This is a genomic window from Alteromonas sp. CNT1-28, assembly GCF_022348345.1.
Classification (GTDB): Bacteria; Pseudomonadota; Gammaproteobacteria; order Enterobacterales; family Alteromonadaceae; genus Alteromonas; species Alteromonas macleodii.
Window position 1 is genome coordinate 115,343 of record NZ_JAKREZ010000006.1, and the last position, 57,671, is coordinate 173,013.

Annotated in this window: 46 protein-coding genes and 1 riboswitch (2 of these 47 running past the window's edge); of the genes, 28 read left to right on the forward strand and 18 right to left on the reverse strand. The window is 45.3% G+C overall.

The window, feature by feature from the left end; all coding sequences use genetic code 11:
- The 6 genes from MHN02_RS05280 to MHN02_RS05305 form a co-directional block, all read left to right on the forward strand.
- Nucleotides 1-1,588, forward strand: partial view of a GGDEF domain-containing protein gene (locus MHN02_RS05280; protein ID WP_239244926.1) — the 3' portion only. 11 nt of this gene lie to the left of the window's left edge; the window shows 1,588 of its 1,599 coding nt (coding positions 12-1,599); its start codon lies beyond the left edge, outside the window; its stop codon occupies nucleotides 1,586-1,588.
- A gap of 284 nt (nucleotides 1,589-1,872) precedes the next feature.
- On the forward strand, nucleotides 1,873-3,189 hold the full coding sequence (locus MHN02_RS05285) for a methyl-accepting chemotaxis protein (protein ID WP_239244928.1): 1,317 nt from the start codon (nucleotides 1,873-1,875) through the stop codon (nucleotides 3,187-3,189).
- Between the two features lie 571 nt (nucleotides 3,190-3,760).
- Nucleotides 3,761-5,170, forward strand: a complete 1,410-nt coding sequence (locus tag MHN02_RS05290; RefSeq protein WP_239244930.1) for a CmpA/NrtA family ABC transporter substrate-binding protein — start codon at nucleotides 3,761-3,763, stop codon at nucleotides 5,168-5,170.
- A gap of 88 nt (nucleotides 5,171-5,258) precedes the next feature.
- Nucleotides 5,259-6,254 carry an ABC transporter permease gene (locus tag MHN02_RS05295; protein WP_039224486.1) on the forward strand — a complete coding sequence of 332 codons (996 nt, stop codon included), beginning with the start codon at nucleotides 5,259-5,261 and terminating at the stop codon, nucleotides 6,252-6,254.
- A gap of 16 nt (nucleotides 6,255-6,270) precedes the next feature.
- Nucleotides 6,271-7,173 (forward strand): ABC transporter ATP-binding protein, encoded by a 903-nt coding sequence (locus tag MHN02_RS05300; protein WP_014975666.1) that lies wholly within the window; start codon nucleotides 6,271-6,273, stop codon nucleotides 7,171-7,173.
- 129 nt (nucleotides 7,174-7,302) lie between these two features.
- Entirely contained in the window at nucleotides 7,303-8,523 is a 1,221-nt protein-coding gene (locus MHN02_RS05305; protein WP_014948246.1) for an alginate export family protein, read from the forward strand.
- A 58-nt stretch (nucleotides 8,524-8,581) separates the two neighbouring features.
- On the opposite strand, the gene MHN02_RS05310 is transcribed toward MHN02_RS05305, so the two are convergent.
- The 5 genes from MHN02_RS05310 to ccoG form a co-directional block, all read right to left on the reverse strand.
- Nucleotides 8,582-9,172 (reverse strand): HD domain-containing protein, encoded by a 591-nt coding sequence (locus MHN02_RS05310; RefSeq protein WP_014948247.1) that lies wholly within the window; start codon nucleotides 9,170-9,172, stop codon nucleotides 8,582-8,584.
- Between the two features lie 85 nt (nucleotides 9,173-9,257).
- Entirely contained in the window at nucleotides 9,258-9,890 is a 633-nt protein-coding gene (locus MHN02_RS05315) for a thiol:disulfide interchange protein DsbA/DsbL (RefSeq protein ID WP_014948248.1), read from the reverse strand.
- Between the two features lie 308 nt (nucleotides 9,891-10,198).
- A complete protein-coding gene (locus MHN02_RS05320) occupies nucleotides 10,199-12,121 on the reverse strand; it encodes a TonB-dependent receptor (RefSeq protein ID WP_239244932.1) in 1,923 nt (640 codons plus the stop codon).
- 89 nt (nucleotides 12,122-12,210) lie between these two features.
- Nucleotides 12,211-12,445: riboswitch (cobalamin riboswitch) on the reverse strand.
- Nucleotides 12,446-12,783: 338 nt separating this feature from the next.
- A complete protein-coding gene (locus tag MHN02_RS05325) occupies nucleotides 12,784-13,767 on the reverse strand; it encodes a serine/threonine protein kinase (protein WP_239244934.1) in 984 nt (327 codons plus the stop codon).
- A complete protein-coding gene (gene ccoG, locus MHN02_RS05330) occupies nucleotides 13,764-15,194 on the reverse strand; it encodes a cytochrome c oxidase accessory protein CcoG (RefSeq protein WP_014975671.1) in 1,431 nt (476 codons plus the stop codon). Before ccoG ends, MHN02_RS05325 begins: the two co-directional genes overlap by 4 nt.
- A gap of 480 nt (nucleotides 15,195-15,674) precedes the next feature.
- On the opposite strand from ccoG, the gene MHN02_RS05335 reads away from it, so the two are divergent.
- Together MHN02_RS05335 and MHN02_RS05340 are read left to right on the forward strand one after the other, a co-directional pair.
- Nucleotides 15,675-16,046 carry a hypothetical protein gene (locus MHN02_RS05335; RefSeq protein WP_239244937.1) on the forward strand — a complete coding sequence of 124 codons (372 nt, stop codon included), beginning with the start codon at nucleotides 15,675-15,677 and terminating at the stop codon, nucleotides 16,044-16,046.
- A gap of 123 nt (nucleotides 16,047-16,169) precedes the next feature.
- Nucleotides 16,170-16,715 (forward strand): DUF3016 domain-containing protein, encoded by a 546-nt coding sequence (locus MHN02_RS05340; protein ID WP_014978309.1) that lies wholly within the window; start codon nucleotides 16,170-16,172, stop codon nucleotides 16,713-16,715.
- A gap of 94 nt (nucleotides 16,716-16,809) precedes the next feature.
- On the opposite strand, the gene MHN02_RS05345 is transcribed toward MHN02_RS05340, so the two are convergent.
- Nucleotides 16,810-18,570 carry an acyl-CoA dehydrogenase family protein gene (locus MHN02_RS05345; RefSeq protein ID WP_039224500.1) on the reverse strand — a complete coding sequence of 587 codons (1,761 nt, stop codon included), beginning with the start codon at nucleotides 18,568-18,570 and terminating at the stop codon, nucleotides 16,810-16,812.
- Between the two features lie 338 nt (nucleotides 18,571-18,908).
- Here MHN02_RS05345 and MHN02_RS05350 point away from each other — a divergent pair, with 338 nt between their 5' ends.
- Complete coding sequence (locus MHN02_RS05350) at nucleotides 18,909-19,700, forward strand: SDR family oxidoreductase (protein ID WP_171337520.1); 792 nt, start codon at nucleotides 18,909-18,911, stop codon at nucleotides 19,698-19,700.
- 72 nt (nucleotides 19,701-19,772) lie between these two features.
- Nucleotides 19,773-20,648 carry an amidohydrolase family protein gene (locus MHN02_RS05355; RefSeq protein WP_239244940.1) on the forward strand — a complete coding sequence of 292 codons (876 nt, stop codon included), beginning with the start codon at nucleotides 19,773-19,775 and terminating at the stop codon, nucleotides 20,646-20,648.
- Nucleotides 20,649-20,718: 70 nt separating this feature from the next.
- Here the strand turns inward: MHN02_RS05355 and MHN02_RS05360 are convergent, their stop codons facing one another.
- The 3 genes from MHN02_RS05360 to MHN02_RS05370 form a co-directional block, all read right to left on the reverse strand.
- A complete protein-coding gene (locus MHN02_RS05360) occupies nucleotides 20,719-21,903 on the reverse strand; it encodes a mandelate racemase/muconate lactonizing enzyme family protein (RefSeq protein WP_014975676.1) in 1,185 nt (394 codons plus the stop codon).
- 55 nt (nucleotides 21,904-21,958) lie between these two features.
- Nucleotides 21,959-22,726, reverse strand: a complete 768-nt coding sequence (locus MHN02_RS05365; protein ID WP_014948258.1) for a class II aldolase/adducin family protein — start codon at nucleotides 22,724-22,726, stop codon at nucleotides 21,959-21,961.
- A gap of 65 nt (nucleotides 22,727-22,791) precedes the next feature.
- Nucleotides 22,792-23,337, reverse strand: coding sequence for an NUDIX domain-containing protein (locus tag MHN02_RS05370; protein WP_014975678.1), 546 nt, complete (start codon nucleotides 23,335-23,337; stop codon nucleotides 22,792-22,794).
- A 498-nt stretch (nucleotides 23,338-23,835) separates the two neighbouring features.
- Between MHN02_RS05370 and MHN02_RS05375 the strand changes: the two genes are divergently transcribed.
- From MHN02_RS05375 to MHN02_RS05395, 5 genes are all read left to right on the forward strand, one after another.
- The gene (locus tag MHN02_RS05375; RefSeq protein ID WP_014975679.1) at nucleotides 23,836-24,885 is read left to right on the forward strand and encodes an efflux RND transporter periplasmic adaptor subunit; all 1,050 of its coding nucleotides are present in this window, start codon (nucleotides 23,836-23,838) and stop codon (nucleotides 24,883-24,885) included.
- A gap of 14 nt (nucleotides 24,886-24,899) precedes the next feature.
- Nucleotides 24,900-28,007, forward strand: a complete 3,108-nt coding sequence (locus MHN02_RS05380; RefSeq protein WP_014978315.1) for an efflux RND transporter permease subunit — start codon at nucleotides 24,900-24,902, stop codon at nucleotides 28,005-28,007.
- A gap of 531 nt (nucleotides 28,008-28,538) precedes the next feature.
- Nucleotides 28,539-28,943: a phosphate ABC transporter substrate-binding protein gene (locus tag MHN02_RS05385; RefSeq protein ID WP_039224509.1), complete on the forward strand. Its 405-nt coding sequence runs from the start codon at nucleotides 28,539-28,541 to the stop codon at nucleotides 28,941-28,943.
- A 34-nt stretch (nucleotides 28,944-28,977) separates the two neighbouring features.
- Nucleotides 28,978-30,177, forward strand: coding sequence for a hypothetical protein (locus MHN02_RS05390; RefSeq protein WP_014948263.1), 1,200 nt, complete (start codon nucleotides 28,978-28,980; stop codon nucleotides 30,175-30,177).
- A gap of 143 nt (nucleotides 30,178-30,320) precedes the next feature.
- The gene (locus MHN02_RS05395; protein ID WP_239244943.1) at nucleotides 30,321-31,940 is read left to right on the forward strand and encodes a methyl-accepting chemotaxis protein; all 1,620 of its coding nucleotides are present in this window, start codon (nucleotides 30,321-30,323) and stop codon (nucleotides 31,938-31,940) included.
- 170 nt (nucleotides 31,941-32,110) lie between these two features.
- On the opposite strand, the gene rpoD is transcribed toward MHN02_RS05395, so the two are convergent.
- The 4 genes from rpoD to rpsU all read right to left on the reverse strand — a co-directional run bounded on the left by rpoD (nucleotide 32,111) and on the right by rpsU (nucleotide 37,461).
- Nucleotides 32,111-33,943 carry an RNA polymerase sigma factor RpoD gene (gene rpoD / locus MHN02_RS05400; RefSeq protein ID WP_014948265.1) on the reverse strand — a complete coding sequence of 611 codons (1,833 nt, stop codon included), beginning with the start codon at nucleotides 33,941-33,943 and terminating at the stop codon, nucleotides 32,111-32,113.
- Between the two features lie 479 nt (nucleotides 33,944-34,422).
- Nucleotides 34,423-36,201, reverse strand: a complete 1,779-nt coding sequence (gene dnaG / locus MHN02_RS05405; protein ID WP_049587032.1) for a DNA primase — start codon at nucleotides 36,199-36,201, stop codon at nucleotides 34,423-34,425.
- Between the two features lie 204 nt (nucleotides 36,202-36,405).
- Entirely contained in the window at nucleotides 36,406-36,852 is a 447-nt protein-coding gene (locus MHN02_RS05410; RefSeq protein WP_239244946.1) for a GatB/YqeY domain-containing protein, read from the reverse strand.
- Between the two features lie 393 nt (nucleotides 36,853-37,245).
- Nucleotides 37,246-37,461, reverse strand: a complete 216-nt coding sequence (rpsU, locus tag MHN02_RS05415) for a 30S ribosomal protein S21 (protein ID WP_012517258.1) — start codon at nucleotides 37,459-37,461, stop codon at nucleotides 37,246-37,248.
- Between the two features lie 521 nt (nucleotides 37,462-37,982).
- Between rpsU and tsaD the strand changes: the two genes are divergently transcribed.
- Together tsaD and MHN02_RS05425 are read left to right on the forward strand one after the other, a co-directional pair.
- Nucleotides 37,983-39,008 (forward strand): tRNA (adenosine(37)-N6)-threonylcarbamoyltransferase complex transferase subunit TsaD, encoded by a 1,026-nt coding sequence (tsaD, locus tag MHN02_RS05420; RefSeq protein WP_239244948.1) that lies wholly within the window; start codon nucleotides 37,983-37,985, stop codon nucleotides 39,006-39,008.
- A 192-nt stretch (nucleotides 39,009-39,200) separates the two neighbouring features.
- On the forward strand, nucleotides 39,201-40,517 hold the full coding sequence (locus tag MHN02_RS05425) for an ectonucleotide pyrophosphatase/phosphodiesterase (protein ID WP_171338321.1): 1,317 nt from the start codon (nucleotides 39,201-39,203) through the stop codon (nucleotides 40,515-40,517).
- Here the strand turns inward: MHN02_RS05425 and plsY are convergent.
- Nucleotides 40,507-41,109, reverse strand: a complete 603-nt coding sequence (gene plsY, locus MHN02_RS05430; RefSeq protein WP_014978323.1) for a glycerol-3-phosphate 1-O-acyltransferase PlsY — start codon at nucleotides 41,107-41,109, stop codon at nucleotides 40,507-40,509. The genes MHN02_RS05425 and plsY overlap by 11 nt on opposite strands.
- A gap of 281 nt (nucleotides 41,110-41,390) precedes the next feature.
- Here plsY and folB point away from each other — a divergent pair, with 281 nt between their 5' ends.
- The 4 genes from folB (at nucleotide 41,391) to MHN02_RS05450 (ending at nucleotide 43,595) form a co-directional block, all read left to right on the forward strand.
- Entirely contained in the window at nucleotides 41,391-41,744 is a 354-nt protein-coding gene (gene folB, locus MHN02_RS05435) for a dihydroneopterin aldolase (protein ID WP_171338322.1), read from the forward strand.
- Complete coding sequence (folK, locus tag MHN02_RS05440; RefSeq protein ID WP_110288498.1) at nucleotides 41,744-42,238, forward strand: 2-amino-4-hydroxy-6-hydroxymethyldihydropteridine diphosphokinase; 495 nt, start codon at nucleotides 41,744-41,746, stop codon at nucleotides 42,236-42,238. Before folB ends, folK begins: the two co-directional genes overlap by 1 nt.
- A gap of 8 nt (nucleotides 42,239-42,246) precedes the next feature.
- Entirely contained in the window at nucleotides 42,247-43,047 is an 801-nt protein-coding gene (locus MHN02_RS05445) for an undecaprenyl-diphosphate phosphatase (protein ID WP_014948273.1), read from the forward strand.
- A gap of 176 nt (nucleotides 43,048-43,223) precedes the next feature.
- Complete coding sequence (locus tag MHN02_RS05450; protein WP_239244950.1) at nucleotides 43,224-43,595, forward strand: histidine triad nucleotide-binding protein; 372 nt, start codon at nucleotides 43,224-43,226, stop codon at nucleotides 43,593-43,595.
- A gap of 81 nt (nucleotides 43,596-43,676) precedes the next feature.
- Here MHN02_RS05450 and MHN02_RS05455 read toward each other — a convergent pair whose 3' ends face one another.
- Nucleotides 43,677-45,371: a Zn-dependent hydrolase gene (locus MHN02_RS05455; RefSeq protein ID WP_239244952.1), complete on the reverse strand. Its 1,695-nt coding sequence runs from the start codon at nucleotides 45,369-45,371 to the stop codon at nucleotides 43,677-43,679.
- A 448-nt stretch (nucleotides 45,372-45,819) separates the two neighbouring features.
- On the opposite strand from MHN02_RS05455, the gene MHN02_RS05460 reads away from it, so the two are divergent.
- A complete protein-coding gene (locus MHN02_RS05460; RefSeq protein WP_014948276.1) occupies nucleotides 45,820-46,656 on the forward strand; it encodes an HDOD domain-containing protein in 837 nt (278 codons plus the stop codon).
- A 126-nt stretch (nucleotides 46,657-46,782) separates the two neighbouring features.
- Here MHN02_RS05460 and MHN02_RS05465 read toward each other — a convergent pair whose 3' ends face one another.
- Nucleotides 46,783-47,973 (reverse strand): benzoate/H(+) symporter BenE family transporter, encoded by a 1,191-nt coding sequence (locus MHN02_RS05465; RefSeq protein ID WP_239244954.1) that lies wholly within the window; start codon nucleotides 47,971-47,973, stop codon nucleotides 46,783-46,785.
- Nucleotides 47,974-48,159: 186 nt separating this feature from the next.
- Between MHN02_RS05465 and MHN02_RS05470 the strand changes: the two genes are divergently transcribed.
- Nucleotides 48,160-48,723 (forward strand): XRE family transcriptional regulator, encoded by a 564-nt coding sequence (locus MHN02_RS05470; protein ID WP_239244956.1) that lies wholly within the window; start codon nucleotides 48,160-48,162, stop codon nucleotides 48,721-48,723.
- A 197-nt stretch (nucleotides 48,724-48,920) separates the two neighbouring features.
- Here the strand turns inward: MHN02_RS05470 and rdgC are convergent, their stop codons facing one another.
- Nucleotides 48,921-49,832: a recombination-associated protein RdgC gene (rdgC, locus tag MHN02_RS05475; RefSeq protein WP_239244958.1), complete on the reverse strand. Its 912-nt coding sequence runs from the start codon at nucleotides 49,830-49,832 to the stop codon at nucleotides 48,921-48,923.
- A gap of 117 nt (nucleotides 49,833-49,949) precedes the next feature.
- A complete protein-coding gene (locus MHN02_RS05480; RefSeq protein ID WP_041449809.1) occupies nucleotides 49,950-51,680 on the reverse strand; it encodes a HAMP domain-containing sensor histidine kinase in 1,731 nt (576 codons plus the stop codon).
- A 254-nt stretch (nucleotides 51,681-51,934) separates the two neighbouring features.
- On the opposite strand from MHN02_RS05480, the gene phoB reads away from it, so the two are divergent.
- The 5 genes from phoB to MHN02_RS05505 form a co-directional block, all read left to right on the forward strand.
- Nucleotides 51,935-52,624 (forward strand): phosphate regulon transcriptional regulator PhoB, encoded by a 690-nt coding sequence (gene phoB, locus MHN02_RS05485; RefSeq protein WP_014948281.1) that lies wholly within the window; start codon nucleotides 51,935-51,937, stop codon nucleotides 52,622-52,624.
- A gap of 100 nt (nucleotides 52,625-52,724) precedes the next feature.
- Nucleotides 52,725-54,026, forward strand: coding sequence for a phosphate regulon sensor histidine kinase PhoR (phoR, locus tag MHN02_RS05490; RefSeq protein WP_168463380.1), 1,302 nt, complete (start codon nucleotides 52,725-52,727; stop codon nucleotides 54,024-54,026).
- Between the two features lie 16 nt (nucleotides 54,027-54,042).
- Entirely contained in the window at nucleotides 54,043-55,071 is a 1,029-nt protein-coding gene (locus tag MHN02_RS05495) for a phosphate ABC transporter substrate-binding protein (protein WP_080759985.1), read from the forward strand.
- 62 nt (nucleotides 55,072-55,133) lie between these two features.
- Nucleotides 55,134-55,925, forward strand: a complete 792-nt coding sequence (locus MHN02_RS05500) for a 2OG-Fe(II) oxygenase (protein ID WP_239245122.1) — start codon at nucleotides 55,134-55,136, stop codon at nucleotides 55,923-55,925.
- Nucleotides 55,926-56,131: 206 nt separating this feature from the next.
- A protein-coding gene (locus MHN02_RS05505; RefSeq protein ID WP_239244960.1) for a hypothetical protein crosses the window boundary here: on the forward strand, nucleotides 56,132-57,671 show its start. The gene runs 2,540 nt beyond the window's last position; the window shows 1,540 of its 4,080 coding nt (coding positions 1-1,540); it begins with the start codon at nucleotides 56,132-56,134; its stop codon lies off the right edge, out of view.

Sequence of the window (57,671 nt, forward strand, 5' to 3'; positions counted from 1 at the left end):
GAAAAAGACCTTGTATCTGTTTATCATTGCACAATGCAGTGTGATGGGATTTTTTCTTTTGATACTGGTTTTGTCGCTGCTGCGTTTAAATGACGTGCGAAAAGTACTTGACGATATCACCTCGTCTTCTATCCCCACTCTTAGCCAAGCTACTGAAATTACGCGTGAAGTTCAGCACTTAATTTCACTTACTGCGCGATTAACATCGTCTGAGAGCCAATCGTCTCGGCGTATCGTCAAAACCCAGTTGGATGAAACGATAGAGCGCCTGGATTCCTCCAATTTGAAGCTTGAGCAAGGAGACAAGTACTTAGCGACGCAGCTGAATGTACTTACATTAGAAATAGAAGAACTAAACGCATTAGTGCGTCAGCGGATTGATGTCGAAAAAGAAGTGCGGGTAGAAAGGGAAGTACTATTTACTTACTTGAACAATATTTTTGAAGACAATAAATCGCAGTATGTGGGTATTCAATCTTCTCAAACGCTGGTTCCTCTGATATTACAAATTGCCCAAATAAATCAGCAGTTCCAACTGCATGAGTTACGCAAGTTAGAGGACAATATTGAAGAAAGCATCGCTTCCTTGCGTGAGGCGACAACGCTCGACAAGCGCAGCAGCGAACTGGTAAGTGCGCTAGAGGAGGGGGTATTAGGTAAATGGGGCATGATTGATAAACAAGCTAATGTCATGCGCATTCGTGGACGTTCAAGAGGGCGAGGCAGTTTTGTTGAGCACTTGGCTGAAGAAGTCGCGTCAAATATTGAGTTTAGAGCATCTTCAATCACAAAAGACACCTCTTTTTACGCATTGTCTGCCAACCAAGCTGTGTCCAAACAAATAACCCTGTCATTGGCACTTTCATTAATTGTGATGATTATTTGTTGCGCCATCATCTTCTATATCTACAAACGTATTATTCTGCGTTTAATTGCTTTAACCAACTTGGTTGAAAAAAATAGTGAAGAAGTAGCAAGCTTCGAAGGCAGTGACGAGATATCTCGCCTGGCTAAAACCTTCGCACTGTATTTTGAGAGAGTAAAGAGCCAAGAAACCGAATTGATTCGTTTGTCACTTAGCGATCCGCTGACTAACATCCCAAACCGACGGGCATTTGAAATGGAAATGGAAAAGGTAATAGCGATGTCAAAACGGTATGACTGGCCGTTGACGGTAGTTATCTTGGATGTCGATAGTTTCAAACTTTACAATGACAATTATGGTCACCCTAAAGGGGATGAATGCCTGAAAGCCGTCGCTATTGGGCTTAATGAAGTCATTACCCGTAACACTGATTTTTGTGCTCGATACGGTGGTGAGGAGTTCGTAGCGATTTTGCCCAATACCGATGAGAAAGGCGCGAAGGTGAAAGCTGAAGAGATTCGAGATGCGATAGAATCATTAGGGATAGAGCACAGCAAGAGCACAGTTTCACCCGTAATTACCGCAAGTTTGGGCGTTGCAACGGTCAATTTCGTTAATCACCACAACTGGACGTTAACTTCGATCCTTAATACCGCTGATAAAGCTTTGTACGACGCCAAAACGGACGGCCGGAATCGCTGCGTGTTTTCATCGCTGCCATGAGTATTTTTGTATAGTAAAAAGAGGCGGGTTTATGTCAATCCCCAAACTGGGCTATCTCTAATCTTTATTGAACAAAAAAACTTCAGTTTTATTTGTGTGAAACATCAATAAACTTCATTTCCTCTGCTATCTTTAATCAAAACCAACAAAAACTAGCTTATCGTTTCAGACAACTAACCGTATTTCAGTGTGATACGCCAGTGCCTATTTTGTCAGGGGGGCTTCGTTATGAGCTAAGTCGGCTGATAAATAATGCGTGAAACGAAGTTCATTAGGAGCGCAGGATGTTTTTCAAAAATAAAGAGTTGATAGCCGAAAACCAACGTTTGGAAAAGGAACTGGCGGCATATCAAACGGTTAAGGAAGAGCTTCGTGAAGAAATGTTGTACATTGAGTTGAATGCAGATGGACGTATACGTGCAATTAATGATCTATGTACTCAAGCAACAGGATTTAAGATTTCAGAGCTAGAAGGGAAGTCCCTTGAAAGCCAAATGGACCCGAAATCGCTTAAGAAATCGGACGTTCAAGATATGCTAGGCGCTGTTAAAAATCATCGTCATTGGCATGGCGCAGTTAGCTTTAATAATGCAAAAGGCCATGAGATTTGGGTAAGAGGAATCATACAGCCCATAGATGACGCCTATGGAAATGTGAAGTGTATTTCTTTCTATATGGCAGAGCAAACGCGCAATATTTCTTACAGTAATGAGCTTAGAGATATGATTGCCGCGCTTCATCGCTCTTCTGCTGTTATTGAGTTCAACCTTGATGGCACCATCATAAAAGCCAACGAAAACTTTTTGAAAGGCACGGGCTACAAGCTGGAGCAAATAGTTGGAAAGCATCATAGGATCTTTTGCACAGAGCAAGAGGCGAACTCGGAAGAATATAAACAATTTTGGCGTGGGTTAGCGCAAGGACAGTTAGAATCTGGACGCTACAAACGCATTGATAGCCGAGGGAATGAAGTGTGGCTAGAAGCGTCATATAACCCCATCAGAAACGAAGATGGTCAGCTTTATAAAGTAGTGAAATTTGCAACGGTAATTACAGAGCAAATGAAGCGGGAGTTCGCCATTTCTGAAGCCGCCAACGTTGCATTCAATATTTCGCAAGAAACTGGAGAGCAAGCACGTAAGGGAAACCAAGTGCTCGATTCTACGGTTAAGGCGATGAACGAATTAACGAAACAGATGGGTAATGCGAGTGAAGGTATTAAGGACCTTGATGAGCAATCCCAAAAAGTTGCGGACTTGGTTAAAAGTATTAGCGGAATTGCCGACCAAACTAATTTATTGGCGCTTAACGCTGCTATTGAAGCTGCACGTGCAGGCGATCAAGGGCGTGGTTTCGCGGTAGTAGCCGATGAAGTCAGGCAGCTAGCGTCGCGAACCAGTAGTGCAACTGAAGAAATCGTAAACGTTGTCGTAGAAAACAGAAAGTTAACAGAAAATGCAGTTCAGTTAATTGAAGCTGGTCAGGAAAAAGCGCGCGAAGCCTTAGAGTATTCAACGCAGTCAGGCAAAGCAATGAGCGAAATCCAAAGCGGTGCCAATGAAGTGGTAAACGCTATCGGGCAATTTACTAAACGCCTCTAGAAAATTAGCGACACAATCAGACTGCTTTAGTCATTGGCCATATTTGTTCAACCTTGGTATCTGCTTTCGCGCACCAAGGTTGAACACCCCCCCTGTTTTGGTGCACCAAAACTAATTCATTCTCACTTTTCTCTTACCTCAATAGTGTAAATGTTCATAAATTTTAATGGCTTACATTTCTGGCACGATGGGTGCTAATTAATCCGTGCAACAACAACGTTGCTGTACAAAGCAACGGGTGCAAACACAAATGCGATGGCAGAGTGGAGTGCACAACACTTACCATAGGGTAAACAAATAGGATTCAGCGGAGAACGGTAAGGAAGCATCATCATCTCCGGCATTTATGGCAAGTGCATAATAATAAAAAATAAAGATGGTTTTATAAGCTAAAGCTTTTAATAAACCTCCCTTAAAGATGAGGTGTGTGAGCGGGAATTCCTGACTTACCATTAACAACTTGATGCGTTTGTAAGAACTCCGATATTACAAACACGGCAACGAAGCCCACCATGCTCGACGGTTAAACGTCGTACGCTGGTGGGTTTTTTTTTGGCTACGAGGAACACGTATGACTGGGTTAAAGACAACATCACTGCTAAAACGCTTTCGAACGGCGAGTGCTGGAGTATGTGCAGCACTTGCCGTCTCTGTAGCAAGTTTTTCTGCGAGTGTGGCAGCACAAGCGCCAGCGGTAGGCTGGCCTGAGAAGGAAGAACTTAAGTTTGGTTTTATCAAGCTCACTGATATGGCACCGCTTGCTGTGGCGTACGAAAAAGGCTTTTTTGAAGATGAGGGCCTCTACGTTACATTGGAAGCACAAGCTAACTGGAAAGTGCTGCTTGATCGCGTAATCGACGGCCAATTAGATGGCGCTCATATGCTGGCTGGCCAGCCCCTTGGTGCAACCATTGGCTTCGGCACGGAATCGCATGTGGTAACAGCGTTCAGTATGGACCTCAATGGTAATGGAATTACCGTTTCTAATGAAATTTGGGACAAAATGAAGGCCCATATTCCACAGGAAAATGGCAAGCCAGTTCATCCTATTAAAGCTGATTATTTAAAGCCAGTGGTTGATGAATACCGCAACGCTGGAAAGCCGTTCAACATGGGAATGGTATTTCCAGTTTCTACACACAACTACGAGTTACGCTATTGGCTTGCGGCAGGTGGAATTCACCCTGGATATTATGCGCCGCATAAAGGCGATACCGCGGGCCAAATTGACGCTCAGGCACTGTTGTCAGTCACTCCCCCACCGCAAATGCCAGCGACGATGGAAGCTGGCACCATCTATGGCTACTGCGTAGGCGAGCCATGGAATCAACAGGCTGTGTTTAAAGGTATTGGTGTACCTGTGATCACCGACTACGAAATTTGGAAAAATAACCCTGAAAAAGTGTTCGGCGTAAGCCAGGGCTGGGCTGACAAATACCCAAATACGCACATTCGCGTGGTTAAAGCCCTAATTCGAGCGGCAATGTGGCTGGATGAAAACGACAATGCTAACCGTCCTGAAGCGGTAAAGATTCTTGCTAAAAGTAACTACGTAGGTGCAGATGAAGACGTACTGGCTAACAGCATGACAGGCACTTTCGAATACGAGAAAGATGACAAGCGCGACGTGCCTGATTTTAATGTGTTCTTCCGCTACAACGCCACTTACCCATACTACAGTGATGCTATTTGGTACCTCACACAAATGCGCCGCTGGGGTCAAATTTCAGAGGCTAAGTCTGACGATTGGTATAAAGAGACAGCCAAAAAAGTTTATAAACCAGAGGTTTATGCTCAGGCTGCTAAAGCGTTGATTGCCGAAGGTAAAGCTAAGGCGTCTGACTTTCCAGAGTTTGGGACGGAAACCGGCTACAAGCCACCTCAGAGCGAATTCATTGATGGCGTGACGTTTGACGGAAGCAAGCCTAACGCTTACTTAGAGCAATTTAAGATTGGTCTGAAGGGTGACACTGTACTGTAAGTGTCTGATTTAATGGCCCTGCCTTCAGTTCTAACTAGGGCGGGGCATAAACAGCGCAAAAGCGCACATCAAGTGTCAGGAGCAAGCAATGAGCAAGATGACAACCATTCTTCGCCTTCCATCGTCGCCGTCAAACGCCAACTCTTTGTTGAGCCGTTTATATCAATCCACGCCTGCGTTGCTGCTGCCTGTTATTGGCTTGCTGATGTTTTTGGCCATTTGGAATGGTGTAGCAAAAAGTATCGACACGTCGCTGGGGCAGTTTCCAGGGCCCGCACAAGTTTTTGAGCAAGCCGGTGCGTTAATTGACGAGCATATTGCACAGCGCGAAAAAGCAGACGCTTTCTATCAACGTCAAGAAGCAAGAAATGCAGCGCGTGTAGCGCAGGACCCTACTTATCAGCCAAAAATTAGAGAATTCACCGGTGCGCCAACGTTTTTTGATCAGATATGGACAAGCCTTTACACCGTCATGGTTGGATTCTTAATTGCATCAGTCGTGGCGGTTCCCGTGGGTATACTATGTGGTCTAAGTAAATCTGCTTACACCGCAATAAATCCACTTATCCAGTTGTTTAAGCCTGTGTCTCCATTGGCATGGCTGCCGCTGGTGACTATGGTGGTAAGTGCCCTTTATGTCAGCGATGAGCCGGCCTTTTCTAAATCATTCGTGACCTCTGCTTTTACGGTTTCGCTTTGTTGTTTATGGCCAACCCTTATTAACACCGCAGTAGGCGTATCAAATATTGATAAGGACCTAATCAACGTAAGTAAGGTATTGCGCCTTACGCCGTTTGCTCATCTCACCAAAATAGTACTTCCATCTTCTATCCCCATGATTTTTACAGGACTTAGATTGTCGCTTGGTATTGGCTGGATGGTACTGATTGCGGCAGAAATGCTTGCCCAAAACCCGGGCCTAGGAAAGTTTGTGTGGGATGAATTCCAAAACGGAAGTTCAGAGTCGCTAGCGAGAATCATGGTCGCAGTGCTCACCATTGGCGCTATTGGCTTTGTGCTAGACCGCCTAATGTTATCGATTCAGCGCGCTGTAAGCTGGGACAAGTCGAGCGTACTACGCTAATTTTGAGGAGAATTTTATGCACACTAAACACTTAGAGTTAGAGCAGGTGGGTATCGACTTCCCCACACCGAAGGGGCCATTTACTGCGCTTCAAGATGTAAATCTTAAAATCAGCAAAGGTGAATTTGTGTCGTTAATTGGCCATTCGGGCTGCGGTAAATCAACGGTGCTGAATATCGTCGCAGGTTTGCACCAAGCTACTACCGGCGGCGTAATTTTAGATGGCGCAGAAGTGAAGCAGCCTGGACCTGAACGCGCAGTAGTCTTTCAAAACCATTCTTTATTACCTTGGCTTACGGTATACAAGAATGTTGAGCTGGCCGTAAAATCGACCATGCGAGGCAAGAGTAAAAACGAGATGCGTGACTGGATCATGCACAACCTAGAGCTTGTGCACATGACCCACGCCCTTGATAAATTACCCAGTGAAATATCAGGTGGTATGAAACAGCGAGTGGGCATTGCACGAGCGTTGGCAATGGAGCCAAAAGTGCTGCTAATGGATGAACCGTTCGGTGCGCTAGACGCCCTAACTCGCGCTCACCTTCAAGACTCGCTAATGGAAATTCATGCTGATTTGGGTAACACGGTTATTATGATTACTCACGATGTGGATGAAGCGGTATTGCTATCAGACCGCATTGTTATGATGAATAACGGCCCGGCAGCCACCATTGGCGAAATTCTGGATATTGAGTTGCCGCGTCCGCGAGATAGATTAGCACTTGCAGATAACAAGCAGTACAACCACTACAGACATGAAGTCTTAACTTTCCTTTACGACAAACAAAAGAAGGTTGAAACCGTTTCGTCACGCGCCAACCAAGCGCCTACAACTAACAAACATTCACAACAGCTAGCAAAACCCAGCGGGGTGTCATCTGAAAAAAAAGACGCTAAGAAGTCAGATGCCGCCTAGCTTTATCGGCACCTGACTAGGGCGGAAGCCTTTTCCGCCAACTAACCAAAACCATCACTTTTAACCAGCATTCTACTGCTGGCTGGGTAAGTGTTGACTAATAAAAATCGATACCGATAGGGAATACACATGAACACGTTAAAAAACTTTGGCATTAAGATGCTAACAGCATCTGTTTTGACAGTATTGGGTGGAAGCGTAATGGCCGCTGACATTCACAGCGCATTAAGCGATTCAAAGGCATGGGCGGATCTGAATTTACGCTACGAAGCTGTTGATCAAGACAATGCGTTAGAAGACGCAAGTGCACTGACTTTGCGTACGCGTCTAGGGTTTAGTTCGGGTAGCGTTAATGGTTTCTCATTTACCGCTGAGGTTGAAGACAGTCGTATTGTACTTGGGCAAGATGAGTTTACTGTGGGGCCTACTGGCTTTAACGTAGGTGAGTATTCGGTCATTGCCGACCCTGAAACTACCGAAGTTGATCAAGCTTTTATTCAGTATAAGGCGGATAACTTTACCGCCAGAGTAGGGCGACAAGTAATTACGTTGGATGACCATCGATTTGTTGGCCACGTTGGCTGGCGACAAGACCGCCAGACCTTTGATGCCGTAAGCGCTAAATATGCGGCAACAGACAATCTAGAACTATTCTATAGCTATCTTTACAAACGCAACCGCATTTTTGCTGAGGCGGCAGATTTAGATTCTAAAGATCATATTCTTCATGCTACTTATACATCTAAAATTGGCAAGTTTGTGGCCTACGCTTACCTTTTAGAAGTGGACAACGACACGGATAACGCGTTGGACACGTATGGCGTGAGCTACGATGGAAAGATGAAAGGTGAGAGCGTGAGTTGGGCTTACGGTGGTGAGTTTGCCACGCAATCAAGCGAAGCTGGCGCGGGCGAAACGGCCACCGACTTTGACGCCTCTTATTTAAATGCGTATGTCGCAGCCACGTTTTCTGGCGTGACGGCTAAGGTCGATTACGAAATACTAGGTTCTGACGATGGGTTGTACGGGTTTGCAACGCCGCTAGCTACGCTGCACAAATTCAACGGTTGGACTGATCAGTTCTTGGGCACGCCAGCACAGGGCTTAAAAGATCTTAAGTTATCTCTATCAGGTGGGCTAGCCGGTGGTAAATGGCTTTTGGCTTACCACGATTTCAGCGCTGACGACAGCAGTAACGGTGCTGACGACTTAGGCAGCGAAATTAATGTACAGTATACGAAGAAGTTTGCAGGTAAGTACAATTTTGGCATTAAGTACGGTACTTACGATGCGGGAGATATAAAGGTGGATACCAATCGCTTCTGGATGTGGATTGGTACACGCTTCTAATTGCAATACACTATTACAACGTTATGTTGTAATTAATACTACAGGTCTGGCTGAGTCGTTACTGACTTAGCCAGCCTTTTTCAACGGCCACATCAAGCTGCTGCATAACGTAGTCCCATAAAGCCGGTGCGCAAGATTTAAGGTGAGCATTACGCTTCTCAATTTTCTCCCTTGCAATACCGTGACGCTTCCAGCTTCCTCCGTTGTCTTTCATATTTTGAAATACGGGAAGTACGCGGTCCATTGATTTTGCAAATTCTGCATCGGCGGTTTCCGCTGCTTCAAACTCAAGCCATAAATCGAGCATTTCACTACTAAGTGGACTCGGCAATAAACCAAAAATGCGCTTAGCGGCAGCTACTTCTTTCTCGGCTTGTGCGTCGTGATCTGTTTGATGATTGAAAGCAAACATGTCGCCAGCATCAATTTCCACAATATCGTGAATAAGGATCATGCGAATAACGCGGGTCACATCTATGGGTTTAGCCGCATATTCGCTTAGCATATTTGCCATTAATGCAACATGCCAGCTGTGCTCTGCGGAGTTTTCCTGTCGATAGTTATCACAGGGAAGGGTGATCTGGCGCTTAACTGCTTTTAGCTGGTCAAGTTCACAGATAAAGTCAGCAAAGTCACTTACTGCATACATTGGGATGCTCCAAGGCGTAAAAATGGGCGCCTGAGCGCCCATTTAATTATTCAAGGTCTAATGAGTGTATTGGTTATTAACCAAATTATTTTTGCTCAGATAGCCACACGATTAGGTCAGCGATGTCGTCGAAGGTCATGTCAGCAGTGAAAGTAGGCTGATATTTACCGTTGATAATAAAGCTTGGCACACCAGTTAGGTGCTCACGATACTCGTCAATTTGCTGTTGATTCTTGCGCACCATGCTATTTACGCCGAAGCTTTTGGCCATTTTGTCAAACTCTTCACCGTCTACACCGTTCACAACGAAGATATTGCGAAGGTCTTTCAAGCCAGTGATAGATGCACGTTGCTTGTGGATATAGTTAAAAATAGCGCCGTTCATCGCGTCTTCTTGCTTCATAGCGCGCGCAATAAGCATGGCTTTAGTTGCATCATCTTGAACTTCAGGTCCAGTAAAACGCATAAAGTTTACGTGCACCTTATTGAATTTCGTGCCGTCGCTTTTCTTTTCTTTAATTTGCGCAACGATTGGTTCGAACTGGAAGCAGTGAGGGCACCAAAATGAGAAGTACTCAGTAATAACAGGCTTATCTGTGGCTTCTTTATCAAGCACAGTATAGTGGGTACCTTCTTTCCATTTAGACGCTGGCTCTTGAGCGCATGCTGTTAGTGGCAAAAGCATTGCCATGACAAACATTACTGCAAACTTTTTCATGGAATATAATCCTATGTTCAAAAAACTATTATCGATACCGAGATTATCACAGGCTTGTTCGCTTAACTAGGACCTGTTCTACTTCAATGCCTTACTACGCGACAAGCTCACTAAAAAACGCGATTCAAGGTTTAGGTAAATGCAGTATTTTATATACGCATGATGAACAGAGTCTGAATCATCAGGCCCTAACAGAAACTCAAAGAAAAAGGGCTATAACCATGTATAGCCCTTTATTGTTTGTTGATTTCACGTTGAGTTTTGCCTTTAAGCAACGCTCAACAGAAGGTTCATTAACGTTACATCACTTACATGCTGTAGTTAACTGAAAGTAGAGCGCGACGCTCTTGGCCTGCATAACCTACAATGTCTTCATAATCAGTATCAAATACATTGTCGACCTTCAACGAGACCTGCCACTGCTTATCTATTTGATAGCCTAAATTAACGGTTGCAAGCGTATAGGCTGACAGCGCCAGAGTCTGAGACGGTTCAGGGAAAGGAGGGAAGAAGGTGTCGTAATGACTCCCTGTGTAAGCTAGCTTGGTGTAGAAGCTGAACTTCTCCGTTCCAAAGTCAGTGTTGTAGGTTAATGAGCCTTGGTGACGGGCACGACGCAGTTCAGTGGTTGTTATACCATTATCGGTTTGTTCCGCATCTAGATAACTATACGCTGCGGTAAAATCACCATAGCCACTGTCCCAGTTAAGTTCTAGATCAATACCTTCTCGCGAGCTTTCACCGTCGATATTATCGGCACTATATGCCCCCAAATCTGACACAAATACGAAGCCATTGATTTCATCTTCAAGGTCGGTAGTGTATGCGCTGATTTGTGCAGACAGTGATTTCCAGTTTGCCTTAACGCCTATTTCCCATTCTTCACTGGTTTCAGGTTCTAAGTTTGGGTTGCCGATGAAGCTTGCAGGGAAGTAGCCAAAGCGCTCGGTGAAGGTGGGTGTTTTAACAGCTTTACCATAGCTGGTAAAAACAGCGTAGTAATCGTTAAGTTGCCATGTGAGGCCGCCGCGATAACTTACGGCATTGTCGAACTCACTGTTGTTGTCGAATCGTGCGCTTAGTGTTGCGGTTAGCGACTCGGTTAGCTGGCCATTTGTCTCGGCAAATACGCTAGAAGTATTGTCGTGCTGCTTCTGGTTCGGATCGCCAAATGCAATTGGGCCGCGCTGGGTAAAAAGGCGCTGTAGGTATTCAACACCGCCAGCAAAATCCCAGTTATCCATGGTATAGAAACCTGTCCAGTTTAACTCTATGCGCTCACCAGTGGTACCGCCAGTGTCTGCACCTGACTCGGTGTTATCGTTATCGTCTTTGCGATAATGCGCACTTAGCGCTGAGCGATAACCTGTATTTTCCGGAGCAAATTCCCATCTCAATTTCGCGCTAATTTGTGAACCATCCGTCACGTTATCTGAGTCAGCAGGAAGGCCTGTCGTCACAAAATCAGTGCCGTCGTAATCGTTCTCGTACTGAACCGTGCGAAGGTTAGCTATTAACGTATGCTCCGACGTTGCGGCATAATTAATATTAATGCCAGCGGTCATGTTGTCGTAGCCATCATCTTCGTTACCAACACGAGATACGTTGTCACCGTCGGTACGTATGTAGCTGGCGTATGCAGAAATACCTACGTTATCGCTTTGCGAGCGCGCGTTCATGCTGCCCTGCAACGTACCTTGTGTGCCAACGCCAGCAGAGAAGTCTACGTGTGACGCATTATCGGCAAACTGGCCTGATTTCGTAGTAATGCTCAATACACCACCGATAGCGCCGCTGCCCCATCTTGCGCTCTGCGGGCCTCGAAGAAGTTCTATGCGCACCACGTTTGCGCTAGTTAAGTGAGCAAGGTCAACCAGGCTTCCTTGGCCTACGTCGTTGGCAACAACGCCGTCAATTAAAACAAGTAGATGGTTGGTTTCACCGCCGCGCACGCGCAGCTCTGTTAAGCCACCAGGACTGCCTGACTGAGACAAGCTAACGCCAGGTAGGCCGCGAATTAGATCGGTAAGTTGAAGTGCGCCCGAAGCTTTAATGTCGCTTTCAGTTAGCACCGATACTGAACCAGGAAGTTTGGTTAACGAAATAGGCAAACGCGTGCCTGTTACTGTTAAGGTTTCAATATCTTGGTCAGAAGTTTGAGCAAAGGCAGGTGTGCTTAAGCACGAAATAACTGCAGCGCTAAGGGCTGCTTTAGTAAAATGTGTACGCATGGTTTTTATGTTGTCTTTGATGCGCTCCACCCGAGCACATGATTAGGGAAAGTGCGCGTTTTTGCTTAATTATGGATGTGAGCAAGCAAACGACACCATGAAGTACAGGCCGGTATCCGGGCTTACTCACCATTACTACAAATGTAATAGCTCTTTTGCCTTCCCATCTAATGGCGTTTAATACGTAACGCATAAAAGACAGTGGCGTATGAAAAGAAAACGACAACGCGTTGAGTTTACCGTTGCGGGGGCAGCATCAGTTTTTCACTGATTTCCCGTTTAACCCTTGTCGCCGTAGTTAATACCAATCCGCATAGATCATTGCCCACTCAGAAGGCGCTGGCAAGCTTCATAGCAAAGCGTGGGAATGCAGGAATGGCTGTTCCCTTTCAAATTCCCAGAATGCAGCTAGGAAGCTTGCCAGACCTTCCCGAAGGGCGAGTTTAAAATGCGAACATTTTAACTCTCGCTGAGTGGGTAATTATCTATGCGGACTGGTATAATACGGAGCTAGACAAGAGCACCTACACACTGTCGATTATATCTAAGTTAAAAAGTGATAGCGAATACGGTTTCTTATACCTTACGCTTTTTCGTAACCGCCATAAGATTATCGGTAACGGTCATCGAAAAAGCGTTTTTTCAGCAGTAAAGGGGCTGGCTCAATATCCTAATTTCAATGGAGGCTCTTGAAGGGCCGATAGCTGTTCTTTCAGAGCAAGTATTTGGCCTTCCCAGTATTTGTCTTCAGCAAACCAAGGAAATGCCCGCGGAAAAGCAGGGTCTTCCCAGCGTCGTGAAAGCCATGCCATGTAATGCACCATTCGCATAGCGCGGAGGGGCTCAATAAGTGGCAATTGTGCAGTGTCAAACGGGTGAAACTCCTCGTATGCTTCAACCAAAGTATCGAGCTGCAATAGTTGTTGTTGGCGGTCGCCGCTTAGCATCATCCACAAATCTTGGATAGCAGGGCCCATGCGGCAATCATCTAAATCAACGAAGGTAGGGCCATCGCGCCACAGTATATTGCCTGGGTGGCAGTCACCGTGAAGCCGAATACTTGATGTTGGCTTATACGCTTTTTTCGTGGCATCAATAACGGGGTTAAGTATGGCAAAAAATGCAGTCTTTAGATGCTCTGGCAGCAGTGTGCTTTGCGTAAGCACCTGCTTCGGTTCATCGAGGTAACTTTCAATATCAATCGAGGGACGATGTGCAAACCCTTTAGCATGAGCCACGCGGTGAATACGGCCAATGAAACGTCCCATCCATTCGAGTTGATCAAGGTTGTCATTTTCGAATTGTCTACCGCCCACCGAAGGAAATAACGCAAATCGATAGTCAGTTTCCGCCACGGTGTGATGATGCAGCGTGCTGCCATTGAGAGAAATGGGCGCAGCCAATGGAATTTCGTTTTCGGTTAACTCTGCAGCAAACGCGTGTTCTTCAAGAATTTGAGCGTCGGTCCATCGACCTGGGCGATAGAATTTTGCTACATAGCGCTGACCGTCTTCAGCCAAAAACTGATAGACGCGGTTTTCATAACTATTTAGTGCTAGCAAACCGCTTTGAAGAAAAATGCCCTGACTTTCCAGGGCATCTAATATGGTGTCTGGGCTAAGCCCAGAGAATGAAAAATCTGTCATCGATAAAGGAACTTGGTTGGCTCATCAACAGTAACCGTTTCCCCATCAATAGTGGTGGTTACACTGATAAAAATATCGGTAACCGTATCTTCCAGATTATAGGCGTCAGTTGCAACTGAAATTGGCGTGCTATACACCGCACCGCCTTCAACTGTTACAGTTTGCTCACCAATGTACTTGTAGTCAGGCAAACCTTTTACAGCAATAGAGTAGGTTTGGGTTTGTTGAGTTTTGTTAAGTACTTTTATTGTATAAACGTTCTCAATTAGCCCTTCGTTCGTTTCGCGGTATAGCGAGTTTCTGTCGCGGATAATGTCAACTTCGGTGGGGCTGCGCATCCAAATATTGGCAAACAGCAAGCCTATCATCACCACTAAAACTACAAAGTAACCAATTAACTTTGGACGTAAAATATGAGTCTTACCGCCAGCTAGTTCTTCTTCAGAGGTAAAGCTTATCAGGCCTTTAGGATAACCCATTTTATCCATAACACCGTTACAGGCATCAACACAGGCGCCGCAGTTGATGCATTCGTATTGTAAGCCATTTCGAATGTCGATACCGGTTGGGCATACCTGAACACACAGGTTGCAGTCTATACAGTCGCCTAACCCTTTTTCTTTTACTTGCTCGTGACTAAGTTTGCGTGGTCGCGGGCCGCGTTGCTCTCCACGCTTTGCATCGTACGATACAGTAAACGTGTCTTTGTCGAACATGGCAGACTGAAAACGCGCGTACGGGCAAATGTGCGTGCACATGATTTCGCGCATGTAGCCAGCGTTTCCGTACGTACATACGGCAAAGAAAATAACCGATAAACCTGCCCAGAAGCTGGTGTTAAATGTTACAAAATCGATAAACAGTTCATCAATTGGCGTAAAGTAGCCAACGAAGGTTAAAGCCGTTAACAGTGCTACCAATACCCAAGCGGTGTGCTTAGCTGTTTTACGCAAAAATTTATCTGCATCCATCTTGCGTGCATCTAGCGCTATACGCTTGTTGCGCGGGCCTTCGAATTTCTCTTCGAACCACGTATAAATGTATACCCACGTTGTTTGAGGACACATAAATCCACACCACACTCGACCAGCGAAAGTGGTGACGAAGAACAGCGCAAAGGCGGAAACAATAAAAATGTAGGCCAACAAAGTGAGATCTTGAGGCCATAAGGTTAGTGAGAATATAGTAAATCGCTGCTCACCAATATCGAGTAGCACGGCTTGATGCCCGTTGTACTGAATCCATGGAATGATGGCAAAGAGGCCCAAAAAGAAAAGGCCAAACATGCGTCTAAACGTCTCCAGAGGGCCTTGTACAGCCCGCACATAAATACGGCTACGAGAGTCGTGGCGTTTACCCTCAGGTCCACCTTTGGGTTTATGTACTTTTACCGGTGTAACGGTCTTTACCGGTATTTGTTCATTCATAGCTTAACCTTATGTGACGTAACGAACTGCCTGTGCAGTATAACTGCGTTCAAAACGTCATATTTAATGTAGATCAATAATGCGGCGTATGGTGTATCTTTTTAAAGTTTCAGTCAATACTGAAACTTCAGAACGTAAGTCGTTTTTTGTTTTGATTTCCTCAGTCTATGTAACTTTGTAAATAGTTAAATACAGCTAAGTGAATAATGAGGATTAATCTAACGGCCAAATGCCATTTGATGCCCAACATCGACGATTAGGCTTTACCTACTATACATGAGTATAGTTTGCTGTATTTACAGGTAAACCGATATGACCCTATTATCGTCGATAATAATGTGGTCAATTACCGTTTGAATCGTGTACAGTGAGCATTGTGAAAATGTAAATTGGCAAAGTGTAGTTGAGCACATAGTGAGAAAGGTGCTAAAAAATTGGCACTATTTGTAGTAAACGTCTGTCAAAGTTAGCTGAGAAGTCATGTTAAGGTTCTTTATCATCGCTGCTGAAATTATTGTTTTGGTAATTGTGCTGCGGTCTCCTTTTGTTCAGTATCTCTTTGAAGATATCCAGAACTCGCTTTCTGAATGGCTAATTTCAATTGCCACCTTACCGGAGCGAGAGGAACTGCGTAGTTTACAAGATAAAATTAATATCCAGCTGAGTCCCTTAAAGCCTTACCAGCAAACATATGTTCAGCAAATCACCGCTGATAGCGCCAGCGTTAAACGTTTTTATCACACCTATTGTGAAAAGGACGATATAAACCCCAACTTTACGGGAACTAAACGCGTTCAACTATGCCTAATCATTAAACAGTCGTCAGTTATGCAAGTAGCAAAGCGAGACTAGCCAATTTTAACAAGGTTGGTTAAATATTAAGCTGATATAAAAGCCGACAATTGCTGCATGCTAAGCTTTCTCTAAATGTCTTGCTAACTCATAGTTTAAACGACTGAATTTAGGAGCATAAAAGTGAATAAATTACGTACTTTTTCTTATTTAGGTTGTGCCACTGCGGTTGGACTTCTTGCTGTTTTCGCTCCCACCCAGGCGGCAGAAGTAAAGATTACTTGGGAAGAACCTGAAACATATAGCGATGTTAAGCCAACTAATGAGTCACGCAAACGGTTTCGCGAACGAACATTAGAAGATCTGGAACAGCACATTGTTGAGTTAGCTAGTGATTTACCTGAATCTCAAGTGCTGTCTATGACCGTGACTAATGTGGACTTAGCGGGGCAAGTATGGCCTAGTCAGTTCGTCGGGTTTGGCACAGGTGGTGGGAGTGACGTTCGTATCATTAAGCGCATCGATATTCCAAGAATGGCGTTTAGTTATTCTTTGACCAATGCCGAAGGACAAGTCATTTTAAGCGGCGAAGATGTAAAACTCAAAGACATGGACTTTATGGAATCGACAATCCGCCGCAATAGGACCGAGTCGTTAACCTACGAAAAAGCCATGTTGAATGATTGGTTTGCAGACACGTTTTCGACACAGGTAGCGGCAAACAACTAGTACCGCGCGATAACTAATAAACTAAAAAAGGTCACTATATGTGACCTTTTTTAGTTTTTAAGCCCATATGTTATGGGCGTAAAGCATGCGCTAATTACAGATAATCAAACTCATTACCTGATATTGCAAGGGTGCTTTCAGGGCCAGCTTTATAAGCGGCTTTGTGCGCATCGCGACGTACTAAGATACGTTCCATATAGAAGTCACGTGTCTTCATCTTAGACGCTGCAAGTACCGCATTGCCTGATGCCTGCGCTTTGTCGGCCATGCTGTACCATAGTACACCAATCAAGGAATAGGCACTGTATGCCAAGTAATCACAAGCAGCAGCTGCAGCGGTGGTGGCATCCATACCTAAGCAATCGGCTGAAGATGCACGCCAGTCATCAAGAATTCCTTGAGCCAGACCCTTCGCCTCACTGTCTTGAATGTCGCTGACCAAAGCGTTAAACGCATTATAGGTCGCTTCCATCATTTGACCGCCATCTCGGGTAAGCTTACGACCAATGAGGTCTAGCGCCTGAATACCGTTGGTGCCTTCATATAACATAGCAATGCGCACGTCGCGCATAAGTTGTTCCATACCCCATTCACGAATAAAGCCGTGACCACCAAATACTTGTACACCTAGGCTGGTGGTCTCAAGGCCCATATCCGTCATAAAAGCTTTGCAGATTGGAGTTAAAAACTGAAGTATCTTGTCGGCATCTTCTTTTTCTTGACCTTCACCAAGCTTCTCAACGTCCATAAACTTGGCATAGAAAAGTGAAAGTGCACGGCAGCCTTCAATCAGTGATTTCTGCGTAAGTAACATACGCGCTACGTCAGGTTGAAAGACGATCGGGTCTGCTTTGCCTTCTGGATTTTGAATTCCCTGAGGTGCGCGAGACTGAACGCGTTCGCGGGCATAGGTCAGCGCGCCTTGGTAAGAGGCTTCTGCCGCCCCTAAACCTTGTAGCCCTACTTGGAAGCGTGCATCGTTCATCATGGTGAACATACATGCTAGGCCTTGGTTTTCTTCACCTACAAGGTACCCCGTTGCACCGTCAAAATTCATCACGCAAGTCGGGCTCGCTTTGATCCCCATTTTGTGTTCGATGCTTCCTACTGACAAGCTGTTCGCCTCGCCAGGCTCATTGCTGGCATCTGGAAGGAACTTAGGCACTAAGAATAAGCTGATGCCTTTAACGCCTTTGGGAGCATCAGGCAGACGAGCTAGAACAAGGTGAATAACGTTCGAACTCCAGTCGTGATCGCCTGCGGTAATAAAAATCTTATTTCCGGTGACTTTATAGCTGCCGTCGCCTTGTGGCTCTGCTTTGGTACTAAGCAAGCTCAAATCTGTTCCTGCATGAGGTTCGGTCAGGTTCATGGTACCTGTCCACTCACCGCTGATTAGCTTAGCAAGGTAGATATCTTTTAATTCTTTACTGGCGTGTTTAGTAACCGCAAGTGTTGCGCTTTCAGTAAGCATGGTGGTTAAACGCCAGCTTAAGTTCGCCGCGTTTAGCATTTCGTGAACAGGCACAGCCATGGTGTACGGCAAGTCTTGCCCGTCGTACTCGGCAGTACCTAGCATTGCATTCCAGCCGTTAGCAACATATTCCTGATAGGCATCAGCGAAGCCTTTAGGCGTGGTAATGCTGCCGTCTTTTAGCGTACAGCCTTCTTCATCGCCTTCACGGTTAAGAGGGGCAACCACATCCAAAGCAAACTTTGCACCCTGTGCAATAATTTCGTTGGCAAGTTCGCTATCAAAGTCGCTGATACCGAGCTTTTCGTAGTGAGCATCAAGTCCAAGCCAGTCTTTTAACAAGAACTGAAAATCAGTCGTAGGGGCGTGGTACAGAGGCATGGATGACTCCTTTTTCAAACAAGTGTTTTAATTTTGTCTATTATAGTCACAAAAAGCGTAGTCCGAATAGTCCGTTAAAGGAAAGTTAATAATAAATTTGGATGATGTGGGTAATGATCTATGCGGACTGATATGAGAGAAACACATAGGTTTACCAAGACTTAAATGTGCAGTAAAGGTCACACAGGCTCTGATGATGATGACTGACGCATTGATGTTAATATAGAAAAGTGAACTCAAGTGGTAAGCTCGCTTGCAATTCAAATTCTCACTGGCATGCTTAGCCTACATTGAAATAACCCGTTCACATACGCACAAGCAACACGGTACATAAAAACATGAATTCAGAAAGCGCGAAGAAAAACCTTGAACATAGCAATGATGATGCGCAGAGCCCGGTTTGCATTGTAACGGGGGGAAGCTTGGGTATCGGTTTTGCAGTCTGCAAGCTGTTTAGTCAAAACGGATATCAAGTCATTAATTTAGATATCAGAGACTTTGAGCAAGCGCTACCTAATGCTATCTGGAAGCCGTGTGATGTAAGTGTTGTGCGTAATATTGAAGCCGCGGTGAATGAGGTTATTAGTTCTTATCAACGCATAGACGCATTGGTGTGTAATGCCGGTATACATGTTTCAGCAACCATTGAAGACACTGATGAAGCGCTGCTTGATAAGGTACTAAACTTGAACGTAAAAGGGGCGTATGGCGCGATTAAGTCTTGCTTGCCAACCATGAAAGAGCAGGGCAGCGGCGCGATTGTGGTGATGGGCTCAGATCAGTCCTTTATTGGAAAGCGCAATTCGTTCGCCTACGGGGTCAGCAAAGGTGCATTGGCGTCTATGGCGAAAACCACCGCGCTTGACTACGCACCCTATAATATCCGCGTTAACGCGGTCTGCCCGGGTACTATCGAAACACCTCTATTTCATAACGCTATTGATAATTACGTGGCACGCTCTGGGGCAGATAAAAATGAAGTGGTAGCAGAAGAAGCCGCTGCACAACCTATTGGACGTTTGGGCCAGCCCGAAGACGTAGCTGAATTGACTTATTTCCTATGCAGCAACAAAGCGTCGTTCATCACGGGTAGCTTGTATGCGGTGGATGGGGGCTACACAGCACAATAGAAAGAGCTGAACAGAAAAGCAACGCGAAATGCCCTATCAGCAATAGCATAAACCAAGGTTTTATAAACAAAGATGAGCAAGCCTTCAATCACTTGGATAGACCCTCATATTCACTTCTTTGCCTTAAACGAAGGGCACTATGGTTGGCTGAAACCAGCCAATGCCCCCTTTTGGCCAGATAAAAAAGCGATTGCAAAACATACTACAGAGCACATGCTCTATTGCGCGTCGTTAGGGCAGTTAGGCGGTTTTGTTCACATTGAAGCGGGTTACGATAACGAAAGACCCTGGCGTGAAATTGCGTTCTTGGAGCGTCATTGTACGCTGCCATTCCGTTCAGTTGGGTGTATCGATTTAACAGGAAATAATGTCGGCAGTCATATCGATAAGCTAAAGCGGTACCACTCAATACGTGGGCTTCGTCACATATTAGATGACGATGCTAAAGTACTTTTACGCACCCCTAAAGTTAAATGGGGGCTTCATCATATGGCGTCGCAAGGCTTGTCTTTTGAAGCGCAGTTAAATCTTACAGATAGCAATGCTGTGCATGCGCTGCTAACGGTACTAGAACAAACACCCTCGCTAAAAGTGGCTATAAACCATGCCGCAATAGCGCCGATTGATGTAAATAGCTTTGCGTTTAAAACATGGCGGCAGAATATTCGCGACTTGAATGAAGCTGAGCAAGTTGTGTTTAAGTTCTCGGGGTTAGAAATGCAAGATCGCCGTTGGCAGTGGCCGCGTGCGTCTTATGTTTTTGAAACCTTGCTGGACACCGTTGGCACAGATCACATGATGTTTGCCAGCAACTTCCCGCTATGTCAGTGGCGAATGCCGTATGCCGCGCTTTGGCATGGGTTCATTGATATGACAACGCCGCTTTCTGTAACTCAAAAAGCGGCGCTGCTGCACGAAAATGCGAAGCGATGGTACGACATCGCATAAAGCTAGCTTACTTAAGCTGCTGAACTAGCCTAGGGTTTATTGCCTTCAATAAACCCGTTGGATTTCAGCTTTATTTAAGCGCAGTTACCGTCATGTGCGGCGAGCGATAAACCACCTCATCGTTTAGATCGATACCAATTCCCGGTGTGTCAGGCGCTTCAATGAAGCCGTTTACTGGCTGAGGATCTTGAATGCAAAGTTCACGGTTCCAGTCTTTAATAGCGTAGGTATGGTGCTCGTGAATTAAGAAGTTTGGAATGGCCGTTTCTAGATGCAGGCTTGCCGCTGTCGCTACAGGGCCTCCGCAAACGTGAGCCTGAATACGTACATCGTAAATGTCGGCATAGTCACACACCTTTTTCGCTTCGGTGAAACCACCACAAAGGCCAACGTCAGGCTGAAGTACATCAATAGATTGGTCTTCAAGGTAAGGGCGTACATCCCAGCGGTGGTACAAGCGCTCACCGCCGGCAATGGGCACGTTCACGTTCTTTGCTACTTTGTCGTGAAGCTTCGAGTTAAGGTAATTCACTGGCTCTTCGTAGTATAGGCAGCCAATTTCTTCAACGATGTCACCCAGCTGGATAGCCGTTGATGCACCTAATAAGCTGTGACATTCAAAGATGATGTCGCCATCTTCGCCCATTGTGTCTCTAATCGCCTGAAGACGGGCTTTGAAAAGTTTAAGCTCGGGCTTAGTGAATAGTTTGGTTCTGTCGAAATGGGTGTTGCCGTCTTTATCGTAAACGATGGGGTCAACTTTAACCGCATCGTAACCATCTTTAAGTGCTTTTTCAGTGGCGCGAGCATAGTCAGCGGGGTCGTTAAGCTTGGTCACTTCTTTGTCCCAATCAAACTGTAGCTGGCTGGCGTAGCTACGGAGCTTGCCATTAGTTTTGCCACCCAGTAATTCGTAAACCGGCAAGCCAAGCGCTTTGCCTTTAATGTCCCAAAGTGCAGTATCAATAGCGCTCATCGCAGCATAAATAACCGGGCCGCCGCCTAATCCCCAAAAGCCTTCGCGCAGCATTCTCGACCACAGCAGTTCAGTGTGAAAAGGATTAAAGCCAATCAGCATGGCTTCGGCAATTTCTTTAATCATGTGTGCAGCGGCGCTGTGACCCCAATCATAAGCCAGTCCTGCTTCGCCCACACCGGTAATACCTTCGTCGGTGTACACGCGAACGAAAACCGGGTTCCACTGAGGGCGCTTAGGGCATTCGATATCAAAAATTTCTACTTTGGTGACTTTCATAATGTATAAACAATTCCTGTTTGAAATAAGTTGGCGTTTAGCTGGCTAAGCTAAATTATTCGCAGAAGCCCGGGTCTAGTTTGTAAGCTTTGCGAAGCATGGCAGGCCATGCTTTTTGGCCGCCTGTTTCGCCGCTGTGAACCACATTAGCCTGTGCGTATATGCCATCAATAATGCTTTGCGGTATCTCGATAACCTCTTCATTAGACTGCATCAGGGCAAGCTGAATTTCGCACGCACGCTGCAAATCATAAAAGCGCATAAAGGCGTCACCAACGGTGGGGCCAAGGGTTAGACCGCCGTGATTAGGCAAAAGCATGTGATTAGTGTCGCCAAGATCGTCCTGCAAACGTTTCTTTTCACTATCATCAACGGCTAAACCTTCGTAGCTGTGATAAGAAAGTGATGGTAGCGAAAACATTGAATACTGGCTCCAGGGCTTAAGCCCGCCTTTAACAGATGCGACTGAGATTGTGGCTAGTGTATGCAGGTGAATAACGCATTGGGCATCGTGGCGCACTTCGTGGATAGCACTGTGAATGGTGAAGCCAGCGGGGTTGATGCCGTAAGGTGTATCGTCAAGGATGTTACCCTCTAAATCGACCTTAACCAGGTTAGAGGCGGTAACCTCGTCAAACGTCAGGCCAAAGGCGTTAACCAAGTAATGATCAGTGCCCGGTACCTTAGCTGAGATATGCGTGTAAATAAGGTCGCCCCATCGCATATCTGCCACTAACCGATAGCATGCTGCTAAATCGACACGAGTTTGCCATTCTTGTTCAGATACTTTGCCTTTAAGGCTTAAGGTTGGCAGTGAAAACAAGCCACTTCTCCTATTCTTTTCATGGTGACAATTTACCAATACCCGCAACAATGAACAATGCTTTGTCAGTGCTGCGTTATATCGAATTGGGTATAGCCATCGCGCAAGGGAATAAGATCGTCAGCGAAACGCATTGCGTCGTGGTCAAGGGTAAAGGGGTCGGCTTTTACGAGTTTTTTTATCTCTAATTTGGCCCAAGGAGGCGCATCGAAGGCGTCTGGAAGGGTCTCAATACCAGCATCTAAATCACAACCAAATATAGCCAATCCATTAGGTGTGGTGGATAAATATTGGGTAACTTCAACATTGAACCCAGTTTCTTCCCACGTTTCTCTGTGTGCAGTACAGGCGACCGACTCATGTTCAAGCAACCCTCCACCAGGAAAATCCAATTTACCTGAAAGACGGTGTTCTACTAACAGTACCTTGTTATTTGTTTTGACTAGGCACGCGGCAGCAATCAAAGGGGCTGGACTGTTTTCTCCGACTTGGTTTTGTTGAGATAAAAGCCTATCGGAAACGCGACAAACCGGCGCGTTGGGTGAAGACTGTGAACATGCGAAAAGCGTTAAAACAGCGAATATAGCTGATAAGCGAAATAAGATGACCATCGATTTGGGTAAAATACTCTAGAAGCTGTTTGTGATTGTTTTAAAAATAATCAATATTAAATGACAGACTCTACGCAAAAATAAAAATAACACAACTAATACCAGTCCGCGTAGATCATTACCCACTCAGCGAGATTTAAAATGTTCGGAATCGCGGCGTGTTACCGCAGGTGTAGTGGCTCTACATCAAGGTGACACAACAAAGAGTACGGACATTTTAAACTCGCCCTTCGGGAAGGTCTGGCATGCTTCCTAGCTTCATTCTGGGAATTTGAAAGGGAACACCATTCCTGCCTTCCCACGCTTCGCTAGGAAACTTGCCAGCGCCTTCTGAGAGGGCAATGATCTATGCGGATTGGTATAAAAATAATAACGCGGTACACAATCTTAACGTATAGCGGCGCTTGCGAAGAATCGTAAGCCGATTTTGTGTACTTGAGTATCCTAAACGTTTTGAAAAATACGTGATGGGATACTTTTTTACCTATAGGAAAGGTTATGTCTTCACGATTATCTTTATCGCCTTTGTTGCTTGGCGTAGTACTACTTGCAGGTGTTGTAGTGTATTTGAATATGCCCGAAGAAGAGAGCGCGAGTAATAGTAGCGTGCGGGCGACGCCGGTAAAAACAGCCTTAGTATCATCACAGGCATTCCCCATTACTATTGAGTCATTAGGTACTGCTACCGCCAATGAGTCGGTGAATATTACCGCACAAGTCACCGATACCGTAAAAACAATTAATTTTGAAGACGGCGATAAAGCCACCGAAGGCGAGTTACTGGTTCAGCTAAACAATACGGAAGAACGCGCCAGGGTAGAGGAACTTAAGGCGAATATTGATGAGGCCAAACGCCAGTTCACGCGAATTTCTGACTTGCGTCAGTCAAACGCTACCTCTGAACAACTTCTTGACGAGCAGCAAGCACGGGTTAAAGCCTTACAAGCTCAGCTAGATATTGCGCTAGCTCAGCTAAATGACTTGCAGATACGCGCGCCATTTAGTGGACTACTAGGTAATCGCGAAATCAGTATCGGCTCTTTGGTGCAACCTGGTGACACTATCACTACTTTAGATGACATCAGTCTAATTAAGGTCGATTTCAGTATCGCTGAAAACCATCTTGCAAGCGTGGCTAAAGGGCAGGCATTAAGTGCATCCTCGGTGGCTTACCCCGGAGAAGAGTTTACAGGGAAAATCTCTAACATTGACACACGACTCGACCCGATTAGCCGCTCTATTCGGGTACGTGCGACGATAGACAACCAAGATAATCGTCTACGCCCAGGTATGCTGCTTACCGTAATTGTTGAAAAGCGCGTGCTGAATACTTTGGTATTGCCGGAAAAGGCGCTGGTTCCCGTTCAAGACAAGCAGTATGTGTATGTCGTTAAAGATAACGTTGCACATCAAACCGAAGTGGTAATTGGTGAGCGTCGTCCCGGGCTGGTACAAATTGTTAGTGGGTTAAACGAAGGCGATGAGGTCATTACCGAAGGCACGCTTCGGGTACGCGACCAATCTCCGGTTAATGTGTTAAACCGCTAAGGGAGCATATCGTCATGTTATTGTCAGACGTCTCTGTAAAGCGCCCTGTTTTCGCAACGGTTATTAATTTACTGCTGATCATTTTCGGTATTGTCGCTTTTACCATGTTGAGTTTGCGTGAATACCCTGATATCGACCCACCGATTGTCTCGGTGAGTACGACCTATACAGGGGCATCGGCTAATATTGTTGAGACTCGGATCACCCAGCTATTGGAAGATAGAATATCGGGTATAGAGGGGATAAAAAACGTTACCTCGACCTCTCGTAATGGTCGTTCAGACATTACCATTGAATTTAAGCTCTCTCGTGATATTGATGCTGCCGCGAATGACGTGCGCGAGCGAGTAAGTCGCGCACTCAATAACTTGCCTGATCAAGCTGATCCTCCTGAGGTGTCTAAAGCAAATTCCGATGAAAGTGCCGTGGTATGGTACAACTTGCGAAGCACAAACCTAAATACCATGGAGCTAACTGACTACGCAGAGCGCGTATTAGTGGATAGGCTTTCAATTGTCGATGGTGTCGCCCGAGTTCAAATTGGGGGAGGCAGGCGCTATGCCATGAAAGTGTTCTTAGACCGCAATGCAATGGCGGCAAGAGGTATTACGGTAAACGATGTAGAGCAAGTCATTCGCGCCGAGAATGTGGAATTGCCGGCGGGGGAAGTGGAAAGTACTGACCGTAACTTTGAAGTACGGGTTGCGCGAACCTTTCTTACACCTGACGACTTTGCCGCGCTGACGGTTGCGATAGGCGACAACGGCTATCTTGTGCGGCTTGGCGAAATAGCCCATGTTGAGTTAACAGCCGAAGATGACGAAACCGAGTTTCGTGGTGATGGCGTCAATATGATTGGACTCGGAATTATTAAACAGTCCAAAGCCAACACCTTAGACGTTGCCCGTGCAGCGAAAGCGCAAATTGAAAGAATTGAAGCCACCCTTCCTGATAATATTTTTATTGTACCCAGCTATGATTCGTCGGTATTTATTGAGGCGTCGATCGATGAAGTATATGAGACTTTAGGTATAGCGATGCTCATGGTGGTGATCGTTATTTACCTTTTCCTAGGTAATATTCGCGCCACGTTGATTCCGGCAGTTACCGTACCCGTTTCTATTATTGCCGCTTTTATCGTGATGTATGCACTGGGGTTTTCGATCAACCTTCTTACCCTGCTTGCTATGGTGCTAGCCATCGGTTTGGTGGTGGATGACGCCATAGTTGTGCTTGAGAACATCTACCGACGCATAGAAATGGGCGAACCACCTATTTTGGCCGCCTACCGCGGCGCTAAAGAAGTTGGGTTTGCGGTTATTGCAACAACGCTGGTGCTTATTTCTGTGTTTGTACCGTTGGTTTTCCTTGAGGGCAACATTGGAAGGCTATTTACGGAGTTCGCATTGGCCATAGCTGCTGCGGTAGCGTTTTCAAGCTTTACCGCACTTACGTTGTCGCCCATGATGGCGTCGAAAATCCTTAAAAAAAGAACCCGATCGTCTGGCTTTGGAAGTTGGATGGACAAGCAGTTCTCTAAACTAGAGAACGGCTACTTCAATACGCTAGGTAAAACGTTGCATCAGCCTATTTTGATGCTGCTTATGCTTGCTATTGCTATCGTTGCATTGGTACAGCTTTCTGAAAAAGTGCCTAGCGAGTTCGTTCCCAAAGAAGACAGAGGCAATTTCTTCATTTTGATGAACGCGCAGGAAGGGGCTAGTTTCGAAAGTAACGCAAAGAATCTCGAAAAGATTGAAAGTATCTTAATGCCTTACCGCGAGAGTGGGAAAATCAATCGCCTTTTGGTTAGAACACCTGGTTTCGGCGGTAATGCGGGTATCGCAATTGTGGGGTCTGCAGACTGGGATGAGCGAGATTTCAGTACATTTTCGCTCATGGATGAAATCAGCGCCAAACTTAACAGCGTGCCTGACGTTCGTGCTTTTGCCATCATGCGCAGCGGGATTTCTGGAGGAGGCCTCGGCCGTCCTGTTCAGTTCGTCTTACAAGGCGATACCTACGAAAATCTGGTTGAATGGCGAGACATTGTTCTACAAAAGGCAGCGCAGAACCCAAGGCTCATTCGACTAGACTCCGATTATAAAGAAACCTCACCACAGCTATTGGTGAATATTAACCGCGACAGGGCCGCTGATCTTGGGGTATCAATTAGTGATATTGGCGGCACACTGGAAGTGATGCTGGGTCAGCGCAGGGTGTCAACATTCCTTGATAGGGGCGAAGAATACGATGTCATCATGGAAGGTATAGAGGAAGATTTTCGAAGCCCTAACAGCATAGAAAATTTGTACGTGCGTTCATCCCGTACTGGCGAGCTCATTCCTATGGACAATTTACTCACGTTTGAAGAGCAAGCCACGTCAGCACAGTTAAATCGCTACAACAGAATGCGTGCTGTCACTATTTCTGCCAACTTGGCGGACGGTTATACGCTAGGGCAGGCACTTGAATATTTAGAAAACATTGTAAGTACAGAACTGCCTGACAATGTATCAATAGATTACAAAGGCGAGTCACAGCTGTATCAGGAAGCGGGTAATTCATTTGTATATGTATTTATGCTGGCACTCGCTGTCACTTACTTAATATTGGCTGCGCAATTTGAAAGCTGGGTGCACCCGTTAGTCATCATGCTGACCGTGCCGTTGGCGCTTGTTGGAGCCTATATCGGGCTATTCTTTAGCGATATGACGATCAATATATACAGTCAAATCGGTTTGGTTATGCTAATTGGACTTGCCGCAAAAAACGGTATTCTTATTGTCGAGTTTGCAAACCAACTACGGGATGCCGGTATGGAGTTTGAATATGCGCTTAAACGCGCAGCCGCGCAGCGCCTACGTCCTATCGTAATGACCGGCTTCACTACGGTATTTAGCTCCTTACCACTTGTACTCGCGTCTGGACCAGGAGCAGAAAGCAGAATGGTTATTGGTATGGTCATTTTCTCTGGTGTTCTCGTTTCTGCCTTCATGACACTTTATGTTGTTCCCACCGCTTATAGTTGGCTGGCAAGAAACACCGGTTCTCCACTTCAACGAACAATGGAGATAGAGAAGCTGGAGCAGTCGATCCCTTATAAAAAAGGCGAATCGTAACCATTAGCGGGGTACAAGCCCCGCTTATCCTTTATTTTCTTCAATACATTCTCAACAAGGGCTGATTCAAAAATATACAGGAAGGGGCTGTAAGGATTATCTTTTTCGTATGTTTTTATATACGTAAATATCAGCGCTTATCACTAAGTGTTTTGTGGTGAACTCCCTTAACCTACTGAATAAGATAAAATAATTTGCTTTTTATTGTTCTCATCATTAATTCTTATTTGTAGCCATAATGCATAAAGGTATGTATTAGACATTTGTATAGTTGCTTAACTTACAACTTCATCTACACTTCGCGCCAAAATCAAACGCTTGTATAAGTCATTAATTTTTAAACGCTAAAATTTTCACGCTCAAATTGGCGAATATGGCAATTGTGACCAATACTTACCCCGTTGTATGAGTATGAGCACACACGCACATGTTTGTCTCAAGCCGTTTAAAAGCTCCACTTTCCGTGCAAACGGGTTAGCAAGAAAGTTAAAAGCGAAGAGCAAGCATTCAACAGACTCTAGAGGACATATCATGAAGAAATGGATACTTGCAGCAGGATTGTGCTGTAACGTAGCTTTTGCCGATGTAGCAGTTATTGTTCATCCAAGTAACGCTGACACCCTTGATAAAGATAGTATTAGCCGTTTATTTCTAAATAAAGCAAAGGCGTTTCCAAGCGGTACGCAAGCCGAGCCAGTTGCGTTAGCTGAAGGCCAATCTGCCACTGATGAATTTAACGGCAAGGTATTAAACAAAACCGCAGCACAATTAACTGCGTTTTGGTCAAAACTAGTATTTACCGGTAAAGGTCAACCGCCAAAAGCTCTGGGTAGCGATGCAGAAGTTGTATCTGCAGTAGCAGGAAACCCTGGCGCAATTGGTTACGTCGACGCTGGCGCTGTTAATGACAGCGTACGAGTAGTCGCTACCTTTTAACTGACCGTTTATACAAAGAATTTAAGGAACACGCATGAAAACCAAACTTGCTATCTTATCTATGGCTGGCCTGTTAGCTACTCCGGCACTGGCTGATATTCAAATCAACGGCTTTGCAAACCTTATTGGTGGTATGACACTAGACGATGACGAGTCAGTGTACGATTACGACAGCGACTTTAACTTCGACCCTGCAAGTGTATTTGGCCTTCAGGTTCGTGGTGATGTTAGCGATAAGCTCTCTGCGACCGCCCAGCTGGTTGGCCGTGGTAGTGAAGATTACGACGCCGATTTTGAATGGGCGTACATGACCTATATGTTGAACAACAACTTCAACATCAGTGCAGGCCGTCTGCGCATGCCTTTATTTAAGTACTCTGCGTCATTAGATATCGGTTACTCGTATCACTGGCTAACACCACCAGATGCTGTATATGGCATTGACTTCAACAACATTGACGGTGTTCGTGTTGACTACATGAACTACTCAGGTGACTGGGAATATGGTGCGCAGTTTACCGTTGGTCGTGTTGAGGCTGATACCACCATTTCAGGAACGCCTGCTGCGTTAGAGTTGGAAAACGTGGTCGCTGTTTCATTTGAAGCAACACGTGATTGGTTCAGTGCGCGTACTTTGCTAGCACGTGGTAAAACAAGTGCTGCGAATGCTGACTTTGACACATTTGTTGGTGGTTTAAATCAATATGGTGCCTTTATTCCTGCGGCGTCTTTAGCCGCTGAAGGCCTGAGTGTTAACGAAGATACAGGTACCTTCTTTGAAGTGGCTGTTGATATCGATAAGTACGATTGGTTTGTGGGTGCAGAATTTACCCAAACAGAAGTTGATGGCTCTGTTATTGCCGATAATAAAGCATGGTACGTTACGGCGGGTATGCGCTTTGGCAAGTTTACACCACATATTACTTACGAAGTTGAAGAAGCGGATAATGGTACTCAGCTAGGTTTAATTGCTGCATTGCCTGCTACGATTGCGACAGGTGATGCCGTGGTTGATGCTACGTGGAACGGCGCAAATGGCTCGCCGGGTATTTACCAAACTGCGGCAGGTATTGCTGCTCAACAGGAGCTAGATGTATCTGCAGTTACTGTTGGTCTTCGCTACGATGTTGAGCCAGGTTTTGCACTTAAAACTGACGTAACTTGGTATTCAGATGATCTAAACGATCTAAATGATGCAACACTGCTCAAAGTAGGCGTAAACTATACGTTCTAACTACTCGTTATGGCCTTGCATTTTGGTGCGAGGCCATAATTTCATTAAAGATTTTAGCTATTGGGTAGATAAATTAGATATGATGTTTTTTCAGGTAAAACTGAAACGTAGTTAAGCAATTATAAAAAACAGTGGGATAGCTGATGAACTTTCTAAAAAAAATGCCAATTGCGACAAAGATTTTCCTCATTCCTGGGATCGCAGCGCTAAGTTTTATTATTTACTTGCTTATCACTGTCTATACCGCACTCAATAATGGTGCAACGCTAGAAAAAGTTCAGAAAGTTCAATTTCCTGCCCTTCAACTATCAGCATCGACCTTAGTTGATATGCAAAAGGTTCGCGATACCCTTGCGAGCGCAGTGACCACTGGTGATCAAGACACCCTTACTATGGCGCAAGAGCTCGCCGAAGAAGCAAAAAGCGGCTTAAACCAAATTGCTTCTATTAGCCCTGAGTTTCGTAGTGAAATTTCCCGCATTTCCTCAGGCTTTGATAATTATTTCGATGTTGCCTACGACGTATCACAGTCTATGGTCAACGGCACTGCCGACTTCAGTCGTTTAGGCGAACTCTCAGCCCAAATGAATCAGTCATACGATGGTGCCATCGCTGCGATGTCTCAATTTCGTGATGCTCAACAGGCGGCATTTGAAGAAGCATTTAAAAATACAGACAGTGCCAATACCTCGTTAATTAGCACAGGCGTCATTTTAGCCGTGGTTGTGACTATATTGCTGTTTGGAACAGCGGTACCTATTGTTCGCGGCATTAAGCAAAGTATTGATGACGTTGTTCGTTCCCTTAAAGATATTGCTCAAGAAAACGGTGACCTAACGGTTCGCATAGAAACCAAAAGCGAAGATGAAATTGGCGAGTTGGTGTATTGGTTCAACCAATTCATGGACAAACTGCAAGGCGTAGTGCGTGATGTGGTAGAAGCGAGTTTACCGCTATCAAACCTAGCGCAGAACTTACGCGGTGTAACGGAAGAAACCCAGCGCACCATTGATGTACAGCAAAAGTCTGCAACCAATGCTAAGCGTGCGGTAGATACGATGAGTGGCTCTGTTGACGGTGTTGCACATAGCGCAGCGCAGGCGGCCAGTGACGCTAACGAAGCGACAACAGCGGCGAGTGAAGGTCGTCAAATCGTACAGCAAACCGTTACCAGTATTCAGCAGCTTGCTGAGAACGTACGCGAAACTGCTGACGTTATAGCTCGTTTAGAGTCTGATTCTAATAAAGTTGGCTCGGTGCTGGATGTGATCAAAGGTATTGCAGAGCAAACCAACCTGTTAGCACTAAATGCCGCCATTGAAGCCGCAAGAGCGGGTGAACAGGGTAGAGGCTTTGCGGTAGTCGCAGATGAAGTGAGAACGCTAGCATCGCGCACACAGCAGTCTACGGAAGAAATTCAAAGCACCATTGAACAGCTTCAAAGTGCCGCACACTCGGCAGTAGAGGTAATGTCACGTGGTACCGAACAAGCAACTAGCAGCGTTGAAACAGCCAACAAAGCGGGAAGCAGTCTAGAAACTATTACCAGTACTATTGGGCGCATCAACCAAATGAACGAGCAAATCGCGCACAACACGGAAGATCAACGCACAGTCGCGGTTGACATAGTTCGTCACGTTGATGAGATTCATGAGCGTACCGAGCAAACAGCGAGCCGTTCAGGTGAACTAGGCAGCATGTGTAATGAGCTTGCCGACCTAGCGCAGCACCTTGAGTCAATTGCGAAGCAATTTAGAGTATAACACCTTATCAAATGCTATTTAGGGCCTCCGCAAGGAGGCTTTTTTGTAGGTGCTAATTACATTTCAAAAGTCATTGTTACTAGCGCTAGTAAAGCGGAATTAGCATAAAACGAAGGCATAAAAAAATCCCCAGCCAAGGCTGGGGATTTTTAGTCAAAGCAATGCTTTTTCTATTCGTCTAAGAAGCTGCGTAGCTGCTCAGAACGGCTAGGGTGGCGAAGTTTGCGAAGTGCTTTCGCTTCAATTTGACGAATACGCTCACGGGTTACGTCAAACTGCTTGCCTACTTCTTCAAGGGTGTGGTCAGTATTCATGTCGATACCGAAGCGCATACGAAGTACTTTTGCTTCACGGGCGGTCAGGCCTGCTAGTACTTCCTGCGTTGCATCTTTCAAGCTACCGCCAGTTGCTGAGTCGAGGGGCTGAATAATCGTGCTGTCCTCGATAAAGTCGCCAAGATGTGAATCTTCATCATCACCGATTGGGGTTTCCATCGAGATTGGCTCTTTAGCAATTTTAAGTACCTTACGAATTTTGTCTTCAGGCATTAACATGCGCTCTGACAACTCTTCAGGGGTAGGCTCACGACCCATTTCCTGAAGCATTTGACGAGAGATACGGTTAAGCTTGTTGATCGTCTCAATCATGTGAACAGGGATACGGATAGTACGCGCCTGGTCAGCAATAGAGCGAGTAATCGCCTGACGAATCCACCACGTTGCATAAGTTGAGAACTTATAACCACGACGGTATTCGAACTTATCCACCGCCTTCATTAGACCAATGTTACCTTCTTGAATAAGGTCTAGGAATTGAAGACCACGGTTGGTGTACTTCTTAGCAATTGAGATAACAAGACGTAAGTTAGCTTCAACCATTTCTTTCTTCGCGCGGCGTGCTTTCGCTTCACCGATTGACATGCGACGGTTGATGTCTTTGATATCTGCGATCACCAAGCCAGTTTCCTGTTCAACTTGGTTCATCTTGCTAATACAGCGCTCAATTTCTTCCTGATTTACAGCAAGGTCAGCGGCGTATGGTGCACCTGATTTAACTGCTTCATGTAACCATGCATTAGACGTTTCGTTGCCCGCAAATGCTTTGATGAAGTCTTTCTTCGGCATTTTTGCGTTAACCACGCAGAACTTCATTACTAGACGCTCTTGAATACGCACTTTGTCCATCATCTCACGCATGTTCTTAACCATGCGATCGAACTGTTTTGGAACTAGGCGGAATTCTTTGAAAACATCGCTTAATGCATTGATTTGCGTGCGAGAGTCAGCATGAGCTCGGCCTTTCTTCTCGATAACTTCACGAGTTTTAAGGTATTGCTCACGAAGCTCAGTGAAACGCTCACGGGCTAACTCTGGGTCAACACCGCTATCGTCTTCGTCGCTATCGTCATCATCTTCATCGTCGTCTTCATCATCTAACTCTTCTTCAGATAATTCAGAACCAACGTGAGTAGCCGTTGGAGCAAGGTCTTGCTCATCGTTAGGATCAACAAAGCCAGAGATGATGTCGCTCAAGCGAATTTCTTCTGCTTCGTAAAGATCCCACTGGTCTAATAGATAAGTGATAGCTTCTGGGTATTCAGCAACTGAACATTGTACCTGGTTGATACCATCTTCAATTCGTTTAGCGATTTCAATTTCGCCTTCACGAGTAAGAAGTTCAACCGTACCCATTTCACGCATGTACATGCGAACTGGGTCAGTCGTACGGCCAATTTCGCTTTCTACAGTAGCTAATGCCTGAGCTGCCGCTTCTGCAGCATCTTCATCAGCATTCGCTTCTTGCATGAGAAGTTCGTCTGCATCAGGAGCTGATTCAGAAACTTGAATTCCCATGTCGTTAATCATGCGGATTATGTCTTCGATTTGATCAGAATCGACAATATCTTGCGGCAGGTGGTCGTTTACTTCTGCAAAGGTTAAGTAACCTTGCTCTTTACCTTTTGCAATCAGGAGTTTAATCTGAGACTGCTTGCTTTGCGCCATATAACCTACACTTCTCACATTCAATTAGTTTGCAATAGAAAAGACAACATACGTCTAGGTATGTTCCCCGTTCTGCTGTAGTACTGCTTTTGTATCAAGGCCGTTAATGCTCGATGCCACGCTGGTCTAAACCATTATGTTGCGATGCACATCTGCTCGGGTTCGGATCTGCCCGTTATGTTCGGCTATATCTTTGCTACTCGTGCTGCTGTATTTTTGTTCACTTTATAGTGAATGAGACACGTTTATCTGTGCCCACAGCGAATTAGCCAGTATAGCAGAATAAACGGTGGTTTTACCAGATTGATGGCCGATTTTTTAGCCAGTGTTTTTAAGCTACAAAACAGCGCATACTTACAGCGCGTATTCTTGCTAAAATAATCTCGTTAACTTAATCTCACTAACATAAGCGTTTAAAAAAAGCCTTATGCAAAAGCCTACAGAAGAACAGGCTAACCTCTAGGTCAGTTTGCCCAAGGTTAACTCTTCTGTCTTTCCCTCATAAGCAGGTTCAATTCCTGTTTTTCCGCCTGTGTCAGCGGCTGAACCCGCGAGCGTGAAATTAAGGTTTCAATGCGGCTATCGAAATGCCCGTCCAGTAAGCGAGCGAAGCTGTCGTTGTAAACCCGTTCAGCATCCTCGTCTTTAACCAAGTGTTCTTGTAACAATAATTTCGCGATAGTAGAAGAATGGGGATGGTCGCGGAAATTTTCAACAAGCTGCGCGGTTTTTGCTTGAGGGTGACTCACGCAATAGCGATGCACATCGCGTAATAAATCCATGCCAGCAGCGTTGCTGCCCGCAAAAATATCAATTTGAACGTCTTCACATAGTGTGGCTAATTCAGGTTTATCAAGCAGCAAGCGTATCAGCATGCGAAGCGGTGATAGTTTAGGCTTGTTTACTTGATTGCGATTCGGAGAATAAGCTTGCTTCGAACCTTGATTGGCTTTGGTGATATCTTGCTGAAGTTTAAACCGGTCAAACTCGCCAGTGTGCTTGGCTAATTCTTCCAGCAGCATTTGCTTTTGATCATCACCTAATGTGCTTTCGATAAGCGGCATTGCCGCTTTCTTAAGGGCAATTTTACCTTCCGGCGTGCCCACATTGTGCGTTTTTAATAAGTTTTCAAAGAAGAAGCGGGATAACGGCATGGCGTCATCTAGCATTTCCATAAACGCATCTTTCCCCACCTGACGCACCATAGTGTCAGGATCCTCGCCGTCGGGTAAGAATAAAAACGAAATACGCACGCCGTCTTTTAACGCGGGCAGGGCGTTTTCTAACGCGCGCCATGCAGCTTCACGCCCTGCGCGGTCACCGTCATAACAGCATACAATGTGAGACGTAGCGCGAACCAGCATTTGAATATGTTCAGGTGTGGTAGCTGTGCCCAACGCAGCGGTAGCAATATTAATGTCGAATTGACTGAGCGCCACTACGTCCATATAGCCTTCTACAATAACGACGGTATCCAGGCTACGATTTTTTTGTCTGGCAGAATAAAAGCCAAAGAGCTCACTGCCTTTGTGGAAAATGCGGGTTTCTGGCGAGTTTAAGTATTTAGGGCCGCCGTCATCTAATACTCGGCCGCCGAAACCCACCACACGACCCCGTTTGTCCCTGATAGGAAACATAATGCGGTCGCGGAAGAAGTCGTAAGTACGCCCTTGGTCGTTTTTATTGACCAGCTTTAAATCGACCAGTTGCTTGATGCGCTGTGGATCTTTGCCAAAGGTATTTAGCAACGCGTCCCAACTGTCTGGCGCGTAGCCAATTTCCCATTGCTTAACGATATCGCCGCTTAATCCACGGTTTTTCAAGTAGTCGATGGCTTTTTTGCTATTACCATTTTGACGTAACTGGTGCTGGAAGAAGCGCGCAACTTGCTCCATGACTGCATAATCGTCTTGCTGTTGCTGCTTTTTCTCTTCGCTCATGGCAGGGCGACTGCCTTTTTCACGTGGCACTTCAAGCCCGTGATAACGGGCTAGTTCTTCAATCGCCTCGACAAATTCTAAGCGGTCGAATTCCATAATAAACGAGATAGCGTTACCGTGAGCGCCACAGCCGAAACAGTGGTAAAACTGTTTGTCTTGACTAACAGTGAAAGATGGCGACTTTTCGTTATGAAAAGGGCAGCACGCTTGGTAGTTTTTACCTGCTTTTTTAAGTTTAACTCGGCTATCTACCACTTCTACCACATCGGTACGTGACAGCAAGTCGTCTATAAAATCGCGAGGTATCTTTCCAGCCATGAGGGTACTTTCAAAAAGGGTTAGTTAAAAAAGATTCAGTTCAAAAAGAATGAGAAAAGCACAAGTCGTAACTGCGCTTCAAGCGACAGGCTACAACATTATGAAAACAGTAATCTACTTTAACAGGGAAGTGTAAAAATGAGAACAATGAAGGTGTGACAATGCACACCTTCTACACGCTTCACTTTTACGAAAGAGCAGAGTTTAAGCGTTCAAACGCGCCTTAATTTTTGCACTCAAAGCACCCATGTCGGTGCGGCCTTGAACCTTAGGTTTCAAGGCGCCCATGACTTTACCCATATCCTGCATACCCGATGCTCCGGTCGCAGCCATGGTTTCGTCGATAAGTGCATTTAGCTCATCGTCAGTCAAAGGCTGAGGTAAGAAATCTTCAATGTAAGTGATTTCTTCACGCTCTTTGCTAGCTAGGTCGTCGCGATTGGCTGCGTCGTATTGCGCGGCGGCGTCTTGGCGCTGCTTAACCATTTTGGTTAGTACCGCTAAGATTGCACTGTCGTCTAGCGTAATTTGCTCATCGATTTCTTTTTGTTTAATGGCAGCCATTGCCATACGAATAGTACCAAGACGTACTTTTTCTTTTGCACGCATCGCATCTTTTTGCGCAGTTTTTAAATCATCAATTAGTGCCATGATGTTTCCTGATTTTTTATTAGTAGAGTTTATACCAATCCGCATAGATCATTGCCCACTCAGAAGGCGCTGGCAAGTTTCCTAGCGAAGCGTGGGAATGCAGGAATGTGTCCCCTTTCAAATTCCCAGAATGAAGCTAGGAAGCTTGCCAGACCTTCCCGAAGGGCGAGTTTAAAATGTCCGTACTCTTTGTTGTGTCACCTTGATGTAGCTCGCTGAGTGGATAATCATCTATGCGGACTGGTATTATTAAGCCCCAGGTTGAAAATCAAATGCAACCATTTGAAAAGGAAAAAATGGAGTCGTTAAGAATAAGGCCAAAAAAATAAAGGCCCAGAAACGCGAAAGGTGCTGCAATTGCAACACCTTTCAGACTCGTTACTTAACCCTATATTAGTAGAGTTTTACGCGACGTGCGTTTTCACGAGCTAGCTTCTTAAGATGACGCTTCTTAGCGGCAGCTTTCTTGCGCTTGCGTTCCCAAGTTGGCTTTTCGAAGAATTCACGACGACGAACTTCAGAAAGAACACCTGCTTTTTCACAAGAACGCTTAAAACGACGCAGCGCCACATCAAACGGCTCGTTTTCTCTAACTTTAACGATAGGCATTAAACACTCACCTCAAAACTTTTACTGTGTAAATCCGGGTAAAATTGTGCGCTAAAAAGGCCACCCGGGTTAAAAATGGTGCGAAATTCTAATCATATCTACAGAGAAAGTAAAGGATGAATTGCCAAAAAATAGCCAATATTGTGCATTTACCGTTCATTTACCTGTTCACTGGCATTCCATGAATGCAGGATTAAAGGTAAACTCTGCGCTCGTTAAGCACCGTGTTGTTTAACTCGGCTTGTGTAAGCGCCCTTTTCAGAATGTTTTCTTGCTCAATTCCCTTTTGAAAAATGAGTGATCAAAAGTGTGGAATCAGATGATCCTGACTAGGGTAGTGTTATGATCGCGGCGGGATCATAAAGATGATCGCATCAGATCGCCAGAATTATTTTCTCAGTTTTTGATATTTGCTTAGTCATTATGGTTCTCAACAATTGTGTGAACACGTGTTGTGATAAAAAGACGACAGCAAATCCAAAAACGAAGCATTGAAGTTAGTAGTAAAAGGGTTACTCCCCATGCGTATTTTAGGAATAGAAACATCTTGTGACGAAACTGGCATCGCCGTTTACGACGATGAAAAAGGGTTGCTGTCGCACGAACTATATAGCCAAGTAAAGCTGCACGCAGACTACGGTGGTGTTGTGCCTGAACTTGCGTCACGGGATCACGTGAGAAAGATCATTCCTTTAATTGAAAAGGCTATGGAAGACGCTAACACCCAACCATCAGAGATCGACGGCGTTGCTTTTACCCAAGGCCCCGGTTTAGTGGGCGCATTGTTAGTGGGTTCGTCTGTCGGGCGTTCATTGGCCTACGCGTGGAATGTGCCAGCAGTGGGCGTTCATCATATGGAAGGGCATTTATTAGCGCCTATGCTTGAAGACGACGCTCCTGAATTTCCTTTCGTTGCTTTATTGGTTTCAGGTGGCCACTCAATGCTAGTTAAAGTCGAAGGCATTGGTCAATATGAAGTACTTGGTGAGTCTATTGATGATGCCGCTGGTGAAGCCTTTGATAAAACCGCCAAGTTACTTGGCCTTGATTACCCAGGCGGCCCTCTTTTAGCAAGATTGGCTGAAAAGGGAGAAGCGGGACACTATAAGTTTCCTCGCCCGATGACCGACAGACCAGGACTAGATTTCAGTTTCAGTGGTTTAAAGACCTTTGCGGCGAACACCATTCGCGATGCTGACCTAACCGGTGGTGATGCTGAGCAAATTAAAGCCAATATTGCCTACGCGTTTCAAGAAGCAGTAGTTGATACGCTTATTATAAAATGTAAGCGAGCATTAAAGCAGACTGGCATGAAGCGTTTGGTTATTGCTGGCGGCGTAAGTGCAAATACAATGTTGCGCAGTGAGATGAAAGCCCTGATGCAAGAGCTAAAAGGTGAGGTGTTTTATCCTAGCTTAGCGTATTGTACAGACAATGGTGCCATGATTGCCTATGCGGGCATGCAGCGATTGAAAGCTGGAGAAACCTTGGCCTTGTCTTCTCAAGCCAAGCCGCGCTGGCCCCTTGATACTTTATCGGCGGTTTAGATACCCATAAAAAAACGGTAATTAGGCGCAACACCTCGTTGTAAACGCTACTATGTCTTCCCTGAGTTCACTGGGGAAATATTGAGCATAGCAAGCAGGTAAAACAAAAAATCATAAATAAAAGGCAATGGGAGCGCATTCCATTGCCTTTTGTTTTACTAAAATGAACATTGAGTAAGGACGTTAAACATCATGCGCTTAGCAACAGACGGAACAAAACAAAATGCATCGCTATTCTATTTAGCATTGTCGTTATTTATTTCGCTTACCTTTGCAGCGCTCACTGCGTCCAATGCATTTGCATCAAGCAAAGCACCCTTGAATGACTTTGTAAAAGGCCTTAAGCAAGAGCAGCAAGATCAGTATGTAGTGCTCATTTCTCTTGATGGATTTCGCCACGACTATATCGAATTGCACAACGCGCAACACCTTGGTGCTATTGCAAAGAAAGGGGTAAGAGCGTCGTCTATGACCCCTGTTTATCCTTCAAATACCTTTCCCAACCATATTTCACTGATCACTGGGTTATTACCGAAACACCACGGCATCGTGAACAATCGATTTTTTGATAAGTCTCGCCCAACGAAAGAAGGCTACGCGCAGTACAAGCTGGGTTACGGCGGCATGGACAGCACGTGGATTACGGCAACGCCGCTATGGAACTTAGTGGAATATCATGGCATGAAGGCAGCTACCTTCTTCTGGCCAGAGTCTGATTCACGCATATCAGGTACCTTACCTAGCTACTTCTATCACTACTCTAAATACGCCGATTACCAGCAGCGGGTAGATCAAATTATAACTTGGTTGAAACTGCCTGAGGTGTCGCGCCCTCGCTTTATTGCGGGTTATTTCTCGCTTACCGATTCGGTTGGACATGATGAAGGACCTTTTGCCGACAAAACCAATGATGCGGTGCAGGAAGTGGATGCGCTTATTGGTCAACTTTATGAACGCATTAACGCATTAGATTTGCCGGTAAACTTGGTGGTGGTGTCGGATCACGGCATGACACCCATTGATGAAAGTCAGCTTATAGAAGTTGAGTCTTTATCTATACCTGATAGCTTCATTATTGAAAATGAAGGAGCGCAAGTTCATCTTTACGCCAAAGTGGGCGTGAACGATAAACAAATCACCGAAGAAACAGAACGTCTTACCCATATAGCCGAAAACCGTTACATTGTGCTTAACGATACCCAGCGCGCTGAGCGACATATGGAAGCGGGAAATAGAACCGGCGATATTATTATTGAGATAGCCCCGCCAGCACGCTTTAAAAACGCCAACAGCATGCATATTAGTAAAGGTGGGCATGGCTACATGAACACGCTGCCTGATATGGGGGCGACGTTTGTTGCAGTGGGACCTGCGTTTAAAACGAATACCACCCTACCAGTGTTTAGCAATCTGGAGGTTTATCCTGCGTTGGCCAAAATACTTGGCATTGCGCCGGTTACGCCGATAGATGGTAAGTTAGATGTTCTGGAAAAGGCGCTTACTCTTTAACTTTTCCCTTATCCCATACTTTACTCTCATTGCCCGCTAGAAGTCGGGCAATGTTGTCTTTGTGGCGTAGAATGATAAGCAGCGAAAGCATTGCCACGGGCACGGTATATAAAGGCTTAATCAAAAATGTAAATAACGGCGCAAGAGATACTGCGATAAGCGCGCCCAATGAAGAATAGCCTGTAAGAAACACCGCTACTACCCAACTCAAAATAAGCAAACCTGCTAAATCGAGGCCTATTGGGAGCATAGCGCCAAACGCAGTGGCGACGGCTTTTCCACCTTTGAAACCAAAATAGAGCGGAAAGATATGCCCCAAGCACGCAAAAATAGCAATGACGCCTAACATAATTGGCTCTATGTCCAGAAAGTAACTGCCGTAAACGGGAATAGTGCCTTTTAGTATATCCATGACAAGCACGAGGAGTGCTGGAACACGACCGCCCAGTCGATACACATTGGTAGCACCTGGATTTTTAGAGCCGGCGGTTCGTGGGTCTGGTAAACCAAACAGCTGGCTTATAACCACAGCACTTGAAAGTGAACCGAAAAGATAGGCAACAGCGATCATCAAAAGAGTTAGCGAAATCATTTTGTCATTCTAATTATTAAAAATATTGCCTTTTATTACGTTAAATTTGGTGTGTGCAAGTTCAATGGGCTTTAGTCGCATTAAATTGTGAAACCTTGGTTGCTCCCAGTTGTCATACAGCGGTATAGTTGTGCCACACAAGCGTAAAGCTACTCCATCCAAACGCGATATGCCACCGTTTACCAGCAATATGTGGGTGAAAGCGCAGTAGTAAGACCAGTAGTAGGGCCAATAAAAACGGCGATAAACTGGTTTGATAACAGAACAAGATGAAAAATTCCATGGGAAAAATTTATATAACAGGGCTTGAAGTAGACACCCTGATTGGTGTTTATGACTGGGAGCGAGTAAGAACCACCCAGCTACTTCTTGATGTAACACTTGATGTTGATTTAAGCGCTGCGATGCAAAGCGACGATGTTGCAGACACAGTAGACTATGCAAAAGTGGCAGAGTGTATTGTAGAAGCAGGCAAAGAAAGCACATTTGAGCTGCTTGAAGCTTTAGGTAATAAAGTGATGGACGCCGTTCTTGATAATTTCACCGTTGCGTCAATAACACTTAAAATTGTTAAGCCTAATATCCTTCCCAATGCGCAAACGGTTGCTGTTGAAATGCGTAAAGAGCGCAATTGATGTCACAACACACCATCTTAATCAGCATTGGCTCTAATATTGAACGTGAGCATTACACCAAGCAATCTTTAGTTGCCCTGAAACAGCACTTCTCAGATGTTGCAGTGTCTTCGGTCTACGAGAGCGAAGCGGTGGGCTTCAATGGAAGCCCTTTTTATAATGCTGCTGCCCGTGCGACGACGTCAAAAAGTATTAAGGAAGTGTGCGCAATTCTTAAAGCCATTGAAAAAGACAATGGCAGGGTGCATACAGACAAAAAATTCTGTGCCAGAACCCTTGATCTCGACTTGCTTACCTATGATAGTAAGGTGACCACAACCCCTGTGGTTTTACCTCGCGAAGAGATTTGCTACAACGCGTTTGTGCTTTGGCCGTTAGCTGAACTTGTTCCCAACGACATTCACCCTGAAACGCAAGAAACCTATGCCAAAATGTGGCAAAACTTTGATAAACAGAAACAGCAATTATGGCCGATTGACTTTACTTGGAGTTAAGCAAAGGAATGACACTTTTTGAAATTATTATTTTAGCAATTATTCAGGGCGTTACTGAATTTCTTCCTATCAGCAGCTCTGGACACTTGTTGTTGCCCGCTGAACTTTTTGGTTGGGTAAGTCAGGGCTTAGCGTTTGATGTCGCCGTTCATGTGGGAAGCCTGCTTGCGGTTATGATCTATTTTCGTCAAGAAATCGCTCAGATGACCGTAGCTTGGGTAACACAAGGGTTTAGCAAGCAACAATCTACCGACAGTAAGCTTGCTTGGTACGTTATTGTGGCAACTATTCCAGCGGTTATTATTGGCTTTTTAATGAAAGGCTGGATAGAAGAAAACGCACGTACGGCGCTGGTAATAGCGGGTACCACTATTATTTTTGGTTTGCTGCTATGGTACGCCGATGCCACTGCAAAACGCGAACAAGAGCTTGAAGGACTGACACTTAAGCAAGCCATCTATATCGGGTTAGCCCAAGTATTGGCACTCATTCCTGGCACATCTCGCTCAGGTATTACGATGACTGCAGGTTTGATGTTAGGCCTTAAGCGCGAAGCGTGTGCACGCTTTTCCTTTTTGCTGTCTATTCCAGTTATTTTAGGCGCGGGGCTTTTGGCCACTCTCGACCTGCTTAATGCCAACGAAGCGGTAGACTGGTATGCGTTGCTTTATGGCGCGGCGTTTTCATTCGTAAGCGCCTACCTTTGTATCTATTTGTTCCTAAGCTGGATATCGCGTATCGGCATGCTGCCTTTTGTTATCTATCGCTTGGCGTTGGGCGTGATACTACTGTGGTTTGTTTTCGCTTAAGTAAAGAAAAAGGGCGCTATTCTTCGTATGAGGGGTCTTCGTATGAGGGGGGTATTCGCATGAGAATGTGCCCCAGCGCCGCACAATAGCACTTAATTTTTAATTATGTTCGCAGGCAAATGTTTTAACACCGCTAACATAATTGGTAATCACCTAATTGGTAAGGGAAGTGAGATATGGCAGAAACAATATTTGACAAAATCATCAGCAAGGAAATTCCAGCGGAGATATTGTACGAAGATGAATTGGCGCTGGCGTTTAAAGATATAAACCCTCAGGCACCGACTCACTTTCTGGTTATTCCGAAAAAGCAAATTGCAACGGTAAATGATATAGCCGAAGAAGATCGCGAAGTGGTGGGGCACTTGTCATTTGTTGCAGCAAAAATTGCAAAGGAGCAAGGGTTTGCTGAGCAAGGCTTTCGTACGGTAATGAACTGTAATGAATACGGTGGTCAAACGGTGTATCACATTCACCTTCACGTGTTGGCAGGCAAACCGCTAGGCTGGCCTCCGTATACTGAAAATATGAAGCAACACGTAGAATAGCGTGTAAAGTTAAGAATACAAAAATGCCGCCCTAGATGTTATCTCAGGGCGGCATTTTTATTTAATGAGTACAGTACTTACTTAGTTAGCAAGCCCCAGTACTTTCTTACCTTGGTTGAAGTGAATATCAACTGGAATGCTCGCTGCCTCTAGGCGCGCTAAATCTGAAGCAAGATCGGGTTTAATTACACCCATAGTTTCTACTAGCTTCGCTACGCCATCGTAATCGCCGTCACCTTGTAACGTAAGGATTAGTTCAGATAGTGCTTCTACTGCGGCGCCCATCTTCTCCATATTTACGCGATACATGCCGTCTTCTGTTTTCTCGACGGCGCCTTGCTGGGCAAAGAAGTTAAAGCGGATCATGTTCGCTTTTCCGTGTGCAGAACTTGCGCCGAAACGCACAGAACGGAAAATGCCAGCCATAAAGGTAACGTAATAATCTTCTAGTGTTCCTTCAGTGATTTCACCTTTTTCAAGAAGACTTTGTACCATGTACAAACCTAGAATATCCGCTTTGCCTTCTTCAAGAGCCGACGCATGCTCTTTAAGTGCTCCGCGCACAGTCCCTGTACCATCTAGGGTGTTCTTAATCCCTAAACCGTGTGCCACTTCATGAAACATGGTGTTCGCGAAAAAGGCGTCGAACGTAATGTGTTCACGTTGCTCTGGTACAATTAACGTATCCGCAATAGGCACCAAAATAGTATCGAACTTAGCGCGCATCGCGTTTTTAAGCTGAAGGCGGCGGGTGCCTTTTTCTAGCTGTACACGCTCGTCATTGGGCAAGTTAATTGCAATGGTTTTGCTGCCTGCATTAGAGTGACCGGCGTAGTAAACCACATCATAGGCATTTAGGTCTGCGTCAGACCCTGGCATTTCCGCTTTATATGCCTCAGCAACCGGAAGGCCTTGCTGTAATTCAGGTAAGAAGGCCGCGTATTTAGCTAGCTTTTCACTCCATGCTAAATCTTTAATGAGTACATAGGCTTCAAACGCTGCGCGATAGCCAAAGAGTTGATCTTCGTAGCTTTCAATAGGACCGATAACCAGCTCAACAGGGTTGGTTTTCATATCCATCCACGCCATGTCAGAAGCCAGGTAGTCGTTTGATAGTAGGGCTTCAGAACGCAGCTGCAAATATTGTTTAAAGCTTTCATCTTCAGCAAGCTCTGACGCTTTTTTAAGTAAGTCAGACGCCTTCATTAATTCGCTTTTAAAGGCTTCAGAATAAGGCACCGAATAAAGGTTGCCCGCTTCATCGCGCTTCACCATGGAATAAAGGCCTTGTTTGTCGCCAAAATCTGCCGTGGCAAATTCCTCTTTTTCCATATCATGGGGGTAGAACTCAGCGCCCAGCGCTTTGTCTTCATAGCCACTTAAAAAAGGCGTATCGCCATTTAAGCGATCCCAAGGGCCATAGTTGATCGCTGCAAAGTGACGAACCTTTTCGTCGCTAATAGAAGAAAGAAACGCATCTTTATCATCGAAAAACGCTTGCTTCCAAAACAAGTCATCCATGATTTTCGACGCATCGATTAATAGTGAAAGCATCTTATGTTGATTGTCACTAAGGTGTGACAAATCGCTGGTAAGATCTACACCGTGATAAATAGACAAGCGAGACTCATCAACAAGTAAGGTTTGCTCCGCTGCAGTTTCAGGTTTTGCCGTTTGAGTTTGTGTTGTATCGGCGCTTTTGCTGCAGGCAGTTAGCATGAATAAACCCGCTACTGCAGCTGCAATAGGAGAATAAGTTGTAATTGTTTTTTTCATAATGACTCTTACCGTGTGGTTTAACCGCATTGATTTACAGTATGCGGGGCGGTGAATAGATAGCTCACTATAGCTATGCTTTTGATTTAATACAAAAGTATGAAAAATATTTGCTTAATATCAATAGTGGTTTGCTACCAGTTGACTATACTTTAAAAAAGCTCTGGTGGTTCTACCGTTGCTAATAATTCGCATCGACACTGTATTTTTTTAGTTGGTCGAAACTAAAGAGCTACTATAGTATGGTGATAGAAATACCATAATAAAACAATAAACGGTTTGTATTTTAGCGTGAAGCATAGAGGCCTATGTAAGTTAACGCACGGAATGCAACGCACAAACATCGAATCTATTTTAGTCATCAGTTTTGCTGGTGGTCGAGATGATTAACTGGTAAAGCAACCTATCGCCTTCACGAGGCTATTTGGAACTTTCTAAGGGTAGAAATATGTCTACACAGAACGCGCTTTCAACCATTTTGGTTGAAAAAATTAACAATGACACACTCGTCCTTCCCACGCTTCCTGCTATTGCATTGAAAGTCCGCAAAGCGGCAGACGATCCCGACATTAATTTAAACGCGATGGGAGATGTGATTGGTCAAGATCCATCACTTAGCGCAAGAATGATCAAAATTGCGAACAGTGCTTATATGGGACGTAGCGTAAAAGTTACTTCTATCAGCCAAGCGGTTACACGAATTGGTTTACGCCAAATTAAAAACATCTCTACTGCACTCGCTATGGAGCAATTATTCGTCTCTAAAAACGATGTAGTTGCACGCTATTTACAACAAGAGTGGGCAAATACAGTTAATATCGTGGCTAACTCTATGGCGGTGCTTCAGCTTTACATAGCGCGTACCAAAAAGCGTGAAATGAGCATGGATACCATGACACTAGCGGCACTGGTTCACAACATTGGTGTTCTGCCTATTTTGACCGAGGCTGAGCGTCACCCTGAAGTCTTTGCGAACCCTTCATTCCTTGAAGTGGCAATCGATAAATTAGCTGGCCGTATTGGTGCAAGCATTATGACAGAGTGGGGCTTCGGAGAAACCTTCGTTAATGTTTCAAAAAATTGGAAAGACCTAAGCTACATGCCAGAAGAGTTAACCTACATTGATTTCGTTCGTGTTGGCGCTGCAGTTTCAGGTGCGGTAGACAGTCAAAAAGATGCGATCTTAAACTTAGCTATTCAGCGCGGTGTGGTTGAAGATATGGGCGAGCTTCATTCTGATGAGTTTGAAGAGCTTGCAAGCGCAGCGAAGCAGATCTTCTTGTAAGTGTTTTAAGCTAAAAAATACTGCAAAGGCCGGTACTGAAGCATAACTTCAGTACCGGCCTTTTCGTTATGAAAAGCTGAAAAATGGAAAGCTGACAATGAAACAGCATAAAGCAAACAAATGCTGCTACGCGCTAACAGGCTTCTTTTGAACGTAAAGTAGCAATAAACCTAATCCTAATCCCCACACCGCTGAAGTCATAGAATATAAACTAAATCCTGACGCCGTACACAGCATGGTAAGCAACGCAGGAGCCCTGTGGTGCTCTACTTCCATGGCGCGAACCACCGCTCCTTGCAGCGTAGCTAATAGGGCTAGTCCAGCAAGCAGATGAATAATGATACTGGGCATACTCACAAATAGCGCAACGACCACAGACGCTAATAACCCCATGAACAAATACGCCACCCCCGCTGCTATAGCGGCTTTATAGCGCTGCGACTTTTCATCATCCGCTTGCTCGCCCATGCATAGCGCTGCCGTTATCGCCGCTAAGTTAAAGGTGAAACCACCGAAAGGTGCTAATAGGGCTTGAACAATGGCAATGCCTGACAAAATGGGTTTGTGGTCGGGCGTATAGCCATGGGCGTGATGAATAGCTATACCTGGCAAGTTTTGAGAAAGCGTGGTGATAAGAAAAAGGGGAAATGCTAATCCAATGGCAGCACTCAGTGAGAAAGTGGGCGTTACCCAAATAGGCTCGGGCAGGGTGAATATTGATGGCAGCCCTGGTGAGTCGCTTGATAGAGCAACCACACCATCTGCACTACTCATAAACAAGCTAATGGTCACCGACATGATCAGCAACAACAGCATAAGATAGCGGGGAAATAGTCGGCTTCCTACTAAATAAGCTGCGATAAATAACGCAACTAAGTACGGTGCGTCATTAACATCACTGAATATCGCAAGGCATATAGGTAAGAGAATGCCGGCCAAAAGCGCCGATGAGATTGCAGGGGGAATCCGACTTATTTGTTTGAGCAGGCTACGGCTTTGCGCAGTTACAAGAGAAAGCAAGGCACATAGTATAAATGCACCAATGGCTTCACTTAAACGGTAGTCACCGATACTGGTTAACAAAAAAGCCGCGCCAGGGGTAGACCAAGCGGTAACAACGGGCAGTTTGGATAGCCACGAGAACATAATGCAGGTAATGCCCATACCGAGCCCAAGCGCCAACAACCAACTCACTACCATGTCGTCGCTGGCGCCGGCTTTACGCGCTACATCAATGATAATGACAACAGAACTACTGTAACCTACTGTAACCGCGGTTAGCCCTGCGCTGATATGACTTAACTTCCACTTGCTCATGAAAACCCTCGTGATGGAATTTCGATTTGGAATCGATCGAGCGATGAAACACGCTTCTAGTGTCTATCGAATGTGCTACTCTACCTTTTTGTGCGCTATAACGTACAATAGGTAATTTAACATCTGTGCGCTATAACGCACAACCGCTTTATTAACGTCAGCGACAAAATAAAAGGCCTTGATTACATGACAAAAGCAAATGCGCAGCCTTCTGCTATTTCGAGAAGTATTGCACAGCACCTGCGGTCTATTCGTAAAGCTAGGGGGCTTTCCCTTGATAAAACAGCACAGTTGACGGGAGTGTCTAAAGCCATGTTGGGGCAAATAGAACGAGGCGAATCTAGCCCCACAATCGCGACATTGTGGAAGATAGCAACCGGTCTTGCGTGTTCTTTTTCTTCTTTCTTGTCAGGTGATGAAACCGCACCTACGTCCCCACATGCCGATAACAAGTTCGCTAACGATCCAAACGTAACCATAAAAACGCTATTCCCGTTTAATTCAGCCACCCAATTTGAAATGTTTGAACTATGCCTAACAGACTTGCATGAGCAGCACTCTTCGGCTCACCAAATAGGCGTCACCGAACATATTCACGTACTACAAGGAAAGTTAGGGGTTTTGCAAGATGGTCAATGGCAAACCTATCAAGCGCAAGAGCAATGTATATTACGCGCAGACCAGCCCCACGGTTATCGAGACGAAGTAGGAGAGACGCGCTTTGTTGTAGTGATTCACTATCCCGCTTGAACTTAAAGCGGCTTGGCTACTTTTCTGTAAAAGCCAGAAAGACTTTGTGCTAAAAGTTGGTTGCCAGTTCAAATGAACTAGTTAAAAAAGTACTTCAATGACCCTGATTAAAAGCCTAACTACCCTAAGGTAATTAGGCTTTTTCGATAGTACTAGGCTATCTTTCTTACTTTGCTTATTACTTACTTGCCGCTCGCTTATAAACTATCGTCGTTAAGATTAAGCGCTCCGCGAAGGAAGTTAAGCAGTGTACAAATTTCAGCTGACATTAGTGCAAACTCTGCATCGAGGCGCGCTTCAACCTGATCTTTTGGCACATCGTCAGTTTCTTCTTTAATGCGATCGGTGAACTTAACACGTTTGATGGCGCCATCCTCACACATAATAGCCGTTAACGTCTCTGCATATTCGAATGCGACCTTTTGGACCAGCTTACCTGCATCAAGGTGAATACTGATTTCTTCGCTATCAAGCGGCTGGTTCTTACAGCGAATAACGCTGCCGGTGTCATCGGTAGATTTAAGTTCAGCTTCTTCAAGCAGCCCTACACCTTCAGGCGTTGATTCAGTAACCCAGTGCGTAAGCTCGCTTTGAAGACTTCTGCGCGTAAATGGCACAACTGGCAGTGAGCCTATGGCTTTTCTTACCATGGCCAAAAAGGCTTCGGCTTTGCCATCAGATGATGCGTCAACCACGACTAAGTTGTCAGCAAGCGAAATAAAGCCGTGAGTGTAGGTGTTTTTCGTAAAGGCCTGGGGCAGCAAGCGGGTTTGAATTTCTTGTTTAATATCTGCCTTGGCTTTTTTACCAACTGGCGAACCGGTTTCCATTTCAATTTTGGCCACCATTTCGTCAAGCTCGGCATTTACCACCGCGCCGGGCAAGATCTTTTCTTGTTTTTTTAGGGTTATCCAAAAACGCTGTTGAACAACATGAAACATGGTGCCTTGCTTACCCGCCTGAGAAAACGGAGAGGCGAACCCCATGGTTGCTAAATCCTGGCTGCCGCATGGGCGAAAAGCGTGTTCGTTAAGCGCACGTTCTAAATCGCCCTCGTCTAGCGATAACGGCTGAGTTATTTGATAGGCTTTTACATTTTTAAACCACATAGTGTAAGCATTCTCTTGATAAAAATAGGGCGCAAGCGTATCAACGTAATACTTGCGATGCAATTGAATAACTGGCCCTAAAAAGCGGGCACCTTAGATTGATAGTGGCAAGAAAGGTTAAGCACTCTTTTTCGGAAAACGAATGGTGTACTGTAAGCCGTTGCCAAGCGTACTGTCGGCCTCTATATGTCCATGCAGTGACTGTGTAACTAGGTTGTACATAATATGTGTGCCTAGACCGCTACCACCTTCTCCGCGTTTGGTAGTAAAGAAGGCGTCAAACAACTTACTGAGCTCTTCTTCGCTTAAACCTTTTCCGTCATCTTGGTAGTGGATCACAACATTATTACCATCTTCTTTTACATCTAGTGTTACAGAGCCGGCCGCTTTGCCTTCAAAGCCGTGCGTAATTGAGTTAACCACCATATTGGTAACGATTTGAGCGATGGCGCCGGGTGCACAGGTTACAACTAAATTGTCGGGGCAGGATACGTTAATTTGATGTTCAGTATGCTTAAAACTTGGCTTAAGCGACTGAATGATCTCGTTAATATAGTCGCCCAACACAAATTCGCGCTCGGTTTCACTGGTCTGGTCAACGGCCACCTGTTTAAAGCTGGCGATAAGATCAGATGCGCGCTCCAGGTTACTTAAAAGTAATAGCGCAGTTTGTTCCGCTTCATCGATGAAGCTTGCCATGTTCTTACTGGTCAGGCTTTTATCTTCGAAGTCGGTCTTTAAGTTGTTAAGTCGCTCTTGTAGAAAGCTGGCTGCGGTCACGCTTACGCCTAATGGCGTGTTTACGTCATGCGCGATACCGGCCACAAGACCACCAAGCGACGCCATGCGCTCCGACTCGACTAATTGCTCTTGCGCTTGATGAAGTGTATCCATCGAACTGGCTAGCTCTTGGTTACGTTTGCGCAGTTCGGCTTCTATATACTGACGATTTTCGTTTTCCTGGCGAAGCTCTCTCTGGTGGGCAATAAGCTCGTCTTTTTGCTGCTCTAAGTCGAGCATGATCTGAGACAACGACGCTGTTTTCTTTGCCACTTCTTGTTCTAAAATCAGGTTTTGGTCGTCTAGCTTCTTGTTGGCAAGAGTGAGCTCATTCTGCGCGTCTTTCAGCTTATTGTTTGAAATAATAAGGTCGTCAATAACGTGGTTGTATGATTCCTTAAGCTGTAATAGCTCGTTGTCATCATCGAGCTTTATGCTGAGTTTGCTCTCTTCTGGGTGCTGAGGATCGAAATTACCCATTTGCTCGGTGATGGTTTGCAGCGGTTCAGAAAGCATGGTGCGAAATGCGGTCATGAACAAGAAGACCAGAAAAGTGGTTTTTACTAACGCATTACCGATAAGAAAAAATACGCCCACTTCAATACGGCTAAAAATAGTATCAAAGCTAGAATACAAGGTGACGTCGCCAACCGTAGATTCGCGACCTGAGAATTTAAATACTAGTGGGAAGCTGTAGCTAAATACGCCGCCGGGATGATCTTCAATTATTTCACGGTCAACCGGAGCAGGAGAGCGCTGAGCACGGATGCCGTATTCGGCAATGTAGTTACCGTTTTCACCACGAACTTGAAGCCCTTCAACAATAGGCAATGACATAAGGCCTTCGGCGATGGCACGCACTTGGTCGTGGTTAAGTTCCCACAAAGCGCGGGTCAGGCTAGAAGAAAAGGTGTTTTTTAGCGTTTGAAGCTCGCCTTCAACGTGATTTTTGGTGCTGAGATATTCTGTAAAGATCTGTCCTACCGTCACTAGCAGCGTGAGAGAAAAGTACACTGACAACACTCTGGCTAAGAGTTTCCTTGATAACCCTGTCTTGACCGCAGCCATCGATAAACACACCCCTGTTACATCAGACCTTTTAAATCACCGACAACGCTTGGTAGTTGCTCACCTTTGCAACAATAACAGTCGGTTTTATGTAATTTCAAGAATATGCGTAATCGTATGAATAAACAAGATTATGTATTTAAACTTTGGAACAAGCTTGTATTAAACTTGACACATAAATGTAATCGTTTTAATAAAACTGTCACAGACCACATTAATAATAACGGCGTTTAAAAATGAGCAGGAATATTACGATGTCTCGTACAGTGTTGGTGGTTGAGGACGAAGCGCCTATCCGTGAAATGCTTAAGTTTGTGCTTGAGCAATCTGGTTTTAACATTATTGAAGCCGAAGATTTCGACATCGCGCAAGAAAAAATTTGCGAACCTTACCCAGATTTAATCTTATTAGATTGGATGTTGCCGGGAGGAAGCGGTGTACAGCTAGCTAAAAGTTTAAAGCAGCACGAGTTTACTCGTGACATTCCCGTCATCATGCTTACAGCCCGTGGCGAGGAAGAAGACAAAATTCGCGGCCTGGATGCAGGTGCTGATGACTACGTTACTAAACCATTCTCGCCGAAAGAGCTTGTGGCAAGAATAAAAGCAGTGATGCGAAGAGTTACGCCTACATCAAGCGAAGAGCCCATTGAATTTAATGGTCTTAAACTTGAACCGGTATCACATCGCGTAATGGCGAATGAAGAACCGTTAGACATGGGGCCGACTGAATTTAAGTTGTTGCACTTCTTTATGACGCACCCAGAACGTGTCTATAGCCGAGAGCTACTGCTAGATAATGTTTGGGGAACCAATGTTTATGTAGAAGACAGAACGGTAGATGTACATATTCGACGTCTACGCAAAGCTATCTCTCGCCACGGACATGATGCTATGATCCAGACAGTACGCGGCGCGGGTTACCGTTTTTCTACTAAGCTGTAATAAATGTAGTGTTTAGGGAGTAACATGGTGTTATTCCCTTGATGCCGCTGCGCCATCTGGGCATGCGCCCAATTCCACCTTTAACAACGCGAGCTATTTCATGTATTACCCGTTCTCTTGGTTGAGAAGTACATTGCGCTTAGTGCTATTCCTTGTGGCTTTTGCGCTAGTCGGGTGGTATTTAGATGATATGTTATTCGCCGTTGCTATTGGCGCAACGCTGCTACTGCTATTTAACTACTGGCATCTTTACAAGCTAAATCGCTGGTTATGGCATAGTCGTAAAATGTCTCCACCTACCGTGCGTGGCGTGTGGGAACATATTTATGAAGGGATTTATTACCTTCAGCGTCGTAACCGCAACAAGCGTAAAGAGCTTGGTGAATTGGTAAAGCGCTTTAGAGAGGGTTCTGAAGCCTTGCCTGATGCGGCGGTAGTGGTTGATGCAAAGGCCTGCATTATTTGGTGTAACCGCCTTGCTCGCTTGGATTTAGGGCTTAAATGGCCGCAAGACTCTGGGCGTCGAATCGACAATTTGTTGCGCCATCCGGAGTTCATTCAGTACTTTCATGCAGGGAATTATAAATACCCCATAGAAGTACCGTCGCCTACCAACCCCAACAAAACCTTTGAATACCGGATTATGCCTTATGGCGATGAGCATTTGTTGCTGATTGCCCGTGACATAACGCGGGTGTCCCAGCTTGAAGAAATGCGTAAGGACTTTGTGGCAAATGTGTCTCATGAATTGCGTACACCGCTAACGGTCATTAACGGATACCTCGAAATTCTTCCTATTGATGAAGACTCCGATCCATTCATGCAAAAAGCGATGAAAGAAATGACATCGCAAACCCACCGTATGCAAAACTTGATAGAAGACTTGCTGGTGTTGTCGCGCATTGAAGCAAGCTCGGAGCGCATCTACGAAAATGTTGTGAACATTCCTGTGGTCCTTGCTCAGGTGGAAAGAGAAGCGCAGGCGCTTAATAAAGAGAAAAACCACACAATAAACTTCCACATCGACAAAGAACTCTGTATTTTCGGCGTTGAGACCGAACTGCGTAGCGCTTGTTCAAACCTAGTGTTTAATGCGGTGCACTACACACCTGCTGGTGGTGAAATTAATGTGTACTGGCGACGTAAACCCAATGGCGCGCAATTTTCTGTGGTAGATAACGGTGATGGTATTGAGCCAAATCATCTAAACCGCCTTACCGAGCGCTTTTATCGCGTGGATAAAGCGCGCTCTCGCAAAACCGGTGGCTCTGGCTTAGGTCTTTCCATTGTAAAACATGTACTAAGTCATCATAATTCTCGTTTAGATATAACCAGCACATTGGGTGAGGGCAGTAATTTCTCGTTTGTGCTGGATAACGAGTTGATTGCAGAGCAACTGTAACCCTAAGAGGCGAGAAGTGTTGGTGAGCAAAAAGCATAATAAGATGAAAGGGCAACGCTATCGCCTTTCAACGTTACTTTTAGTAATAGGCTTATTGTTACCATTTGGAACCCTGGCGGATTCTCAAAATACTCAAAGCTCGTCATCTGCTTCTGGTAGCTATCAAGTACCTGCCTATGAACGTAAGCCTGGGGTGGCAGGAAAAATATCCTCTGTTGGCTCAGACACGCTGGCAAACTTAATGACCTTTTGGTCACAGGAGTTCAAAACTCTTTATCCCCAGGTCGGCTTTCAAATACAGGCGTCTGGTTCATCCACCGCTCCGCCGGCACTTATTGAAGGTACAGCTACCATTGGCCCTATGAGCCGGGAATTAAAGCCCAGTGAAATACGGGATTTTACGCGAACCCACGGTTACCCGCCTACAGTATTAAAAGTGGCAATGGATGCCATCGCCATTTTTGTGGATAGACGCAATCCGCTGCCGGGTATGACCCTTGAGCAAGTTGACGCGGTGTTTTCTGAAACCCAGTTTTGTGGCAGCAATACAGCCATTACCAATTGGTCTCAGCTCGGCGTTGACGATATAGGCTATCGTTCTCCTATCAGGCTGTACGGTCGAAATTCAGTATCGGGTACTTACGGCTTGTTTAAAGTGATGGCGCTGTGCGATGGTGACTTTAAGAATACGGTAAACGAACAACCTGGCTCTGCATCTGTAGTATTGTCTGTGGCCAGCGGTACAGGCGCGATTGGCTATGCCGCTTACGGCTATAAAACCGCAGGAGTTCGCGCTCTGCCTTTAGGTGAGTCGCTAGACAGCTTAATCCCTCTTTCTATTGATACGGTGCGCAACGAAACGTATCCGTTTGCCCGTTTTCTTTATTTAGTGATAAATAAAAAGCCTGGTGAGCCTTTACCTACTCTGGAAAGGGAGTTTTTGCGCTATATCTTGTCACAGGAAGGGCAGCAGCAGGTGTTAAGAGACGGATATTTCCCCATTCGTGAAGACGTACTGGTACGCCAGCGTCGATTATTGGAATAGAAAAGCGAAAGTAGAAGCCGCATCACTCGCCGTTAAAAGCAAAGGATAAAACTGTGTCATATATGCCGCCAGCGTGGAAACAATGGGTTGTCAAATGCCTGCTATCAGGGACAGCTGTGCCAACTATCGTCACAACCCTAGCGGAAAACGGTTTTTCTCCCGACACTATTAAAAAAGTGCTCGGCGCCAATTTGCCCACTAATTATCAGTTTTCACCCTCTTCAAGTTTCTACGAGAAGCTAGCAAAAAGTGCTATCGCCCGCGTGGAGCAGGCTAAGCCGCTTGCCGAGCCCAGTGACATTCAGCTCTTCTCGTACGATGACTTCTTGAGCAGCCAAGAGTGTGACGACATTGTTGCTCTGACCAAAGATAAACTCGCGCCCTCTAAATTGGCAGGAGCCGCTAGCGCTGATGACATTAGAACCTCTTCAACATGTGAATTAGCCTTTCTCGGTAATAAGCTAGTCAAAGACGTTGATAGTCGCATTGTTTCAACCCTTAGTTTGGGCGTGGGAGAAGGAGAAGTTATTCAGGCCCAGCACTACAATGTTGGGGAATATTACAAACCTCACTACGACTTCTTTCCTCCAGGAAGCCCGCAGTACAAAGCGCATTGTCTATCGCGTGGTCAGCGAACGTGGACATGCATGATTTACTTGAATGATGAATGTGACGGCGGTCACACTCGCTTTACCAAGCTAGATATTGCAGTAAGACCGAAAAAGGGGATGGCACTCTTTTGGAATAATTTGCTGCCCTCTGGCGACCCCAACCTTAACAGTATTCATTTCGCAGAACCTGTCACTCGTGGTCACAAAACTGTCATAACCAAATGGTTTAGAACGAAAAACTAAACACCTCAGGCCATGCTTTTAGTTTTATTTTTAATCAATCTTGTTTTATCTAATTGAAAAGTAATAGCTTTACGCTGGCTTTAGTTCAAAGCTGAAAAAGTTCAAATAAATTCGATAAGTTTTTTACTTTGTAACAAAAATGTCACCGATCTCCTTTACTCTCTAGCAAACCTTAGAATCCGTATTACAAAAATCTGGAGAATTTAATGGAAATTCGTAACATATTTAAGGTAAGTGCTATCACGACTGCGCTTGTCCTTGCAGGCTGTGGCGGTGACATCAATATTAATGAAGGTGATGAAGTAGTAACAACTCCAACAACTCCAACAACACCAACTACACCTACAACACCAACAACACCGACTACCCCTGATGTAGATACGCCGTTCTCTCTAGGCTTTGCCACAGACGTATCAAGCGAATTCTCAGGAACGATTACAGATAAGCCTGTTTATCGTTTAGATACCGATTTAACTATCACTCAAGATATGACCTTAACGAACGATGCTCACTGGATCATCAAAGGTCGTACGGCGGTTGGTAACGACAACGCTGATGCAGCGGTACTAACTATTCAAGAAGGTACTACAGTAATCGGCGAAGACGGCGATGACTTCTTAGTTGTTCGTCGTGGCTCTCAAATTGACGCATCTGGTACGTCTTCAGCGCCTATCGTGATGACATCGGTACAGGACGTTACTGGTGAAGAAACTTCAATCGGTCAGTGGGGCGGTGTAGTTCTACTTGGTAACGCACCGACTAACCTTTGTAATACGGGTGACGATGCAGATACGTCTGACGAAGAACTTGCAAACTGTGGTGTTTCTGCAGAAGGTGATGCAGGTCTTTACGGCGGTAATAACCCAGAAGATAACTCAGGTACGCTAGAGTACGTTGTAGTTAAGCATGCGGGTAAAGCTCTGGCATCAGGCGACGAGCTAAACGGTATTTCATTCGCTGGTATCGGTTCAGGCACCACAGTTAACTATATTCAGGTTCACCAAAACCTTGATGACGGTATTGAATTCTTCGGTGGTACAGTTAACGTAAGTAATGTTGTACTTACTGATATCGGTGACGATTCACTAGATTGGTCATTTGGCTGGACTGGTAGCGCAACTAACGTTTATATCCAACAGTCAGCTGACGGTGGCGACAACGCAATCGAAGCGGATAACAACGAAGATAATCCGTCTTGGTTGCCGCTAACTAAGCCAACTATTTCAAACGTGACTATTGTTAGTGCAGACAACACCAATGGTGTACGTCTACGTAACGGTACAGCAGGCGTGCTTTCAAACGTTCTAGTAACGGGTTCTGCACTTGCAAACAACTGCCTACGTGTAAACGGTGACGAAGCAATTGCTAACGCTGAGTCGGGCGAGCTTTCTATCACTGATTCAATTGTTGCGTGTGAAACACCTGCGAACAACTTTGGTTCTGACACCATTAACGGTGGCACTACTCAAGCGTGGTTTGAAGGCCAAGATGGCAACAGCGTTTTAGCTGCGTCTGCATTAATGCTTGAAGACAACGGTTACTTCCCAACTGCCTCATCTCCTGTAGCACTTGGCGGCGGTCAATATATTGGTGCATTCAATCCTAACGGCACAGACTGGACTGTAGGTTGGACGGTAGGCGTAAACGGCGGTTTCCCAACTGACGTTCAAAACGCATTTGCACAAGGTCTAGCAACAGACGTATCGGCTGACTTCGACCTAGACAAGCCGGTTTACGAAATTACTG

Bases quoted from the DNA above. Each gene is read 5' to 3' on its own strand.
- MHN02_RS05370 (WP_014975678.1), bottom strand. From the start codon at position 23,337: ATGGTCATCTTATTTCGCTTATCAGCTATATTCGCTGTTTTAACGCTT.
- phoR (WP_168463380.1), top strand. From the start codon at position 52,725: ATGTATTACCCGTTCTCTTGGTTGAGAAGTACATTGCGCTTAGTGCTA.
- MHN02_RS05425 (WP_171338321.1), top strand. From the start codon at position 39,201: ATGCGCTTAGCAACAGACGGAACAAAACAAAATGCATCGCTATTCTAT.
- tsaD (WP_239244948.1), top strand. From the start codon at position 37,983: ATGCGTATTTTAGGAATAGAAACATCTTGTGACGAAACTGGCATCGCC.
- MHN02_RS05500 (WP_239245122.1), top strand. From the start codon at position 55,134: ATGCCGCCAGCGTGGAAACAATGGGTTGTCAAATGCCTGCTATCAGGG.
- MHN02_RS05450 (WP_239244950.1), top strand. From the start codon at position 43,224: ATGGCAGAAACAATATTTGACAAAATCATCAGCAAGGAAATTCCAGCG.
- MHN02_RS05385 (WP_039224509.1), top strand. From the start codon at position 28,539: ATGAAGAAATGGATACTTGCAGCAGGATTGTGCTGTAACGTAGCTTTT.
- MHN02_RS05395 (WP_239244943.1), top strand. From the start codon at position 30,321: ATGAACTTTCTAAAAAAAATGCCAATTGCGACAAAGATTTTCCTCATT.
- folK (WP_110288498.1), top strand. From the start codon at position 41,744: ATGTCACAACACACCATCTTAATCAGCATTGGCTCTAATATTGAACGT.
- MHN02_RS05305 (WP_014948246.1), top strand. From the start codon at position 7,303: ATGAACACGTTAAAAAACTTTGGCATTAAGATGCTAACAGCATCTGTT.
- MHN02_RS05295 (WP_039224486.1), top strand. From the start codon at position 5,259: ATGAGCAAGATGACAACCATTCTTCGCCTTCCATCGTCGCCGTCAAAC.
- MHN02_RS05290 (WP_239244930.1), top strand. From the start codon at position 3,761: ATGACTGGGTTAAAGACAACATCACTGCTAAAACGCTTTCGAACGGCG.
- MHN02_RS05375 (WP_014975679.1), top strand. From the start codon at position 23,836: ATGTCTTCACGATTATCTTTATCGCCTTTGTTGCTTGGCGTAGTACTA.
- MHN02_RS05445 (WP_014948273.1), top strand. From the start codon at position 42,247: ATGACACTTTTTGAAATTATTATTTTAGCAATTATTCAGGGCGTTACT.
- MHN02_RS05410 (WP_239244946.1), bottom strand. From the start codon at position 36,852: ATGGCACTAATTGATGATTTAAAAACTGCGCAAAAAGATGCGATGCGT.
- MHN02_RS05380 (WP_014978315.1), top strand. From the start codon at position 24,900: ATGTTATTGTCAGACGTCTCTGTAAAGCGCCCTGTTTTCGCAACGGTT.
- MHN02_RS05470 (WP_239244956.1), top strand. From the start codon at position 48,160: ATGACAAAAGCAAATGCGCAGCCTTCTGCTATTTCGAGAAGTATTGCA.
- dnaG (WP_049587032.1), bottom strand. From the start codon at position 36,201: ATGGCTGGAAAGATACCTCGCGATTTTATAGACGACTTGCTGTCACGT.
- MHN02_RS05315 (WP_014948248.1), bottom strand. From the start codon at position 9,890: ATGAAAAAGTTTGCAGTAATGTTTGTCATGGCAATGCTTTTGCCACTA.
- folB (WP_171338322.1), top strand. From the start codon at position 41,391: ATGGGAAAAATTTATATAACAGGGCTTGAAGTAGACACCCTGATTGGT.
- MHN02_RS05350 (WP_171337520.1), top strand. From the start codon at position 18,909: ATGAATTCAGAAAGCGCGAAGAAAAACCTTGAACATAGCAATGATGAT.
- plsY (WP_014978323.1), bottom strand. From the start codon at position 41,109: ATGATTTCGCTAACTCTTTTGATGATCGCTGTTGCCTATCTTTTCGGT.
- MHN02_RS05345 (WP_039224500.1), bottom strand. From the start codon at position 18,570: ATGCCTCTGTACCACGCCCCTACGACTGATTTTCAGTTCTTGTTAAAA.
- MHN02_RS05300 (WP_014975666.1), top strand. From the start codon at position 6,271: ATGCACACTAAACACTTAGAGTTAGAGCAGGTGGGTATCGACTTCCCC.
- MHN02_RS05285 (WP_239244928.1), top strand. From the start codon at position 1,873: ATGTTTTTCAAAAATAAAGAGTTGATAGCCGAAAACCAACGTTTGGAA.
- MHN02_RS05320 (WP_239244932.1), bottom strand. From the start codon at position 12,121: ATGCGTACACATTTTACTAAAGCAGCCCTTAGCGCTGCAGTTATTTCG.
- rdgC (WP_239244958.1), bottom strand. From the start codon at position 49,832: ATGTGGTTTAAAAATGTAAAAGCCTATCAAATAACTCAGCCGTTATCG.
- rpsU (WP_012517258.1), bottom strand. From the start codon at position 37,461: ATGCCTATCGTTAAAGTTAGAGAAAACGAGCCGTTTGATGTGGCGCTG.
- MHN02_RS05460 (WP_014948276.1), top strand. From the start codon at position 45,820: ATGTCTACACAGAACGCGCTTTCAACCATTTTGGTTGAAAAAATTAAC.
- MHN02_RS05325 (WP_239244934.1), bottom strand. From the start codon at position 13,767: ATGACAGATTTTTCATTCTCTGGGCTTAGCCCAGACACCATATTAGAT.
- MHN02_RS05355 (WP_239244940.1), top strand. From the start codon at position 19,773: ATGAGCAAGCCTTCAATCACTTGGATAGACCCTCATATTCACTTCTTT.
- MHN02_RS05360 (WP_014975676.1), bottom strand. From the start codon at position 21,903: ATGAAAGTCACCAAAGTAGAAATTTTTGATATCGAATGCCCTAAGCGC.
- MHN02_RS05335 (WP_239244937.1), top strand. From the start codon at position 15,675: ATGTTAAGGTTCTTTATCATCGCTGCTGAAATTATTGTTTTGGTAATT.
- rpoD (WP_014948265.1), bottom strand. From the start codon at position 33,943: ATGGCGCAAAGCAAGCAGTCTCAGATTAAACTCCTGATTGCAAAAGGT.
- MHN02_RS05465 (WP_239244954.1), bottom strand. From the start codon at position 47,973: ATGAGCAAGTGGAAGTTAAGTCATATCAGCGCAGGGCTAACCGCGGTT.
- MHN02_RS05310 (WP_014948247.1), bottom strand. From the start codon at position 9,172: ATGTATGCAGTAAGTGACTTTGCTGACTTTATCTGTGAACTTGACCAG.
- MHN02_RS05455 (WP_239244952.1), bottom strand. From the start codon at position 45,371: ATGAAAAAAACAATTACAACTTATTCTCCTATTGCAGCTGCAGTAGCG.
- MHN02_RS05390 (WP_014948263.1), top strand. From the start codon at position 28,978: ATGAAAACCAAACTTGCTATCTTATCTATGGCTGGCCTGTTAGCTACT.
- phoB (WP_014948281.1), top strand. From the start codon at position 51,935: ATGTCTCGTACAGTGTTGGTGGTTGAGGACGAAGCGCCTATCCGTGAA.
- ccoG (WP_014975671.1), bottom strand. From the start codon at position 15,194: ATGAATGAACAAATACCGGTAAAGACCGTTACACCGGTAAAAGTACAT.
- MHN02_RS05480 (WP_041449809.1), bottom strand. From the start codon at position 51,680: ATGGCTGCGGTCAAGACAGGGTTATCAAGGAAACTCTTAGCCAGAGTG.